This window comes from Nostoc spongiaeforme FACHB-130, assembly GCF_014698475.1.
Taxonomy (GTDB): domain Bacteria; phylum Cyanobacteriota; class Cyanobacteriia; order Cyanobacteriales; family Nostocaceae; genus Nostoc_B; species Nostoc_B spongiaeforme.
Map to the genome: position 1 here is coordinate 57672 of NZ_JACJTB010000006.1, position 57671 is coordinate 115342.

The 57671-nt window shown below is 42.2% G+C and carries 51 protein-coding genes, 1 other RNA gene and 1 pseudogene (1 of these 53 only partly in view); 31 read left to right on the forward strand and 22 right to left on the reverse strand.

The genetic code is table 11. From position 1 onward, the window contains the following. Nucleotides 1–1421 carry the 3' portion of an NAD(P)H-quinone oxidoreductase subunit N gene (locus H6G74_RS07650; RefSeq protein WP_190967109.1) on the forward strand. It extends 133 nt beyond the left edge of the window, so 1421 of the gene's 1554 nt are visible here — the last part of the coding sequence; the start codon falls outside the window, past its left edge; it ends in the stop codon at nucleotides 1419–1421. A gap of 285 nt (nucleotides 1422–1706) precedes the next feature. Here H6G74_RS07650 and H6G74_RS07655 read toward each other — a convergent pair whose 3' ends face one another. Then, nucleotides 1707–4898, reverse strand: coding sequence for a CHAT domain-containing tetratricopeptide repeat protein (locus tag H6G74_RS07655; protein ID WP_199340931.1), 3192 nt, complete (start codon nucleotides 4896–4898; stop codon nucleotides 1707–1709). A gap of 884 nt (nucleotides 4899–5782) precedes the next feature. Here H6G74_RS07655 and H6G74_RS07660 point away from each other — a divergent pair. Next, nucleotides 5783–6013, forward strand: a complete 231-nt coding sequence (locus H6G74_RS07660) for a hypothetical protein (RefSeq protein ID WP_242051183.1) — start codon at nucleotides 5783–5785, stop codon at nucleotides 6011–6013. A 258-nt stretch (nucleotides 6014–6271) separates the two neighbouring features. Here H6G74_RS07660 and trxA read toward each other — a convergent pair whose 3' ends face one another. Further along, on the reverse strand, nucleotides 6272–6589 hold the full coding sequence (gene trxA, locus H6G74_RS07665) for a thioredoxin (protein WP_190967110.1): 318 nt from the start codon (nucleotides 6587–6589) through the stop codon (nucleotides 6272–6274). 236 nt (nucleotides 6590–6825) lie between these two features. On the opposite strand from trxA, the gene fabG reads away from it, so the two are divergent. Then, a complete protein-coding gene (gene fabG, locus H6G74_RS07670; RefSeq protein WP_190967111.1) occupies nucleotides 6826–7590 on the forward strand; it encodes a 3-oxoacyl-[acyl-carrier-protein] reductase in 765 nt (254 codons plus the stop codon). Here fabG and H6G74_RS07675 read toward each other — a convergent pair whose 3' ends face one another. Continuing rightward, entirely contained in the window at nucleotides 7591–8673 is a 1083-nt protein-coding gene (locus H6G74_RS07675) for an MraY family glycosyltransferase (RefSeq protein WP_190967112.1), read from the reverse strand. Between the two features lie 236 nt (nucleotides 8674–8909). Here H6G74_RS07675 and groL point away from each other — a divergent pair, with 236 nt between their 5' ends. The 8 genes from groL to H6G74_RS07715 all read left to right on the forward strand — a co-directional run bounded on the left by groL (nucleotide 8910) and on the right by H6G74_RS07715 (nucleotide 15310). Continuing rightward, nucleotides 8910–10574, forward strand: coding sequence for a chaperonin GroEL (gene groL / locus H6G74_RS07680; protein WP_190967113.1), 1665 nt, complete (start codon nucleotides 8910–8912; stop codon nucleotides 10572–10574). Between the two features lie 160 nt (nucleotides 10575–10734). Beyond that, entirely contained in the window at nucleotides 10735–11883 is a 1149-nt protein-coding gene (gene corA, locus H6G74_RS07685) for a magnesium/cobalt transporter CorA (protein WP_190967114.1), read from the forward strand. 36 nt (nucleotides 11884–11919) lie between these two features. Next, a complete protein-coding gene (locus H6G74_RS07690) occupies nucleotides 11920–12633 on the forward strand; it encodes a hypothetical protein (RefSeq protein ID WP_190967115.1) in 714 nt (237 codons plus the stop codon). A gap of 48 nt (nucleotides 12634–12681) precedes the next feature. After that, nucleotides 12682–13128: RNase P RNA component class A (gene rnpB / locus H6G74_RS07695), an RNA gene on the forward strand. Nucleotides 13129–13200: 72 nt separating this feature from the next. After that, a complete protein-coding gene (gene rnc, locus H6G74_RS07700; RefSeq protein WP_190967116.1) occupies nucleotides 13201–13920 on the forward strand; it encodes a ribonuclease III in 720 nt (239 codons plus the stop codon). A gap of 104 nt (nucleotides 13921–14024) precedes the next feature. Continuing rightward, nucleotides 14025–14291, forward strand: coding sequence for a type II toxin-antitoxin system ParD family antitoxin (locus tag H6G74_RS07705; protein WP_190967117.1), 267 nt, complete (start codon nucleotides 14025–14027; stop codon nucleotides 14289–14291). A 66-nt stretch (nucleotides 14292–14357) separates the two neighbouring features. Beyond that, nucleotides 14358–14597: a type II toxin-antitoxin system RelE/ParE family toxin gene (locus H6G74_RS07710; protein ID WP_313888468.1), complete on the forward strand. Its 240-nt coding sequence runs from the start codon at nucleotides 14358–14360 to the stop codon at nucleotides 14595–14597. 101 nt (nucleotides 14598–14698) lie between these two features. Further along, on the forward strand, nucleotides 14699–15310 hold the full coding sequence (locus tag H6G74_RS07715; protein WP_190967119.1) for a hypothetical protein: 612 nt from the start codon (nucleotides 14699–14701) through the stop codon (nucleotides 15308–15310). 3 nt (nucleotides 15311–15313) lie between these two features. Here the strand turns inward: H6G74_RS07715 and H6G74_RS07720 are convergent, their stop codons facing one another. Together H6G74_RS07720 and H6G74_RS07725 are read right to left on the reverse strand one after the other, a co-directional pair. Then, nucleotides 15314–15682 (reverse strand): Dethiobiotin synthetase, encoded by a 369-nt coding sequence (locus H6G74_RS07720; RefSeq protein WP_190967120.1) that lies wholly within the window; start codon nucleotides 15680–15682, stop codon nucleotides 15314–15316. A 139-nt stretch (nucleotides 15683–15821) separates the two neighbouring features. After that, nucleotides 15822–20501, reverse strand: coding sequence for a glutamate synthase-related protein (locus tag H6G74_RS07725; protein WP_190967121.1), 4680 nt, complete (start codon nucleotides 20499–20501; stop codon nucleotides 15822–15824). Between the two features lie 752 nt (nucleotides 20502–21253). Here H6G74_RS07725 and H6G74_RS07730 point away from each other — a divergent pair. The 9 genes from H6G74_RS07730 to H6G74_RS07770 all read left to right on the forward strand — a co-directional run bounded on the left by H6G74_RS07730 (nucleotide 21254) and on the right by H6G74_RS07770 (nucleotide 31021). Beyond that, the gene (locus H6G74_RS07730; protein ID WP_190967122.1) at nucleotides 21254–23248 is read left to right on the forward strand and encodes a phosphodiester glycosidase family protein; all 1995 of its coding nucleotides are present in this window, start codon (nucleotides 21254–21256) and stop codon (nucleotides 23246–23248) included. Between the two features lie 363 nt (nucleotides 23249–23611). Continuing rightward, on the forward strand, nucleotides 23612–24031 hold the full coding sequence (locus H6G74_RS07735; protein WP_062297062.1) for a phosphomannose isomerase type II C-terminal cupin domain: 420 nt from the start codon (nucleotides 23612–23614) through the stop codon (nucleotides 24029–24031). 306 nt (nucleotides 24032–24337) lie between these two features. Next, nucleotides 24338–24685 carry a HesB/IscA family protein gene (locus tag H6G74_RS07740; RefSeq protein WP_190967123.1) on the forward strand — a complete coding sequence of 116 codons (348 nt, stop codon included), beginning with the start codon at nucleotides 24338–24340 and terminating at the stop codon, nucleotides 24683–24685. Nucleotides 24686–24801: 116 nt separating this feature from the next. After that, nucleotides 24802–25188 (forward strand): 30S ribosomal protein S12, encoded by a 387-nt coding sequence (gene rpsL / locus H6G74_RS07745; protein ID WP_062297066.1) that lies wholly within the window; start codon nucleotides 24802–24804, stop codon nucleotides 25186–25188. Nucleotides 25189–25591: 403 nt separating this feature from the next. Then, entirely contained in the window at nucleotides 25592–26062 is a 471-nt protein-coding gene (rpsG, locus tag H6G74_RS07750) for a 30S ribosomal protein S7 (RefSeq protein ID WP_062297068.1), read from the forward strand. Between the two features lie 140 nt (nucleotides 26063–26202). Beyond that, nucleotides 26203–28281, forward strand: coding sequence for an elongation factor G (gene fusA, locus H6G74_RS07755; protein ID WP_190967124.1), 2079 nt, complete (start codon nucleotides 26203–26205; stop codon nucleotides 28279–28281). Between the two features lie 22 nt (nucleotides 28282–28303). Further along, nucleotides 28304–29533, forward strand: coding sequence for an elongation factor Tu (gene tuf / locus H6G74_RS07760; protein WP_190967125.1), 1230 nt, complete (start codon nucleotides 28304–28306; stop codon nucleotides 29531–29533). A gap of 178 nt (nucleotides 29534–29711) precedes the next feature. Further along, nucleotides 29712–30029, forward strand: a complete 318-nt coding sequence (gene rpsJ / locus H6G74_RS07765; protein WP_015113498.1) for a 30S ribosomal protein S10 — start codon at nucleotides 29712–29714, stop codon at nucleotides 30027–30029. Nucleotides 30030–30370: 341 nt separating this feature from the next. Then, nucleotides 30371–31021, forward strand: a complete 651-nt coding sequence (locus tag H6G74_RS07770; protein ID WP_190967126.1) for an LON peptidase substrate-binding domain-containing protein — start codon at nucleotides 30371–30373, stop codon at nucleotides 31019–31021. Between the two features lie 202 nt (nucleotides 31022–31223). Here H6G74_RS07770 and pheA read toward each other — a convergent pair whose 3' ends face one another. Further along, nucleotides 31224–32102: a prephenate dehydratase gene (gene pheA, locus H6G74_RS07775; protein WP_190967127.1), complete on the reverse strand. Its 879-nt coding sequence runs from the start codon at nucleotides 32100–32102 to the stop codon at nucleotides 31224–31226. A gap of 582 nt (nucleotides 32103–32684) precedes the next feature. Between pheA and H6G74_RS07780 the strand changes: the two genes are divergently transcribed. Further along, nucleotides 32685–33272 carry a DUF1997 domain-containing protein gene (locus H6G74_RS07780; protein WP_190967128.1) on the forward strand — a complete coding sequence of 196 codons (588 nt, stop codon included), beginning with the start codon at nucleotides 32685–32687 and terminating at the stop codon, nucleotides 33270–33272. Between the two features lie 117 nt (nucleotides 33273–33389). Here H6G74_RS07780 and H6G74_RS07785 read toward each other — a convergent pair whose 3' ends face one another. The 6 genes from H6G74_RS07785 to H6G74_RS07810 form a co-directional block, all read right to left on the reverse strand. Then, nucleotides 33390–33785: a hypothetical protein gene (locus tag H6G74_RS07785; protein ID WP_190967129.1), complete on the reverse strand. Its 396-nt coding sequence runs from the start codon at nucleotides 33783–33785 to the stop codon at nucleotides 33390–33392. Between the two features lie 16 nt (nucleotides 33786–33801). Further along, entirely contained in the window at nucleotides 33802–34320 is a 519-nt protein-coding gene (locus H6G74_RS07790; protein WP_190967130.1) for a DUF4279 domain-containing protein, read from the reverse strand. A 1-nt stretch (nucleotide 34321) separates the two neighbouring features. Continuing rightward, nucleotides 34322–34987 carry a ribonuclease HII gene (locus tag H6G74_RS07795; protein WP_190967131.1) on the reverse strand — a complete coding sequence of 222 codons (666 nt, stop codon included), beginning with the start codon at nucleotides 34985–34987 and terminating at the stop codon, nucleotides 34322–34324. A gap of 8 nt (nucleotides 34988–34995) precedes the next feature. After that, entirely contained in the window at nucleotides 34996–37053 is a 2058-nt protein-coding gene (locus H6G74_RS07800; RefSeq protein WP_190967132.1) for an Rne/Rng family ribonuclease, read from the reverse strand. A gap of 561 nt (nucleotides 37054–37614) precedes the next feature. Further along, nucleotides 37615–40233, reverse strand: a complete 2619-nt coding sequence (locus tag H6G74_RS07805) for a TIGR03960 family B12-binding radical SAM protein (RefSeq protein WP_190967133.1) — start codon at nucleotides 40231–40233, stop codon at nucleotides 37615–37617. Nucleotides 40234–40375: 142 nt separating this feature from the next. After that, nucleotides 40376–40708: an STAS domain-containing protein gene (locus tag H6G74_RS07810; RefSeq protein WP_190967134.1), complete on the reverse strand. Its 333-nt coding sequence runs from the start codon at nucleotides 40706–40708 to the stop codon at nucleotides 40376–40378. A gap of 459 nt (nucleotides 40709–41167) precedes the next feature. On the opposite strand from H6G74_RS07810, the gene H6G74_RS07815 reads away from it, so the two are divergent. Together H6G74_RS07815 and H6G74_RS07820 are read left to right on the forward strand one after the other, a co-directional pair. Beyond that, nucleotides 41168–41371, forward strand: coding sequence for a hypothetical protein (locus H6G74_RS07815; protein WP_190967135.1), 204 nt, complete (start codon nucleotides 41168–41170; stop codon nucleotides 41369–41371). A gap of 164 nt (nucleotides 41372–41535) precedes the next feature. After that, on the forward strand, nucleotides 41536–42708 hold the full coding sequence (locus H6G74_RS07820) for a pyridoxal phosphate-dependent aminotransferase (RefSeq protein ID WP_190967136.1): 1173 nt from the start codon (nucleotides 41536–41538) through the stop codon (nucleotides 42706–42708). 150 nt (nucleotides 42709–42858) lie between these two features. Here H6G74_RS07820 and H6G74_RS07825 read toward each other — a convergent pair whose 3' ends face one another. Beyond that, entirely contained in the window at nucleotides 42859–43209 is a 351-nt protein-coding gene (locus H6G74_RS07825) for a hypothetical protein (protein ID WP_190967137.1), read from the reverse strand. 206 nt (nucleotides 43210–43415) lie between these two features. Between H6G74_RS07825 and clpS the strand changes: the two genes are divergently transcribed. The 3 genes from clpS to H6G74_RS07840 all read left to right on the forward strand — a co-directional run bounded on the left by clpS (nucleotide 43416) and on the right by H6G74_RS07840 (nucleotide 45607). Beyond that, entirely contained in the window at nucleotides 43416–43697 is a 282-nt protein-coding gene (gene clpS, locus H6G74_RS07830; protein ID WP_190967138.1) for an ATP-dependent Clp protease adapter ClpS, read from the forward strand. 156 nt (nucleotides 43698–43853) lie between these two features. Further along, on the forward strand, nucleotides 43854–44690 hold the full coding sequence (locus H6G74_RS07835) for a CPBP family intramembrane glutamic endopeptidase (RefSeq protein ID WP_190967139.1): 837 nt from the start codon (nucleotides 43854–43856) through the stop codon (nucleotides 44688–44690). A gap of 125 nt (nucleotides 44691–44815) precedes the next feature. After that, entirely contained in the window at nucleotides 44816–45607 is a 792-nt protein-coding gene (locus H6G74_RS07840) for an Rpn family recombination-promoting nuclease/putative transposase (protein ID WP_190967140.1), read from the forward strand. Between the two features lie 663 nt (nucleotides 45608–46270). Here H6G74_RS07840 and H6G74_RS07845 read toward each other — a convergent pair. The 5 genes from H6G74_RS07845 to H6G74_RS07865 form a co-directional block, all read right to left on the reverse strand. Beyond that, complete coding sequence (locus H6G74_RS07845; protein ID WP_190967205.1) at nucleotides 46271–47767, reverse strand: aldehyde dehydrogenase family protein; 1497 nt, start codon at nucleotides 47765–47767, stop codon at nucleotides 46271–46273. A gap of 107 nt (nucleotides 47768–47874) precedes the next feature. After that, on the reverse strand, nucleotides 47875–48576 hold the full coding sequence (locus tag H6G74_RS07850) for a cyclase family protein (protein WP_190967141.1): 702 nt from the start codon (nucleotides 48574–48576) through the stop codon (nucleotides 47875–47877). A 143-nt stretch (nucleotides 48577–48719) separates the two neighbouring features. After that, nucleotides 48720–49163: a tellurite resistance TerB family protein gene (locus tag H6G74_RS07855; protein ID WP_190967142.1), complete on the reverse strand. Its 444-nt coding sequence runs from the start codon at nucleotides 49161–49163 to the stop codon at nucleotides 48720–48722. Between the two features lie 297 nt (nucleotides 49164–49460). Continuing rightward, complete coding sequence (locus H6G74_RS07860; protein ID WP_190967143.1) at nucleotides 49461–50240, reverse strand: COP23 domain-containing protein; 780 nt, start codon at nucleotides 50238–50240, stop codon at nucleotides 49461–49463. A 69-nt stretch (nucleotides 50241–50309) separates the two neighbouring features. Continuing rightward, the gene (locus H6G74_RS07865; protein WP_190967144.1) at nucleotides 50310–51911 is read right to left on the reverse strand and encodes a M48 family metalloprotease; all 1602 of its coding nucleotides are present in this window, start codon (nucleotides 51909–51911) and stop codon (nucleotides 50310–50312) included. 364 nt (nucleotides 51912–52275) lie between these two features. Here H6G74_RS07865 and H6G74_RS07870 point away from each other — a divergent pair, with 364 nt between their 5' ends. The 4 genes and pseudogenes from H6G74_RS07870 to H6G74_RS07885 form a co-directional block, all read left to right on the forward strand. Then, nucleotides 52276–52707 (forward strand): Fur family transcriptional regulator, encoded by a 432-nt coding sequence (locus H6G74_RS07870; protein WP_190967206.1) that lies wholly within the window; start codon nucleotides 52276–52278, stop codon nucleotides 52705–52707. Nucleotides 52708–52764: 57 nt separating this feature from the next. Further along, entirely contained in the window at nucleotides 52765–53001 is a 237-nt protein-coding gene (locus H6G74_RS07875; protein ID WP_190967145.1) for an Arc family DNA-binding protein, read from the forward strand. Nucleotides 53002–53005: 4 nt separating this feature from the next. Then, on the forward strand, nucleotides 53006–53344 hold the full coding sequence (locus H6G74_RS07880; RefSeq protein ID WP_190588723.1) for a type II toxin-antitoxin system PemK/MazF family toxin: 339 nt from the start codon (nucleotides 53006–53008) through the stop codon (nucleotides 53342–53344). Between the two features lie 135 nt (nucleotides 53345–53479). Further along, nucleotides 53480–53620, forward strand: a pseudogene (locus tag H6G74_RS07885) (ferredoxin); the annotation flags it as partial. 51 nt (nucleotides 53621–53671) lie between these two features. Here the strand turns inward: H6G74_RS07885 and H6G74_RS07890 are convergent. Further along, the gene (locus H6G74_RS07890) at nucleotides 53672–54724 is read right to left on the reverse strand and encodes a DUF1611 domain-containing protein (RefSeq protein ID WP_190872684.1); all 1053 of its coding nucleotides are present in this window, start codon (nucleotides 54722–54724) and stop codon (nucleotides 53672–53674) included. Continuing rightward, a complete protein-coding gene (locus H6G74_RS07895) occupies nucleotides 54708–55760 on the reverse strand; it encodes a dipeptide epimerase (protein WP_190967146.1) in 1053 nt (350 codons plus the stop codon). The genes H6G74_RS07890 and H6G74_RS07895 overlap by 17 nt, the downstream gene beginning before the upstream one ends. Nucleotides 55761–55858: 98 nt before the next feature. On the opposite strand from H6G74_RS07895, the gene H6G74_RS07900 reads away from it, so the two are divergent. After that, nucleotides 55859–56407, forward strand: a complete 549-nt coding sequence (locus H6G74_RS07900) for an NUDIX hydrolase (RefSeq protein WP_190967147.1) — start codon at nucleotides 55859–55861, stop codon at nucleotides 56405–56407. Between the two features lie 294 nt (nucleotides 56408–56701). Here the strand turns inward: H6G74_RS07900 and H6G74_RS07905 are convergent, their stop codons facing one another. Both H6G74_RS07905 and H6G74_RS07910 read right to left on the reverse strand, forming a co-directional pair. Further along, a complete protein-coding gene (locus tag H6G74_RS07905; RefSeq protein ID WP_313888466.1) occupies nucleotides 56702–57088 on the reverse strand; it encodes a hypothetical protein in 387 nt (128 codons plus the stop codon). A 36-nt stretch (nucleotides 57089–57124) separates the two neighbouring features. After that, nucleotides 57125–57619: a hypothetical protein gene (locus H6G74_RS07910; RefSeq protein WP_190967148.1), complete on the reverse strand. Its 495-nt coding sequence runs from the start codon at nucleotides 57617–57619 to the stop codon at nucleotides 57125–57127. Nucleotides 57620–57671 lie beyond the last annotated feature (52 nt).

Consider the following 57671-nt stretch of genomic DNA (forward strand, 5'->3'; position numbering starts at 1 on the left):
ATCTAGCGATCGCGGGTTTACTAGCCGCAATTGTCGCCCTATATTTTCAATGGGATAATGCCAATCCCATCTCCTTTACTGGCGGCTTCACTGGTGATGACCTCAGTATTGTGTTTCGCGGTATTATCGCTTTGTCTGCCGTTGTGACGATATTGATGTCAATTCGCTACATTGAGCAGAGTGGTACCGCCTTAGCAGAATTCATCGCAATTTTGCTAACTGCTACATTAGGAGGAATGTTCTTATCTGGTGCTAGTGAGTTAGTGATGATTTTCATCTCACTAGAATCTTTAAGTATTTCCTCTTATTTATTGACAGGGTATACCAAGCGTGATCCCCGTTCTAACGAAGCGGCGCTGAAATACCTGTTGATTGGTGCTGCTAGTACAGCAGTATTTTTATACGGCGTTTCCTTGCTGTACGGTTTATCAGGTGGTCAAACAGAATTAAGTGCGATCGCAGATGGTATCATCACAGCCAAAGTCAGCCAATCACTCGGATTAGTGATTTCACTTGTTTTCATCATTGCAGGTATTGGCTTCAAAATTTCGGCTGCACCCTTCCACCAGTGGACACCAGACGTTTACGAAGGCGCACCCACCCCGGTAATTGCCTTTTTATCCGTTGGTTCCAAAGCAGCCGGTTTTGCTTTAGCCATTCGCCTATTAACTACAGTCTTCCCAATGGTGGCTGACGAGTGGCGATTTGTGTTTACCGCCCTCGCTATTCTCAGCATGATTTTGGGTAACGTAGTGGCTCTGGCACAAACTAGCATGAAACGGATGCTGGCTTACTCATCCATCGCTCAAGCTGGATTTGTGATGATTGGCTTAATTGCTGGTACAGAAGCTGGATACGCCAGTATGGTCTTTTACCTGCTGGTTTATTTGTTCATGAACCTGTGCGGCTTTACCTGCGTTATTCTCTTCTCCCTCCGAACAGGAACCGACCAAATCGCCGAATACTCAGGCTTGTATCAAAAAGACCCACTGTTGACATTGGGTTTGAGTATTTCCTTACTGTCTCTCGGCGGTATTCCACCACTGGCTGGATTTTTTGGCAAAATCTACTTGTTCTGGGCTGGTTGGCAAGCTGGTCTTTATGGATTAGTATTGCTAGGTTTGGTAACTAGTGTGGTTTCCATCTATTACTACATTCGCGTAGTCAAAATGATGGTAGTTAAAGAACCCCAAGAAATGTCCGACGTAGTGAGAGACTACCCGGAAGTGCGTTGGAATTTACCAGGATACAGACCTTTACAAGTAGGCTTGATAGTCAGCTTAATTGCAACTACTATATCCGGGATTTTGTCAAACCCATTGTTTACATTGGCAAACAATTCCATTGCTCACACCCAAATCTTACAAGCAACAATTACTAAAGTAAGTACAGTTCCTCTAGAAGAACCAGAAAAGCTGTAACTTACTTTTACTTTTTGTATATGGCTAATAGCTGATCATGAGATTTTGACAGCTATTAGCTATTTTTTATAACTTAACGCCGTGTGCAACTTGCCTTCAAACCTAACCCCCAACCCCTTCCCTACGAGGGAAGGGGAGCAAGATTCAAAGCCTCTCTCCGCTTCGGGGAGAGGTTTGGAGAGGGGTTTCAAGAATAAGTTGCACATCTCGTAACTTAATTCTCATCTCCAATAAAAATGAATTACGAATTACGATAGCGCAGCGTTAGCGAGTCCGCGAACGTCATTACAAATTATTCAACGGAGTCCAATTACCGGAAGGAACAAACGCCGCCCAAAATTGCGGTTCGCTATATTCTTGACTATTGAGCAAATCTAACTGTGCGGAACGCAAAGCCTCATGTCTTCCTTTCCCCGCCTTCAAGTTATTGTAATACTTCACCATCAATTCCTTCGTCGCTGCATCATCAACTTGCCACAAACTTAAAACCTGAGTTTGTGAACCAGCAATTACCAAAGCACGACGCAAACCATAAACACCATCGCCAACTTTAATATCACCCTTACCAGTGTCGCAAGCCGACAGCACAACTAATTGATTAGAACGCAAATCTAAACCAGCAACTTCCAACGCTGTTAACACACCATCATCATTATTATTTTTGGCTTGACTGCGTTTATTAAATCCAGCCAACGCTAAACCAGAACGCAACAAGGGATTTTCTACTTGAATAATCTCTTTTGGACGTGGTGTTAATTCAAAATCGGGTGATGCGTTGATATCTTGTTCTTCATCTGCGATGAAAAAACCGTGAGTAGCTAGATGTAAAATACTCGGACTGTGTAATTCTTTAACAGCCGTTTCTGTCGCATCTTTACCTAACAGCACTTGTGCATTCGGTAACACTTTTTTAATAGCAACAGCTTCATCTTTAGTAGCAGCTAACGGGTCAAATATTAAGTTTGCCAAGTCACCAGAGCGCCGATTTTGCGAACCGCGCGAACCAGATACTTTTGCAGAAGCTACAGTTTGTGTTTGGTTGTCGTAATCAACATCTGCTAACACCACAGGCGAGGAAGTATTGTTAACATCTGAGTTTAAACGTAATAAATCTCGCCCAGTGGTAAGGTAAGAAAAAGCGTAACGTTGAATTAAAAACTTATCTTGCTCATCTTTTAATGCCTCAAAAGGAATTAATGTTAATTGCCCATCAGGTGAAATTAAAATATGACGCGCATCACCCAATAAAGGACGAATGGGTGCGATTAATTTCTCATCTAAAGTACGTCCGAGTTTCTTGAATCTAATTCCTTTGACTAACGCTACACGAAAATCAATGGCTAATTTATCAATTTCTGCCGCTTCACCTAAATCAACCAACTTCGGTTCGCCAGTGGAACGCAACACTGCAACAGCATAACGGGGTTTACCAAACCTTTGAGCCTCAGCTTTGGCTTTGGCCTTGTATGGTCGATACTGTACAATTTCTACCAAAGCTGCATCTTTGGGTATTTTAGATTGAATCGTAGATAATTCTACTGGTTGAGTTTGCTGACGGAATTCAGCACTTTTTGTACTGATAGCAGCTTCCAACTTTGCTCTTTCTGCTTCGAGTTGTTCTAGTTGAGTTTTCAGGTTAGCAGCTTGTTTTTCTGGTTGAGAAAATACTAAGGCTGAGAGTTGCTGTTGCACTTGCAACCATTGAGTGAATAACTTTTGGGTTTCTGGGTCTTTTTTCAGTTGAGAACGTAGTATTTGGATGCTGTCAGCTACAGCATCTAACACTAATCCTTTTTGACGGAGTACAGTGGTTAGGGCAAGAGATGCGGTTGTTTTTTGATTGCGGCCTTCTTGAAGTGATAGAGAAACGGTAAAATCAATTGTTTTGCTAAAAGTTTTCACATAGTTCTGTTTTCTTTGTTCTGAGCCGACAGCAAAAATTAGATTGAGATTTTGTGCTTGAACTTCTAGCCCACGTCGTAAGACATCGGTAGAACGATTAATATCAGCTTGCACCTGATACAGTGCAGCCAAATTCTTCCAGCTTTGGGCAACATCGGGATGAAAATTCCCCAACACTTTCTTTCGGATAGCCAGGGAGCGTTGATACAAAGGTTCCGCTTGTTGATATTTCCCCTGTAACTGATACACTACAGCTAAATTATTTAAGCTAGTGGCGACTAATGGATGTTCTTTTCCCAGTACTTTCTCAAAGATAGCTAGAGAACGAAGATTCAGTGGTTCCGCCTGTTGATACTTTCCCTGTAACCGATACAGTTCAGCCAAATTATTTAAACTATTAGCGAAATCGGAATTTTCTTTCCCCAGCACCTTCTCTGTAATAGCCAGAGAACGGAGATACAAAGGTTCTGCTTGTTGATATTTCCCCTGTGCTTTATACAGTTCTGCCAAATTATTCAAGCTAGAGGCGACATTGGGATGTTCTTTCCCCAGCACTTTTTCTCGGATAGCTAAAGAACGGAGATGTAGCCCTTCCGCCTGTTGATAATTTCCTTGTAATTGATAAAGTCCTGCCAAATTACTCAAGCTAGAGGCGACATTAGGATGTGAGTTGCCCAACACTTTTTCTACAATAGCCAGAGCGCGGAGATACAAAGGTTCCGCCTGTTGATATTTCCCTTGTAACTGATAAAGTGCTGCCAAATTATTCAAACTAGAGGCTACATCAGGATGTTCTTTCCCCAGCACCTTCTCAGAGATAGCCAGAGAACGGAGATACAAAGATTCGGCCTGTTGATATTTCCCCTGTGAATTATACAATAGTGCCAAATTATTTAAGCTAGTGGCGACAGAGGGATGTGAGTTCCCTAGCACCTTCTCAAAGATAGCCAGAGAACGGAGATACAATGGTTCCGCCTGTTGATATTTTCCTTGTGTATCGTATAGTAGCGCCAAATTATTTAAGCTAGTGGCGACATCGAGATGTTCTTTCCCCAGCACCTTCTCTCGGATAGCCAGAGAACGGAGATACAATGGTTCGGCTTGTTGATATTTTCCCTGTGCTTGAAACAAGAAAGCCAAATTATTTAAGCTAGTAGCGACATCTGGATGAACATTTCCCAGCACTTTTCCTCGGATAGCCAGAGCGCGGAGATAAAATGGTTCGGCTTGTTGATATTTTCCTTGTTTTTCATACAACCCTGCCAAATTATTTAAACTAGTGGCGACATCGGGATGAACATTTCCCAGCACTTTCTCTCTGATAGCTAATGCACGTTCTGCTAAAGGGATGGCTGTACTGTATTTACCTTCTTGGTATAACTTTAATACCTGTTTATTTAGTTCGCCCGCTTCCTTTAAAGCTGCTTGTTGCTGGGCTGAATATTTAGGTGGCTGCTGTTGCGCTATTCCTGGAACTAGCATACTTAAAACTAACCCTGTTGTCATCCCACCTGCTACCATCCAAGGTGCAAGACAAATACCCGCAGCATTCATCGCGCTAAATAACTTTTTCACAGTCAACTCACAAGCTTGTATAAGTCAGTTATCAGTCAACAGTTATCAGTGATCAATTCTTTACTGATAACTGTTAACTGTTCACTAATAACTGTTAAGTAAATCATGCCGGACTCAGGCATTTTCGCAAAGCTGTTGTGAAAAAACTCAAAAACTTGCGCCTTCTTCTTTGCGCCTTTGCGCCTCTGCGCGAAACAAAACCACATTCCGCAACACCTAATGCAAAACATTTGCTGACATTTCAAACTCAAACGCTCAATACAGTCAGCGTCACGCACTACCAAATAGCTCGGTGCGTTACGGCTTACGCCTAACACACCCTACCGGACTGTATTTTACTTTCTTTTGAAAGCGATCGCACCAACCATGAGCATCTGAGCTTCACGCTTCACCCTCAGAACACCAACGTTCAAGTAAAAAACCTGAAACTCCGCCTTCAGAACACCAACGTTCGAGTAAAAAGCTCGAAATTCCGCCTTCATAACTCGAACTTTCACCTTCCGAACTCGAACATTCGAGCAAAAAGGCTTAACATTCACCCTTTGAACACCAACGTTCGAGCAAAAAGGCTGAAATTTTATGTTTATAACTCGAAGCCAGCAGCAGCAAAAGTTTTATGTTCGATGCCGTACTCTTGCCGTTAACACATCCTACCTGTATTTCAATAATTAAATACAAGTTACAGATTATACAAAATAAAAAATTAAGAAAATTCCTTTAATTATCGAATTTAAAGGGAAAAACTTGTTGCAAATATTTTTAAATTAGTGGTTTACAAGTATAAAATTATACTCAAATATAGAAAATATGAGAAAGGCGATCGCCCCTCCGGCAAGAGCTTGCGATCGCCTTTCTTTCAACCCCTAACGGAGTCGTTTATTATCATGGCACAAGAAAGAGAAAACCCCGAACATCAAGAGTCTGTCCTCCAGGCTTTTCCTAAAAGAGAACGCATTAAACATTTGTTGATTGGTTCTCCCAAAGCCGTCACCAGCACAATACATTACTTGCAGGCTGTTGGTTATGCAAATGTCGGTGATTGGAGTCCGTTACTACCCGCAGACAACCCTGATGAAGTAATGAGTATTTTAATCCGTCAGATTTTCACTGCATAACTTAAAACTACAACCCCGACTGTTTAGAACAATCGGGGTTGTGTTTTGCTGACAATTGTTGCTAAGGCAATGAAAATCGTCAGTCGCGTATGGAAGAAAATATCTTCTTCTATAGCGGTTCTTACTTGCTTGTAATACAGTTGGAACCCCACCCCGCATTTGCTGACGCAAACGCTCCCCTCCCCGCTTGCGGGGAGGGGTTGGGGGTGGGGTTGAAATGTACCTCATCCAACCGAGAACCGCTATATATCTAAATTACTAAATTAAAGTTTGGAGATGTTGCACTAACTGCGGTGCCTGTAACACTCCCTCGATTTTATCCACAGGCTTACCTTGCTTAAATAACATGAGTGTTGGCAAGGCTTCAATACGATATTGACTAGCCAATTCGGTGTATTTTTCTGTGTCAATTTTAACAACACGTATACGGCCATTTAATTGAGCATTAACTTGTTCTAAAATCGGCCCCATCATTTTACAAGGGCCACACCATTCAGCGTAAAAATCTACTAATACAGGTACATCAGAACCAGAAAGCATTTCTTCAAAACTGTTGAAATGTTTTTTAGTGGCCATACGATACACACCGAATTTTTATGGATTGCTTTTAATATTAATGCGTGCTTTCAGGAATGGCTGTAACATTATTTTATTTTTATAGTCAAGGGTCAATGGTCATTTGTCATTTGTCTAGTGCGTCTTCACTACACCCTACTCTTGTAGCCCTAAAAATATTGCCCTTGAGTGAATTAACAAGCACAAATCACCATAAGATAATTAGCGCGGTAGTTCAAAAGCTTAAGGAATAATTCATGGAAGTTTTGCCAGAAAGCTTGCAAAGTCTCAAAGGAAAAGTAGCAATTATCACTGGTGGTTCGCGGGGAATTGGAAAAGCGATCGCACTCGAATTGGCGAAATATGGGTCTAGTGTGGTGGTGAATTATGCTAGTTCTAGTACAGCAGCAGATAGCGTAGTAGCAGAAATCACTTCTGTGGGTGGACAGGCGATCGCACTCCAAGCCGATGTTTCCCAAGCAGAACAAGTAGAAGCACTCATCAACGCCACCACAGAAAAATTCGGTCGAGTTGATATCTTAGTTAACAATGCCGGAATTACCCGCGACACATTACTTTTGCGGATGAAGCCAGAAGAATGGCAAGCTGTAATTGACCTCAACTTAACTGGCGTTTTCTTATGTACCCGCGCTGTTAGCAAACTCATGCTCAAACAGCGTTCTGGGCGAATTATTAATATTACCTCCGTGGCGGGACTTATGGGTAACCCAGGGCAAGCAAACTACAGCGCCGCCAAAGCCGGAGTCATTGGTTTTACAAAAACAGTTGCCAAAGAATTTGCGACTCGCGGCATCACCGTGAACGCCGTCGCCCCTGGTTTTATCACCACCGATATGACCAACAATCTCAGCAACACCGAAGAAATTTTGAAATTTATCCCCCTTGGTCGTTATGGACAACCAGAGGAAGTGGCTGGTATGGTGCGCTTTCTGGCTGCTGATCCCGCCGCAACTTACATCACAGGTCAAGTCTTTAACGTAGATGGCGGTATGGTGATGTAATTACGCATTATTTAAAATTCTTTGCCAAACGGTGAAGCTCAACAAAATAATAATGCCAGTACAGGTGGCGACTATCACAGGTAAAGGCATCCCGCGAATCGTCATTGCCAGCAAGTTACCCATTAAGGTCATTGTCCAAAGGGTAAAGGCGGCGTGACTTTGGGAGAAGCCCCAAGCTAATAAACGATGGTGTAAGTGATCCTTCCCTGGAGTACTGAGGGGGTTTTTTCCTGCTAATAGTCGCCGTAAAAACACTTGGGTAGTATCTAACACAGGCAATAGCAAAAATAAAACCGTCGGTACTAAGGAAAAGACTGTAGTTATCTGCAAATCTCCCAAAATACTGGTAGCAGCTAGAACATAACCAAAAAAGTATGCTCCAGCATCACCCATAATTATGCGTGAGGGGTGGAAGTTATGGCGCAAGAAACCCAACGCCCCGCCTCCCAAAGCTGCCAAAACCAAAGTCGCCGCCGCTTTATTGGGAAATTGGGCGGAAACGGCTAACAAACTCATCGCCGTAATAAAACTGATCCCCCCAGCCAAACCATCCATACCATCCATCAAATTGATAGCGTTGGTAATGCCGACCACCCACAACACGGTGATAAATATTGATAAAAATGAGTCTATGGGTGTGCCGAAGGCAACCTTGATGCTGATGCCATTAGCAACCAGCAACAAGGCTGTGATGATCTGTGTCCACAAGCGCACAGAAGGGGGTAAACCAAACTGATCGTCAATAAAGCCGACTAATACTAGGATTGAGCCTCCTAGTAGCACAGTCAAAACCTGCGCCAAAACACTTTGTAATTCAATCGGTCGTAACAGACTAGCAAGAACTAACGCGGCAATTACTCCTGCATAGATAGCTAACCCGCCAGCATTCGGTAAAGGTTCCCGATTTAGCCGTCGCGCATTTGGTTGATCAGCCCAACCAACTCGCAGGGCAAATTTGCGTACTGTCGGTATTAAACGCCATGTTACTAGCCAAGCTAAGAGAAACGTAAATACTACTGCCAACCAGCCGATGCCGCTTGGGTCGGCAATACCCAGAGACTTAAGGGAGTTGTCTAGATTCATCTCCCAATTCAACCATTACTGCCTGTATCCTACATGAGCATCAAATGTATATTAATCAATTTTTTAAGAAAAGGTACTGGTATTTACTCAAGTCTCAAGATACCAGCGCAGAACTTCACACTTCCCACTAGTACCAATCCAGATAAATTTTATTTATAATCTGACCAGTTTTGGTTATTAGCACTCTGAGTCTGTGAGTGCTAAATTGTCTAAAGGAAGCGCAAGAGAAGTGAAACATGGCTAAAATTATTTCCTTTGATGAAGAATCACGGCGGGCGCTGGAACGGGGTGTTAATGCCCTGGCCGATGCAGTGAAAATCACACTAGGCCCCAAAGGTCGTAACGTCCTGTTAGAAAAGAAATTCGGCACACCCCAAATTGTCAACGATGGGATCACTGTTGCCAAAGAAATCGAATTAGAAGACCCATTAGAAAATACTGGTGCCAGACTCATCCAAGAAGTAGCATCAAAAACCAAGGATACTGCTGGAGATGGCACTACTACCGCCACTGTTTTAGCACAGGCATTAATTAAAGAAGGTCTGAAAAACGTTGCGGCTGGTACTAACCCCATTGCTTTAAAACGTGGAATTGACAAAACAATTGAAGCATTGGTAGAAGAAATTGCCAGAGTTGCCAAGCCTGTGGAAGGTGCTGCGATCGCTCAAGTAGCCACAGTCTCTGCCGGTAATGATGAAGAAGTCGGTGCAATGCTGGCAGAAGCAATGGAGAAAGTCACCAAAGATGGTGTCATTACCGTTGAAGAATCTAAATCCCTCACCACTGAACTAGAAGTAGTGGAAGGGATGCAAATCGACAGAGGTTATATTTCTCCTTACTTCATCACCAACAACGAACGGCAGATTGTTGAGTTTGAAAATGCTCGCATTCTGATTACCGACAAAAAAATCAACAGCATTCAAGAATTAGTCCCCGTACTAGAAAAAGTTGCCCGTTTGGGTCAAGCACTGTTGATTATTGCGGAAGATGTTGAAGGCGATGCTTTGGCAACTTTAGTAGTCAACAAAGCGCGGGGCGTGCTGAATGTGGCTGCAATCAAAGCACCTGGATTTGGCGATCGCCGCAAAGCTATGCTACAAGATATCGCCATCCTCACCGATGGTCAGTTAATTTCTGAAGAAATCGGCCTCAGCTTAGATACCGCTTCTTTAGAAATGCTAGGAACTGCCCGCAAAATCACAATTGATAAAGAAAACACCACAATTGTTGCAGGTAGCACCACCAAGCCAGAAATTCAAAAGCGGATTGGTCAAATTCGTAAGCAGTTAGAAGAAACTGATTCCGAATACGACAAAGAAAAACTCCAAGAACGCATTGCCAAATTAGCTGGTGGTGTCGCAGTTATCAAAGTCGGTGCAGCCACAGAAACCGAACTCAAAGACCGCAAACTCCGCATTGAAGACGCACTCAACGCCACCAAAGCCGCCGTCGAAGAAGGAATCGTGCCTGGTGGCGGTACAACCTTAATTCACTTGTCTACCAAAATTGACGAGATTAAAAACAGCCTCAACGATGAAGAAAAAATTGGCGCAGACATTATCAAACGCGCCTTAGAAGCACCTCTACGTCAAATTGCTGACAATGCTGGTGCAGAAGGTTCTGTCATCGTTTCCAAAGTCAAAGAAACCGGGTTTAACATCGGATACAACGCTGCTACCGGAGAATTTGAAGACTTGATCGCTGCGGGAATCATTGATCCTGCCAAAGTTGTGCGTTCTGCTGTTCAGAATGCTGCTTCGATTGCGGGGATGGTTTTGACTACCGAAGCGATCGTTGTTGAAAAACCAGAGAAGAAAGCTGCTGTCCCTGACATGGGCGGTATGGGCGGCATGGGCGGCATGGGTGGTATGGGTGGTATGGGCGGTATGGGTATGATGTAATCCTACCTGCCCAGATTTCCCGAATAAATATATTTATCTTTGTCAACAGTTTGTCTTGCCAAGACAAGCTGTTTTTTTATACACTGGCTCATTCGTCATAGCATTTTGGATTTTAGACTACAATCCTCACCAATGACCAATGACAATTGACAATTAACAAATGATTAGCAAAGTTCGTCGTCTGACAAAAAAAATTCGTAAGCCCAACTTCCAGGATTTTTATCATCAACCAGGAAACATACCAGGAACTCTGATTATTGATGAAAATGCAGAAGCGCCCACAATTATTTTGTTTGATTACAATCAAACAAATTTTATTCATAAACAACTCGCTACTCCCGAAGAATGTTTGAGTTACTTGGATACAGAATCAGTTTCTTGGGTAGATGTCCAAGGTGTAGGGAATCAAGATATATTACAACGATTAGGTAAAGTTTTTGAGTTACATCCTTTGATTTTAGAGGATGTTGTTAATATGGGAGAACGCCCCAAAATCGAAGATTATGAAGACCAGTTAGTAATAATTTCTCGGATGGTTGTGCCGAAAGAAAATACCTGTGGCTTTTATAGTGAACAGGTAAGTTTTGTGTTAGGTAAATATTACTTGCTCACAGTGCAAGAAGAACCGGAACATGATTGTTTTGATAGTGTCAGAATGCGAATTGATAAAGCTAAAGGTATTATTCGCAAACAAGGTGCTGACTATTTAGCTTATGCGCTGCTAGATGCCATTATTGATGGTTTTTTTCCGGTCTTAGAACTGTATAGTGAACGCATCGAAGAATTAGAAGAAGAAGTAATTATCAACCCTACTCCACAAACACTCCAGCAAATTTATCAAATCCGCCGAGAGCTTTTACAATTACGTCGCTCGATCTGGCCGCAACGAGATGCTATTAATACTTTGATTCGAGATGGTAGCGATTTAATTAGTGAAGATGTCAGAATTTATCTGCGCGATTGTTATGACCACACAGTGCAAGTTATGGATATGGTAGAAACCTACCGAGAATTAGCATCAGGATTAATGGATGTATATTTATCGGCAGTTAGTAATAAGATGAATGAAATTATGAAGCTACTGACAGTAGTTTCGGCTATTTTTATTCCTTTAACTTTTGTTGCAGGTATTTATGGGATGAACTTCAATACAGATAAATCACCATACAATATGCCTGAACTAAATTGGTATTGGGGTTATCCGGCTTGCTTGGCTTTAATGGTAGCGATCGCAGTTAGTTTACTGATACTATTTTGGCGCAGAGGATGGCTCGCTAATTTTTCCAGTATTAAACATCACGAAAAGTAAAATAACTCAAATTCATCCAGGGAGATAAAAATCTAAATGATCAGAGGTAGCGGCGACCAAAATTTAGTTGTATTGACACTTTATATTATTGGTGTGTCTTACACCTTCAATCGGATGATTGAATCTATTGATGATAAAGTCAAATATACGTATAAAGCTGATGCAGTCAACGAACAACTAACAGCCCAAGAACTCAAAGACCAAATCGGAATTTCTTTTAAACTCAATTCCGCTTACGGATTAGATGATTTAAAAGAACTGCAACTTACCATCGAAAATAAATCAGATAATCTGGCAGTATATGTTGACTGGGAAAACAGCACCTTAGTGGTTGAACACACCAAACAATCGCGCCGCGTGATTCGGATTTCATCATCTGTAACCCGTGACTTAGCAATTCCACAAACCCCCAGCTTAATTACTCCGAAAAAAACCCTCTCGGAAAAAATTACAGCTGAAGATGTTCTAGAGTTGGATACTACAGCCGGAACTTATTCTGCGAAAAAACCACTAGTTAGTATTAGTGGCTTAAAAAATGCTGGCCCGCCTCAAAAAAAGCTATATAACGACTTTATGAATCGAGGCAAAGAGCTAGAATTTTCTTTACAGCTAGTGTTAAGAATATCTGATGTCCGCGTGGGGATAGCACCCGGTATCAATATTCCACCAATGTATTTGATCAATTGTCCGTTCACCATCAAAAAATTACCTTGGACTTACGCTCTACCTTGGAATAAGAAGAAGAAATAATCCAAATCGAACACATTATGCCATCCAGGATTACACTGTAAGTAGGGAGAGAGTAGGCGCTGGCAGTTGCAGAACTATACATAATCATAGTTTTGAGGAAAGTCCGGACTCCCGAAAGACCAAACTTGCTGGATAACGTCCAGTGCGAGCGATCGTGAGGATAGTGCCACAGAAAGATACCGCCAAAACAAGTAAAAAGTAAAAAGTAAAAAAGCAAAAGAAACAAAAATTTCTTTTTACTTTTGCCCTTTAACTTTTACCTTTTTTGGTAAGGGTGCAAAGGTGCGGTAAGAGCGCACCAGCAACATCGAGAGGTGTTGGCTCGGTAAACCCCGGTTGGGAGCAAGGCCAGAGGAACTACGGTTGGTCTTTTACCAGTTCCGCGTATGAGAGCCGCTAGAGGCGTTTGGTAACAAACGTCCCAGATAGATAACTGCCATCTTGTAAAATTTTTTACATAGATAACAGAACCCGGCTTACTACCAACTCTCTCCTCTTTGAGTCCATAGTCAAAAGTAAAAACGAAAGACTATTGACTATTGACTATTGACCACTGACTATTGACTAATGACAATTGTTTATCCCCGCCGTCAAAGACAGCTTGAAAGTTTAGTAAGAAAGTTAGGTTTGCCATTGGAAGCACCCATTAAATGGCAACTATTGGATTTGGCCTTGACTCATCCAACGGTATCTGATTCAGCGAATTATGAACAACTAGAATTTGTTGGTGATGCAGTGGTGCGACTAGCGGCGGCTGTGATTTTGTGGGAAAAATATCCAGATTGTCAAGTTGGAGATTTTGCGGCGATTCGTTCGGTGTTAGTGAGCGATCGCATTCTCGCCCAATTAGCCAGAGAATATGGTTTAGAACTATATTTATTAGTTGCTGGTAGTGCCACCAGTGATAAAATTGGTCAAGAATCACGACTGGCGGATGCTTTTGAAGCTGTGTTGGGTGCGCTTTACCTCAGCACCAATAATTTAGACCTCATCCGTTCATGGTTAGATCCTCATTTTGAACAACTAGCAACAGAAATTCGGCTTGATCCGGCTCGACTCAACTATAAAGCAGCTTTGCAAGAATGGACACAAGCTCAATTTAAAGTTTTACCAGAATATCGTGTCGAGGAAATTAATCAACCCAACCGCAATCAAGAGCGATTTGCTGCTGAAGTTTGGCTACATGGTAAAAAACTCGGTGAAGGTAGAGGACGTTCTATCAAAGCTGCTGAACAAGCCGCAGCTAAAGTTGCTTTTTTAGCAGTAAATAATCCAGAAAATACTTAAAAATATAAAAACTTAGACAGCACAAAGCTTTTAACTCTGTTCTCTGCTACAAATAACAAAAATTGTTATCATAATACCTATTCTGGTTATAAAGTGAGGCACAAATGAATATTTCCCTGACTCCTGAGCTAGAAGCGTTCGTCCAAAAACAAGTCGAGTCTGGTTTGTATCATTCCCAAAGTGAAGTAATTCGAGAAGGCTTGCGTTTGTTAAAACGTTTTAATGACCATTCCGAAGAATATAAACTGTGGCTTAATGAACAAATTGCGATCGGTCTTACGGAACTTGACAATGCTCAAAGTCTCCCCGCCGAAGGAGTCCGAGAGCGCGTTCGCAGCAAAGCGCAAAAATTGATGAAAAAGCGCGTGTAATGACCCCAAAGCCTTATATTATCTCGGAGCAAGCCGAGAACGACTTAGCGCAGATTTACGCTTAATATTGCACGAGATAATCAAGATACTGCTGAACGGATGCTGGATAAACTTCTTGCAGCCTGTGAATTGCTGACAGACAACCCCAGAATAGGGCAGTATCGTTCTGACTTGACACCGTTACCCGTTCGTTTCTGGTTGGTGCATCCCCGTTACTTCTTGATATATCGAGGAGAAAAGCCTGTAGAAATTGTGCGTGTACTAGCTGCCAATATGGATATTGCGCGAGAACTTGCTGGAGAATAATCTTGCTATCAAATTGATATTCTGACATTATTCCTCCGAAAACGGGAAAACTATGGTTAACCCCCTTTGGGGAAATTTCCATGTAAGTCCCGAATAGGAAAATGCTAAAAAAATCTTTGGTGAATGGTTTAATTTTGTCTTTTTCTCTAGTTCCCTGGCTATGCGTGGGAATGCTGGGAAATTCCAAGGCTAATGCTTTACCAGGACAAACTACGGAAGAAGTTACTACTTGGATGAATGCTCATCCGACACTGCGCCCTGGAAGTGGTGAAAAACTATATGTGCAGAAGAGTGACACCGCCGCCCAACGATTCACGTTTCAGGCTTCGGTATTACCTCCTGGTAAAGTGGGGTTTGCCAAAGAGCGAAACCGGATTCGTTACGAACGCTTGGCGATGTATGATGCGATTAATGGGATGAGTTTTCAACGCCTGCAAGAATCTCTGCGGGTAATTTATGGCTATGATGTTTATCAAGATTTTAATCAAGGTCAGGTGGTGTATGACTACCCCAGCCAAGGTGAAGTCAACTCGGCGCGGTTTGCCAAAACTCCAATTAAAGAAGCTTTACAAGGACAATTGCGTATAGGCGATCGCTATGCTTATTGGATCGAAATAGCTAAACCACGCAACGGTAAAGCTTTCACTGGGCAAATGACAGTTTTACTCAAAACTGATGTCGAAAAATTGCTGCAAGAATTACAAACTCGCTGAATCTTAAACCCCGCCAAATCCCCCAGTTGGTGGGGTTTGCCACACACCAGAAAAGATACTTTCTACAGCCAGAGAAATTCTCACTAAATCTTCTTTAAGTAGGGGTGGCCATTCTACCCCAGCTTTGCGTCCCGCTACGTATAACTGTTGTGTCTTGACACCTAACTGATAAAGGGCAAAGGTTAATTCGCGGTCTAGACTGGGTACATCTTTGAGGGCTTCAAACACAACCTTTAACGCCAACAAAATCGAGGTAATCTGACCTGGAACCGGTGGTTTTCCCTGCTTCATCCGCATCAATAAAGCATCAGGGTTTTCTTCGGTAGTGATTGTTTGAGATACAAGCAGTTTGCGGGCTGTGTCGTAATTCATTGCTCAACTTCGCGCGTTAAAATCTGATTTGGTGAAAGTGCAAGGATAGTGTATTTGAAAATTTCGCAATAAGTTTAATTGTGATCAAAAAAGGGGACGTTGCTACTGTCCCCTTTTTTCATAACTCATCAGCGATTAACTACACCGAACTCAGATGTTTTTCTACCACTGCTTGCGGGTTAGCCTCTGGACTATCTGCTTCGGAAGGTGGTACTAATTGCCAGAACTTAGAGACAAATTCTGACCAATTTTGCAGAATTGCTTTGGCTTTGGGTGAACCAGTGCGTTCTGCATGAGTTCTAATTAACTCTTGCAGTTGCTTCTGTCCTGCTTCTGTCAGAACTCCCTGGATTTTGACGTTTTCCCGGTTTACTAATTCAGGGAAGGAACCATCTTCATCGAGGAAGTATGCCAAACCACCAGTCATCCCGGCTGCAACGTTACGTCCGACTTTACCGAGGACAACTATAACACCACCAGTCATGTATTCACAGCAGTGATCACCTGCACCTTCAACGACGGCTGTACCTTTGGAGTTGCGGACAGCAAAGCGTTCACCTGCTAAACCGTTGGCGAATAAGAAGCCGCCAGTTGCACCGTAAAGGCAGGTATTACCCACAATTACGTTCTTGGATGGGTCATAAGTGGCTTGTGCTGGGGGTTTGATGATAATTTCACCACCGTGCATCCCTTTGCCAACGTAGTCGTTGGCCTCCCCTTCCAGAGTTAAAGTAATGCCAGACAGGTTAAATGCACCAAAACTTTGACCTACACTACCTTGGAAGTTGAGATTAATTTGTCCTTCAAAGCCACCATCGCCATATTGAGATGCGATCGCACCAGCTAATCTTGCACCAACTGTTCTATCGGTGTTGACTATTTTTAAGTTCTTCGTCACCGTCGATTGGTTGCGAATTGCGGCTTGAATTTCGCTATCAGCCAGCAATTGGTCATCTATTACCGGGCCATTGCTATGAACTTCTTCATGCACTAACCAGTTACGGTTTTCTTTTGTATCTGGTAGTTGCAGTAAGCAGTTGAGATTCAGTGCTTGGGTTTTAGCCAGTTTGGCTTCGGGACGGACTGTTAATAAGTCTGCACGACCGATAATTTCAGATAAAGAACGGTAGCCCAGTTTTGCTAACAAACTCCGCACTTCTTCCGCCACAAAGTAGAAGAAATTGACGACGTGTTCGGGGATACCTTTGAACCGCAGGCGCAGTTTTTCATCTTGAGTTGCTACACCCACAGGACAAGTATTCTTATGGCAGACTCGCGCCATTTGGCAACCTTCGGCAATCATGGCAATGGAACCAAAGCCAAATTCTTCGCCACCCATCAATGCAGCCATCAAGACATCCCAGCCAGTCTTGAGTCCGCCGTCTACCCGCAAGATGACGCGATCGCGCAAACTATTCTGCATTAAGACGCGATGCACTTCACTTAATCCGAGTTCCCACGGTGAGCCAGCGTGTTTAATCGAACTCAGAGGTGATGCACCTGTACCGCCATCATGTCCCGAAATTTGAATGATATCAGCGTTGGCTTTGGCTACACCCGCCGCAATTGTACCGATACCAATTTCAGCCACTAGTTTGACTGATACCTGGGCTTTCGGGTTGATTTGGTGCAGGTCAAAAATTAGCTGTGCTAAGTCTTCAATGGAATAGATATCGTGGTGAGGTGGTGGTGAAATTAAAGTTACACCGGGCTTAGACCGCCGCAACATGGCAATGTAAGGACTGACTTTTGCCCCTGGTAGTTGTCCGCCTTCCCCTGGTTTTGCACCTTGGGCGATTTTGATTTCGATTTGTTTGGCGCTGGCTAAATATTCTGGTGTGACACCAAACCGTCCTGATGCAACTTGCTTAATGGAACTAGAAGCTGTATCACCATTCCGCAGACCCTTGAGGTGCGGTAGAGTTGGCGAGTAACCGGACTCATCTACATCATCTAAAACGTTGTAACGTACAGGATCTTCGCCACCTTCCCCAGAATTGGATCTACCACCAATCCGGTTCATAGCGATCGCTAAAACTTCATGGGCTTCCCGTGACAATGCACCCAAAGACATCCCCCCAGTACAGAAGCGTTTGAGGATTGATTCTGCTGCTTCTACTTCTTCTAAAGGAATTGAGGGGCGATCGCTTTGGAAGTCTAACAAGTCTCTTAAAGCTGTAATTGGTCGCCCTTGGAGATATTGTTTGTAAACTTCGTAATGGTCATATTGCTTGGTTTTAACAGCCTCATGCAATGCTTTGGACATTTCCGGGCTATTCATGTGGTACTCACCGCCAGGACGGTAGTTAACAAAGCCCAAGTTATCCAATTTTTTGGCTGTGAGTTCTGGGAAGGCTTTGCTGTGAATCGATAGGACTTCTTGCGCCAGTTCACTAACACTCAAACCACCAATCCGGGAAGCGGTACCTTTAAATCCTAGTTCTAATAAATCGCCACCAATCCCGATCGCTTCAAAGATTTGGGCTGCTTGATAGCTAGACAGCAAGGATATCCCCATTTTGGAGAGGATTTTCAGCAGTCCTGATTCTACAGCTTTGCGGTAATTTCCAATGGCTTGTTCTAAGCTGAGGTTGGGCAATTTCCCCCGTTCCATGAACTGCTGAGTTCTAGGTTCAAACCACCAATCCCGGACTGTATCTAAGGCCATGTAGGGGCAAACTGCACCTGCACCATAGCCAATCAAACAAGCAAAGTGATGGGTACTCCAACACTGGGCGGTATCCACAATCAACGATGTTTTCATCCGCAAGCCTTCGCGGATCAGGTGGTGGTGGACTGCACCCACAGCTAATAAAGGTGGAATGTAGCTTAATTCTGGGCTAATACTGCCACCAGCGCGATCGCTCAAAATTAATATTTTTGCACCCGCCCGTACTGACTCGGCGGCTTGGGCTTGTAAAGCTGCGACGGCAGATTTTAATCCTTCTGGGCCGTTGGCGATCGCAAATAAAGTTGATAATTCTGCCGTCCCAAAACCAGAAGCCTTGATTGCATCTAACTCAACTTCTGTCAAGACTGGCGAATCTAGCTTCAATCTCTTGGCATATTCTGGCTTTGGTTCTAATAAATTACCCCGTTCGCCCAATTCCACCTTCAAGGACATCACCAGCTTTTCACGCAGGGGGTCAATTGGTGGGTTGGTTACTTGAGCAAAACGCTGTTTGAAATAGTCATACAACAAGTGGGGTTTATTAGACAACACTGCCAAAGGAATATCATCCCCCATACAGAACGTTGGTTCTACACCATTACCTGCCATTTGTTCAATCACCATTTCGACATCTTCGCTGGTGTAGCCAAAGGCAGTTTGTCGCTGAAGTAAGATTTGTTTGTCAACGGTGAATTGACCTTTGCCGTTACCGTTGCCATTACCATTACCATTGCCATTTGTCCCATGATTGTTGACTAATGACTTCAAATCTTGGCGATGGGTTTGCAACCATTCCCCATAGGGAAGTTGTTGGGCAATGCGTTGTTTAATTTCCCAGTTTTTCAAAATTTCATGACTTTCTAAATCCACGGCAATCATTTGCCCTGGGCCTAGTCTGCCTTTTTCTACAATCTCGGCTTCGGGGAAGTCAACTACACCTGCTTCTGATGCCACGACGATGTAATCATCTTTGGTAATTACATAACGTGCAGGTCTTAAGCCGTTACGGTCTAGGGTTGCGCCTACTTTCTTCCCATCACTAAAGACTAGCAATGCCGGGCCGTCCCAAGCTTCTTGCAAACCACTGTAATATTCATAAAAATCAGTGATTTCGGGATAGTTTTGTAAGGAAGGCTGATTTTGATAAGCCTCTGGAACCATAATCATTAAGGCTTCCAAGGGGCTGCGTCCCGAACGCACCAATAGTTCTAAGACATTATCGAGGGTGGCGGAGTCGCTGCTATCTAAAATTACTAAAGGCTTGAGTTCATCATTGCGATCGCCCCATACTGGATGGCTAATACTCGCTTCTCTAGCCATCATCCAGTTGATATTACCCAACAGCGTATTAATTTCGCCGTTATGTCCCAACAACCGCATTGGCTGTGCTAACGGCCATTTAGGCATTGTGTTGGTACTAAAGCGGCGATGATAAACTGCAAAGGCACTCTTGTATGCAGAATTTTGTAAATCCGCGTAAAAATCTCCCAACACAGCCGAACGCACCATACCTTTATAAACAATGGTGCGGCTGGATAAAGAGCAAATATAAAAATCTTCCGAGACAGCTTTGGCTGCTTTAAAAATCCGTTTACGGGCAATGTATAACTGTCTTTCTAATTCATCGCCAGTTTCATCCGCCGCCAGAAAAATTTGTTCTATTTGGGGTTGGTTTTCTTTGGCTTGTCTTCCCAATAAATGGGGATGTACTGGTACTTCTCGCCAGCCCAATACTGTAAATTTTTCTTCCGCCGCCACTTTTTCAACTTGGGCTTTGGTTTTTTGGGCTAATTCCCGGTCTTGGGGTAAAAATATCATCCCTACAGCCACATTGCTGGTAGACGATATTTCCATCCTGCCTGAGAAATATTCTTTTTGTAACAACTCCCAAGGAATAGCTGTTAATATCCCTGCACCATCACCAGAGTCATGGTCGGCACTACAACCACCCCGATGTTCCAAGCAGGTTAATGCGGCTAAGGCTTTAGTAACGATTTCATGGCTGGCAATATTTTGGCGATGTGCAATAAAACCTACACCACAGGCATCTCTTTCCTCTACTAACCACCTTTGTCCTTGGTAGGTTTCTTGAGAGTTATTATCCGAAAATGACATTGTTTGCAATTGATTCACCCTTTGATCGTTCATAGCCTATTCCTGAAAGTTAAGTCACAAATTTTGCCACTGCTTGGGAGGGAAAGTTTCGCAATTTCGCGTCACAGTCATACATAAATCACGAGAATTTAGGGAAAAAAAATTTTAACTGCGGTTATTTATGGACTTAACCGTGTTAAAATTATTGCGTTGATTCTTCTGTGTTTATGCTGGTTTAGACAAACTACATATTGTGTTATTTTTATGTATTTGGTTTCAAAACTAAGTATTTTCCAGGTTTTTTCAGACGATAGATGTTTGTCAGGTAGACAGTATCAACTGACCTAACACCAAATTTTTCATGAAAAACTCACTGTTGTAAAAGCTGCAAGATTCCTGATTCAGCAACAAAATCAGCGTATTACACTATATGCCCATTTGACAATTCCTAAATATTTTTATTGTTGTCTCTTCTTGGCTGCTCACCCGTTGCAACTTTTGTTACTAACAACTGTGCCTCACCTCTAAGTAACAGCATAGCAATTATTAGTGAGGAAAGACTATTGTATATATACATTTGATGACCAAGACTATATATCTTATAGTTTGGCAGGAACTAGTGCCAGTTAAAACAGTCAGTTACAGTGGTTTTAGCTTAAACAGGGCTGGTATTTCTCATCAGAGATAACTAGCCAATATATAGGTTATCACGTTTCTGGAAAAGTTAAATCACCCAATTTCCAGAGTTAGTCACAATTAGCTTTCCCATCTTGGAAGTGATAACTTGCAAAAGTACTGGATCAAATATGTTAAAAATGCCAAATTGGTATCGTCAAAAATATCATAATGCTGTGACTAAGCCTGCCAAACATCAAGTCTTGTGCTTAATTGCATCACCTATAATTGCCACAATACTTAGTGTATCTCCTAGCTGGATGGCGATCGCTCAACAGCCTCCAATCAATCCACAACCGGGACAGTTGCGACGACAAGCCCAATCTGCTGGTAATCAAATTTCCCTCAATGGTCGCACCATCCCCGGTGCTTGGATGGTCAGATTAGGGGTAGTTGATCAGCAAGTTATTTATCTCAGTGATGGTTTATTTCGCCAGGCGATGGGAGTTGATTTTTTAAATAGCAATAATCCCAGCCAACAACCAATTCAGTGGTTTTCTTCAATCCCACAGACCTTAGTAACTCTCCTCCAAGCCGGATACCGCTATGTGGATATCACTGAGTTTGCCCAAAAAGCAAATTGGCAGGTACAAGTCAATGGTAACACTTTGGTAATTGTCACTCCCCAAGCGCAAATCAAAAATCTAATTATTGGTCATGAGGCTCTCAATCCTCCTGGTACTTCTACTATCCGTGAAAACCGCGTTGTGGTTGATTTAGACATTCCCACACCATGGATAGTCAGACAAGGATTACCCATTAAACCAACTCAAACACCAGTAGCAGATGATCCAGATGCGATCGCACCTCAACCCACAACCATACCGAATCGAGAATGGCGCATTACCCTGGATGCTTTAACTGATCCAGCTTTAATTCAACGTTACACCCCCATAGCACCACCGCCATCTCTACCAAATCTGATTAAACAATTACCACCACCACAACCAAACCCTGATAGCTTGCTTCAAAAAATAGAGGTGGTGAATAACCAAACAATTATTAGTCTGAGTGTTCCTTTTGGTTCAGCGCCGCGTATCACTACAGTAAATAACCCAAATCGCCTGATTATCGAGATTCGCCCTGATGCAATGGTTGAGCGCAATATTGCTTGGGCGGATGGGTTACGCTGGCGACAGCAATTTATTAATTTAGGGAAAGAACGTTTTCCGGTAGTGTGGTTGGAAGCTAACCCCCGTAACCTGACTTTAAAACCAATTTGGACAACTCCAGAAACTTTAGTTGGCACAGCACCCTTAATTCAAACAGCGCAAAAATACTTAGCTTTAGCAGCAATTAATGGTGGCTATTTTAACCGCAATAATAAATTGCCTCTGGGCGCGATTCGTCGAGATAATCAGTGGTTATCCGGGCCGATTTTAAATAGAGGTGCGATCGCTTGGAATAATTCTGGGCAATTTTATTTAGGTCGCTTAACATTACAAGAAACTTTAATTGCTCCTAATAATTTCCGCTTACCGATTTTATTTCTCAATAGTGGTTACGTTCAAAGCGGTGCTGCTCGTTATACCCCTAGCTGGGGACAAACTTACACTCCCCTCACAGACAATGAAAGCATCTTCGTAGTTCAAAACAATGAAGTTAGCAGTCAGCTATCAGGCGGAAAAGCTGGTCAAACTCCTATTCCTATTCCCCAAGATGGTTACTTGTTAACTTTACGGGGAACCTCTGCAACTACCGCCACTCAATTACCCATAGGTACAAAGGTAACTTTGGTTAGTAACACCGCCCCTGTTGATTTTAGCCGTTACCCCAACATTATCGGAGCCGGGCCGTTATTAATTCAAAACGGTCAAATTGTTCTAGATGCAAAAGCTGAAAAATTCAGCAATGCTTTTATTGCCGAAAAAGCCATTCGGAGTGGAATTTGCACCAAAGCTACAGGTACACTGATGATTGCTGCTGTACATAACCGCGCTGGTGGAGCCGGGCCGACACTCGCAGAACACGCTCAATTAATGAAACAATTGGGTTGTGTGAATGCTTTAAATTTAGATGGTGGCAGTTCAACTAGTTTGTACTTAAGCGGACAATTACTCGACCGTTCTCCCAATACTGCGGCTCGTGTACATAATGGTATTGGTATTTTTTGGCAACAAAGATAATTAGGGGCTAGGAGCTAGTACAGGTTGGTGGAAATAAACAGACCATAAGAAATTGCTAAAAGGCTTGTGGTATGAATATTCTTTCTTTTGACTTTTGACTTTTGACTTTTGCCTTGTTGTACTAGCCTCTAACCTCTCAAACTAATTTGTTAAAGATTAGAATAAGCTACGTTGACTATAGGTAAAGAGTTTATGTATTCACGATAGTTTTAGTCGTGACTCTTTACACCCCAAAGTTTGATTTTGTTATGGTTAGCAAGGTGTAATTGAATTACTGGTTTTCACGGTTGCAAGATTGCGCCAGATTTTTCCATCAATGGTTAAGAGAAAGGACAGCTTGCTATGTCTCCAAATGAGGTAACTATGGCTCAATATCAAGAAACCGCACCTGCTAAGACTCTACCACTGCCTGCGGCGATCGCTAATCGAAGTGTTGCTGCAACCGAATTGCGCCCTTGGGGTTCTTTTACTATTTTGGAAGAAGGACGTGGGTACAAAATCAAGCGCATCGAAGTTAAACCTGGACATCGCCTCAGCTTGCAAATGCACCACCATCGCAGCGAACACTGGATTGTTGTTTCTGGCACCGCCAGAGTAACTTGTGGCGACCAAGAAGTACTATTGGGTAATAATCAATCCACATACGTACCTCAATGCACTTCCCACCGTTTAGAAAATCCTGGAGTGATTCCTTTAGTTTTAATTGAGGTACAAAATGGCGAATATTTGGGTGAAGATGACATTATTCGCTATCAAGACGATTATGCTCGGACAGAAAATTAATCCTTATGAGTTAATTTAGTAGTCCTAACAATAAAACTCCGTAAATTTCTCACCTTAAGTATCCAGAAATTTACGGAGGGACAATCACTGAAATATATAATATGTAATTTAACTGCCATTTTTAACGCCACAAATCAGGATTATTTTCATCACTCAGTATTCAAATTTCGCGGCAATGAATCAAGCTCACACTGGCGTTTTGCAAGTCAACCTCTTCATTTAAAATGAAATAGCCAAAACCAGTTTTTTGAGTTTTTTAACTCTGCCATATTTTTTAGACAGGCTATCAATTGCCCAAAAAATTCAATGATTCAACTGAGTCAAGCTGCTAAAATTGAAATTGAGCGATTAAAATCCAAGCAAAAACTCCATACATTGGTGAGATTAGCTGTTAAACCAGGGGGATGCTCAGATTTATTCTACGATATGTCATTTGCGGAGGTTGCCCAAGCTGGCGATCGCATTTTTGAAGTTAGCGGGCTGCAAGTTCTGATTGACAATCAAAGCTTACAATACCTCAATGGGTTAGTATTAGATTATTCCGAAGATTTGATGGGTGGAGGCTTTCGTTTCCACAATCCTCAAGCTGTTGCCACCTGTAGTTGTGGCAATTCGTTTGCGATTAATCAAGAGTCCATAGTCAATGGTCAATAGTCAAATAATTTATCACTATTGACCAGTCAAAGTAATTTGACAAAAAAGTACTAAAAAAGATATAATCAGGATTTGTTAAAACTTAGACCCCTAAGCAGCTTCACGCGCTGTGACTCATGCCAACCATACAGCAACTAATACGTAGCGAACGCGAAAAAGCGCGTCAGAAAACCAAGTCTCCAGCTCTCAAGCAATGCCCGCAACGCCGGGGTGTTTGTACAAGAGTCTACACAACCACACCTAAAAAGCCTAACTCAGCTCTCCGTAAGGTAGCAAGGGTAAGACTGACATCTGGATTTGAGGTAACAGCCTACATTCCAGGGATTGGTCACAACTTACAAGAACACTCCGTAGTCATGATTCGTGGCGGCCGGGTTAAAGACTTACCGGGCGTAAGATACCATATCATTCGTGGCACATTAGATACGGCGGGCGTAAAAGACCGCAAACAAGGTCGTTCCAAGTATGGAACCAAACGCCCGAAAGAAGCCGCTAAAAAATAAGGCAGAGGCGATTAGTCGTGCCTAGTGGCGATTAGTCGCTTTGTCTGGAAGCGATAAAAATATAGAAAGTTAGCGATCGCCTTTAAACAGTTGTGAAAACAGATAACAGCGTCTGTTCTCAAAAGTTAAATTAGTTAAGCTACCACTGCCAGCCTACACTCAGCGAGCAAGTGTAGGTTTGATGAAGATTGTTGTAAGCGACAGCAGCATTTTCATTTGTCAATTCATGCCTGTGATGTTGTCGCTTTGTCTATCCCATCAAAGATAGCAAATCAGCAATTCAGGGTCGCTGCAAATGTGTAAAAAAATTGCAGCAGTCTGAGTGGCAGCTTCCACCACTCCAGTACTGCGCGTTCTGATAGCATATAATTTCGTTGCCAAATTCCGAATGTAAGGGTAAAGTATGTCTCGTCGTGGTGTAGTTCAAAGGCGGCCAGTTCCGCCTGACTCCGTTTACAATAGTCGGCTGGTGAGCATGATGATTCGCCGGATCATGCGTCACGGCAAAAAATCACTAGCGGCACGCATTGTCTATGATGCACTCAAAACAATTGAAGAACGCACAGGTAATGCTGCAATAGAAACTTTTGAAAGAGCTGTGCGTAACGCCACACCATTGGTAGAAGTCAAAGCTCGTCGTGTGGGTGGTGCAACCTACCAAGTACCAATGGAAGTACGTTCAGAACGTGGTACTACCCTAGCACTGCGTTGGTTAGTACAATTTTCTCGCTCCAGACCAGGGCGCACAATGGCTGGCAAATTAGCTAATGAGTTAATGGATGCAGCCAACGAAACAGGTAATGCAATCCGTAAGCGTGAAGAAACGCACCGGATGGCTGAAGCTAACAAAGCCTTTGCACACTATCGTTATTAAGCAGCACAGCGATATATCTTGCTTCAATAAGCGGTATATCGCCGACTGATAAAAATCCAGACGGTAATCCGTAAAAGTATAGAATCTTAACAAAGAGTAATATACAAGATATCATGAGGCAAAAACTATAGGAGGCTACTGTGGCACGTACAAACCCGCTAGAGAAAGTACGCAATATCGGTATTGCGGCGCACATAGATGCGGGCAAAACAACAACAACAGAGAGAATATTATTTTACTCTGGGATAATTCATAAAATTGGTGAAGTTCACGAAGGAACTGCTGTAACCGACTGGATGGAGCAAGAGCGGGAACGGGGAATTACTATCACCGCAGCGGCGATCAGTACCAGTTGGAAAGATTATCAAATTAACATTATCGATACTCCAGGCCACGTAGACTTCACAATTGAAGTAGAACGCTCCATGCGGGTATTAGATGGAGTAATAGCAGTATTTTGTTCTGTGGGTGGTGTTCAACCCCAATCAGAGACGGTGTGGCGGCAAGCAGACCGTTACGCAGTACCTCGGATTGCCTTTATTAATAAAATGGATCGCACAGGCGCGAACTTCTATAGAGTTCACGAACAAATGCGCGATCGCCTGCGGGCAAATGCCATTGCAATTCAACTGCCCATTGGTAGCGAAAACGACTTCAAAGGCATTGTCGACTTGGTGCGGAAGCGTGCATACATTTACAATAACGACCAAGGAACGGATATCCAAGAAACAGATATCCCGGATGATATGCAAGACAAGGCCGAAGAGTACTACACCAAATTAGTCGAAGCCGTCGCAGAAACTGATGACGCTTTGATGACTAAGTACTTTGATGGCGAAGCACTGACAGAAGAAGAAATTCGGGCAGCCCTGCGGAAAGGGACAATTGATGGCACAATCGTGCCTGTACTTTGTGGTTCAGCCTTTAAAAACAAAGGCGTACAGTTAATGCTGGACGCAGTTGTAGATTATCTACCCGCACCAACAGAAGTACCTCCCATTCAAGGAACACTTGCAAATGGTGATACAGTTGAGCGTCGGGCAGATGACAACGAACCTCTAGCAGCTTTGGCATTTAAGATCATGGCTGACCCTTATGGTCGCCTAACCTTTGTTCGCGTTTATTCCGGTGTTCTGAAGAAAGGTAGTTATGTATTAAATGCTACCAAAAACAAGAAAGAACGGATTTCCCGCTTAGTTCTAATGAAGGCAGATGATCGCCAAGACGTAGAAGAACTACGAGCAGGTGATCTAGGTGCTGCATTAGGATTAAAAGATACTTTGACAGGTGATACTATCACTGATGAAGGCGCACCAGTAATTCTGGAATCCCTATTTATTCCAGAGCCTGTAATCTCGGTAGCGGTTGAGCCCAAAACCAAGAACGACATGGATAAGCTATCCAAGGCTCTGCAATCTCTGTCTGAAGAAGACCCAACCTTCCGCGTTAATGTTGACCCAGAAACAAACCAAACTGTAATTGCAGGGATGGGAGAACTCCACCTAGAAATTCTGGTGGATCGGATGTTACGCGAATTCAAGGTGGAAGCAAACGTGGGTGCGCCACAAGTAGCTTACCGCGAAACGATTCGTAAAGCAGTTAGCAATGTGGAAGGCAAATTCATTCGTCAAAGTGGTGGTAAAGGTCAATATGGTCACGTTGTGATCAATTTGGAGCCAGGAGAACCTGGTAGCGGCTTTGAATTCGTCTCTAAAATTGTCGGTGGTGTAGTACCTAAAGAGTACATTGGCCCCGCCGAGCAAGGAATGAAAGAAAGCTGTGAATCAGGGATTTTAGCTGGATATCCACTGATTGACGTGAAAGCGACGCTAGTTCATGGTTCTTACCACGACGTAGACTCCTCGGAAATGGCTTTTAAAATTGCTGGCTCAATGGCACTGAAAGAAGCTGTGCTTAAAGCTTCACCAGTACTATTAGAGCCTATGATGAAAGTTGAGGTGGAAGTTCCTGAAGACTATATTGGGAACGTCATTGGTGACCTCATCTCCCGCCGAGGGCAGATTGAAAGCCAAAGTACTGAACAGGGACTCGCTAAAGTGGCATCCAAGGTTCCACTGGCGACCATGTTTGGTTACGCCACCGACATCCGGTCGAAGACCCAAGGTCGAGGTATTTTTACGATGGAGTTTAGCCACTATGAGGAAGTGCCTCGTAGCGTGGCTGAAACTATCATTGCAAAAAGCAAAGGGAACGCTTAATTAGAAAAGGAAACGAGCATTCATGGCACGCGCAAAGTTTGAAAGAAATAAACCCCACGTTAACATCGGTACTGTTGGCCACGTTGACCACGGTAAAACTACTTTAACAGCAGCTATTACCATGACCTTAGCTGCTCTCGGTCAAGCCGAAGCTAAAGGTTATGACCAAATCGACAACGCACCTGAAGAGAAAGCACGGGGTATTACAATTAACACTGCTCACGTTGAGTATGAGACCGCAAATCGTCACTATGCTCACGTAGACTGTCCTGGACACGCTGACTATGTGAAAAACATGATCACTGGTGCAGCACAAATGGACGGCGCTATTCTTGTAGTAGCTGCTACCGATGGCCCTATGCCTCAAACTCGTGAACACATTCTGTTAGCTCGTCAGGTAGGGGTTCCTAAACTAGTTGTCTTTTTGAACAAAGAAGACATGGTAGACGACGAAGAATTGCTAGAGTTGGTCGAACTAGAAGTCCGGGAACTACTCACCAGCTATGATTTTGATGGTGATAATATTCCTGTGGTTAAAGGTTCCGGCCTGAAAGCTCTGGAAAAAATGACCTCTGCCCCCAAAACCCAACGAGGTGAAGATCCTTGGGTCGATAAAATTTACGAATTGATGGATGCGGTAGATTCTTACATCCCTAATCCAGAGCGCGACATTGACAAACCCTTCTTAATGGCGGTAGAAGACGTATTCACCATCACAGGTCGTGGTACGGTGGCTACCGGACGTATCGAACGCGGCAAAGTTAAGGTGAACGATAACGTAGAACTAGTGGGTCTGAAAGACACTCGTACCACCACCGTCACCGGGATTGAAATGTTCAAGAAGAGCCTTGATGAAGGCTTGGCAGGGGACAACGCTGGTGTACTGCTTCGTGGTCTGAAAAAAGAAGATATTGAACGGGGTATGGTAATTGCTAAACCCGGTTCTATCACTCCTCACACCCAGTTTGAAGGTGAAGTCTACGTACTAACTGAAAAAGAAGGTGGTCGGAAAACACCATTCTTCGCTGGCTACCGTCCTCAGTTCTACGTGCGGACAACAGATGTAACCGGCACCATTAAAGCTTTTACCTCTGATGACGGCAAAGACGTAGAAATGGTAATGCCTGGCGATCGCATCAAAGTGACTGTAGAATTGATCAACGCGATCGCAATTGAGCAAGGTATGCGTTTTGCGATTCGTGAAGGTGGCCGCACCATTGGTGCTGGTGTCGTCTCCAAAATCGTCAAGTAGTACCCTTTTACTCTAAATAATGAAGAGCAGAGATGGTAAGATGCCTCTCTGCTCTTTTATCTGAACTTAATTGCGGGAATGGGGAGTAGAGAATAGGGAGTAGGATAAACAAACTACTCCCCACTCCCCACTCCCCACTCCCCACTCCCCTAATAAATCAGAACCTGGAAAATTAAAGATGGCAACTCTACAACAGCAGAAAATTAGAATTCGTTTAAAAGCTTTTGACCGTCGATTGTTGGATACATCTTGCGAGAAGATTGTAGATACAGCTAACCGGACTAACGCAACAGCCATAGGCCCAATTCCCTTACCTACAAAACGGAAAATCTATTGCGTACTGCGTTCTCCTCACGTAGATAAAGATTCACGGGAACATTTTGAAACCCGTACCCACCGCAGAATTATTGACATCTACCAGCCTTCCTCTAAAACTATTGATGCTTTAATGAAGTTGGATCTGCCATCTGGTGTTGATATTGAAGTCAAACTGTAGTTCAGAAGAATTCAGCAGTTAGAATTCAGGAATCAAAACTAACTAACGCATTATTAAACCCAGTTAATTTATTCACCACTCATACAGAATATTCTGCGGTAAGCTAATAGTCTAGTTTTTGTGTCAGGCTTTGCTACATAATTCAACCTTAGCAGTATGCGTCTACATACTGAATTATAGCTCTTGGTTTCTAAATTCTTTACCAAGGACTATAGTGTGAATACTTAACCAGCCCTGAGAAAATTGATCTCAGGGCTTTTTATTTAGTGATAGAATGTAAATAAAGTACGGGAAAGCAGAGAACAATAAATTTTTAAAATTAAATTTATTCTAAGGTAACAATGACATCTTCATCTAGAATTGCTGTTCGTGAACTACCTCTGTTCCCGTTACCCGAAGTAGTTCTTTTTCCTACAAGACCATTACCATTACATATCTTTGAATTTCGCTACCGAATCATGATGAACACGATTTTGGAGAGCGATCGCAGGTTCGGTGTAGTAATGGTCGATCCAGTAAAAGGTACAATTGCCAATGTGGGCTGTTGTGCAGAAATTATCCATTACCAGCGCCTACCAGACGACCGCATGAAGATGCTGACTCTTGGACAGCAACGGTTTCGTGTCTTAGAATATGTGCGAGAAAAACCTTATCGCGTGGGCTTGGTGCAATGGATAGAAGATGAACCACCTAGCAAAGATTTGCGTCCTTTGGGAGCCGAAGTTGAACAACTGCTCAAAGATGTAGTACGCCTCTCGGCTAAGTTAACAGAACAAAACATTGAACTACCAGAAGAATTACCAGACTTGCCAATAGAGCTATCTTACTGGGTAGCTAGTAACCTTTATGGTGTTGCATCTGAACAACAATCATTGTTAGAAATGCAAGATACGGCTGCTCGTTTAGAACGAGAGGCAGAAATCTTAACTTCTACCCGTAATCATTTAGCAGCTCGCTCAGTGTTGAAAGATACTTTCAATCAGAAGTCATAAGCTAAATTAACTAGAAGATGAGTCTTATTAGCGTTCTACCTTGCAGTTTCGTGATTTTATGTTTATGCAAGAGTAGTCGCTAATACCATCGATTAAGAGTAAGTGATATGTAATTTAATTTCTGACCCCTAAATTCTGTCTATAAAAATAACTTGTGGAAATAAATACTATCAAGCATTGAGTGAGTTAGCAATTGATTTAATTACGATTCTAAAGTGTTAACTGATAGTACACCATAACTACCAAAAATTTTTAATATTTCTAGATATTCTATTAAATCGGCTAGAGCAGATTGCATTTTTGGTTGTTGAATATCTGTTTCTATATCAAGAAAAAATACATATTCTCCTAAAGAACGCTTGGTAGGACGAGATTCAATTCTGCTGAGATTAATTCCTAGTTCAGCAAATACTTGCAGAGGTTTGATTAAGGCTCCAGGCATATTTGCAGGCAAGCTAAAAGCTAGAGAGCTATGAGTAGGATTTAGATTATTGATGTGATATTCAAACTGGGCTTGATGTTGACTCACTACCCAAAAGCGAGTACAGTTTTCAGGATAGTCATTAATGCCTTGGGCAAGAATGGGCAAATTGTAGAGTTGGGCTGCTCTAGAAGAGGCGATCGCAGCTGCTGTTAAATCTTGGTTTAATAATTGTAGAGCTTCTGTTGTGGAATTACTCGGTATAATTTGTACATTTGGCAGTGATTGACCCAACCAATTTTGACATTGGGCTAAAGCTTGGGGATGAGAATAAACTTTCTCAATTTTATCTAAACCAGAAGCCCCAGAAATTAAGCTATGAACAATAGGCATCACTAAGGCCAATTGAATTTGCAAACTATCCAATTGCCAAAGTGCATCCATTGTCATAGTCACACTACCTTCAATGGAATTTTCTACTGGTACAACCGCTAACTGTGTTTTGCCTGCTGCCACAGCTTGGAGTGACTGAGCTATGCTGGGGTATGGGCATAAAGTAGCTTCTATTCCCGTTGTTTTGGTTAGCCAGTTGACATATAAAACTGCTGCTTGTTCTGCATAAGTACCTGGTGGGCCTAAATGAGCAATCGATAAAGACATAATGTTGGAACAGGAACTATTGTGAGATTAATAGACTATACCGCAGCGAATCCATACTTGAAGCAACAAAACATTGATTTAGCTTTGTTGAACTCCACACTGCTGTTCTATCTTGAACAAAGATACAGTTTGTAATTGCATTCACTAGCAGACTTACCATATTGCGTATCGGAACAACATTACATCCACCCCAGCACATTGGCATAAAACTTTGATTTTTTCTTTTCAGAAGTAATTCCTAACAGCTAAATCTCATATTGAGAAAGCAGTGAGTAGACACACATCACAGAGATGAAATTTGTTCTCTCATTGATCATCTTGTTTTTTATACTGGTATTATTTTTTATATTTTTTGTTTTTTGTACTGAAAAAACTATTTTTGGAAAATGACTGCAATTTGATTTATAATTATAAAAATATTACTAATTTATTTTAAAAATCTTGTGATTTAATAAATCTATTATTAAAGTCTGAGGTCATACATAAGTAATATGTATGTTTATTATTTGAGTATATTAAAATAATAATTGCCCTAAATTTATTAACATATAAAAGTATCAAATCACTGCTGTCTGCAAAATCATGCCTACAAGATTTACTGCTTCTCAATCGGTAAAAATTGCTGTACCGCAACAGCCTATTCCTATTCAACATTACTTGCGGCAGCCTCAACGATTGGTGAATGCTTTAGTTGATAACAGTCGTGTCCAACAGCTTTCTAAGGAAGTATTTCGGCTAAAAATGCGTCCTCTATCTTTTATGACATTGAGTATTCAACCAACTGTAGATATGAGGGTTTGGGCAGAATCAAATAGTGTAATTTATTTGCGTTCAGTAGGTTGTGAAATCCGAGGTTTTGAGTATATTAACCAACGTTTTAGCCTCAATTTAAAAGGTTATTTATCACCACATCAATCTAGCAATGGTACTCGCCTGGAAGGAAAAGCTGATTTAGAAGTACAAGTAGAATTACCTCCACCATTTTCTCTCACTCCAAAGCCAATTTTAGAAGCTACTGGCAATGGTTTGCTCAAGAGTGTTTTAGTTACTGTTAAACAAAAATTGTTGCATCAGCTACTCATAGATTATCGTCATTGGGTAACATCGCAAATGGCAGAAAAAGCTCTAGAAGATAATAGTGGTGATTTACCAATTTTGAATTTAGATTAGTGCTTATTTAGTATTAAATTCAGTTATAAATATACAGTTAGTAGCAAGTAATTCTGTATTTGCTACTAACCAAAAAAATTTATACATCTGTTTTAAACTATGATGCTACTACAATTATTACCACTCTAAAAAATAAAAGCGAGTTTGCCTTTCCACAGCTTTACGCAATATTAACTCCACAGCACGCAAGTCCCACAAAACCCACCATATACCTTCAGGGCTTTTATCAACTTGAGGATGGGCAAGAAGATATGAAAAGAGTTTCTCAACAGTATCTAATCCCTGTTGCGGATCATACCATCGAAGATTATTTTGTAATTCTTCGTCGTCATCTTCATATTTAATAAATGCACTAAGAGGAACAACCCCTAGTTCTAGTGCAATATCTTCAAGTAAAATATCTGCTACAGACAAGTTATTCCCGAAAATAAGTCCTTCATTTTTTAAGTCCATATTCGAGGGTAATTTGATCGCACCTTCATTCTCAATGATGATTGCTAGTTGACGAGACATAGCTTTTTAAATGTATTTATTCGATATCTTCTTCATTACCGTAAGCATAAATATCAAATACCATTGATGCCCCTAGTTCTGATATGCGCTGAACAGTTTGTGCAGTAAGATTAAAACCTTTGTTCCACCCTTTCATGTGGATAGCAATTCTTACTTGAGCATCATAAATGGCTGATAGCTCTTGCCAAAGAATAGAATTTGTTGATACACGCGAAAGCAAATCAATAATTAATTCTTCTGCTGTTATGGGTGCAGAGCCTTTTAATTTCAGCAGCCAAGCTCCTTTTTTGTAGGGAGCATATTTAGGATTAGAATCTTGTCTAGCACCACGATGATGAGCTTGAGTTGGTTGACAACTCAAAAGCTTTGAAATATTATCGGGATTTAATTCTTCACCATAAACACCAAGACAGACAGAGGTTTTATCAACTGAACCTCCAAGGATAAGTAAATTTTCCATACGATTAAATCCCAGCTTGATGATGGCTTTTAATGCCGCGATCGCACCTACCAATGAATACTCCAAATTATCCAAATTACTGCTGAATTTGGCAAGGGCTGAAAGATTTACGATGCAGGGATGAAGCGCCGTATTCTCGCAACGCCTGTAAATGTTTTGGGCTACCGTATCCTTTATTCTTGGCTAAGTCGTACTGGGGATACTTTGCGGCTAAACGCAGTATTAAATCGTCACGCCAGACTTTAGCCACAATACTAGCAGCTGCGATGGAAAGCGATCGCTCATCTCCTTTGACGATTGTTTGTTGGGGTATGTGCAAATCTTTCATTGCTTGATTACCGTCAACCAAGCAAATTACAGGCTGTACTTTCAATTTGAGTACAGCCCGTTTCATGGCTAACAGTGTCGCCTGCAAAATATTTATTTGATCAATCTCCGCAGTTGCAGCAAAGCCGATTCTCCAGTCTGTTGCTAATTCACAAATTTGTGCGGCTAATTTCGCTCTTTTAGAACTGGAAAGCTTTTTACTATCTTTAATTCCAGCTGCAATCAATTGGGCGAAAGCATCTGCTGGGAGAATGACGGCTGCTGCAACTACAGGGCCAAATAAAGCACCACGTCCGACTTCATCGATGCCGACAATTAAGCCAGACATCCCCGCTAAAGTGGACGAAAACTCCAGCCATTCCAGTTCACCTAAATTTGGTAGGGAATTAACAGCAGTTTGTTGAATCTCTACCATAAAGCATCTTAACTTTCTTCAGAACCAGATTCTACAGCCGAGGAACGACGACGGCGGCGGCGGCTACCTGTAGCAGTCAGATTTGCTTCCGTGTCTTCAGGGGTGGGTGCAAATCCCTCTGACTCTATTGGTTCTTCGGGTAAAGATTTTGCCTCTGGTTCTACAGGTGGTGGGGCGATGGGTTGAGTGAAGGTTTCAGGAATAGCCACCTCGGCAGGCGGTGGTGATAATGTGCTTGTTCCTTGTCCTGGCTGAACAATGTTAATAATCACTGATTTGGGATTTTTCACTTCCCTATCCAATTTCACTAAGGGGGAGATTCCCATCAATGCAAAAACATCTTGTTCTTCTATAGTCATTTCTACAGTTCTAATTTCCGGTGGTTCTACCACTGGTTTGACTGGTTCTGTTTTGATGACTTTATTGCGTTCGACTCTTTCTGTCCAACCTGATTTACCTAATGTGGGTGCAGGGATATCTGGTGTTGGGCTTAAGTCAACTTCATTATCCAGGTCTAGATCAGTATCACTATCAAAACCGAGAGAATTAGGTGCTAGGCGTGACTCATCTTTTCCATTTGCGCCATTAATCCCAATTCTGCGGCGACGGGTGCGGTTGCCACGTTTATTGTTATCACCCAGTTCATGATAGCTGGGATGATTAACTAAATTTAAGGCGCTTAAATCACCATCACTATCAAAACTATCACCAAAGCTATCAAAGCTTTCTCTCGGTTCGGAAATCCGCGCTACGGGTAAACGAGGTTCTCTTTGTGGTAGAGGTACAAAACGTTCTGGTAATTCTGCTGGTGTGGGTAAGCGAGTTTCGGTTTCGCCGGGGAGATGGACAATGTGACCTAAGCCACCGCAGGTTGGACAAGTACCACCAAACAATTCGTAAATGTTTTGACCTTGGCGCTTGCGAGTCAGTTCGACTAAACCGAGTTCGGTGAGTTGGGCAATTTGGGGACGGGCTTTATCTGCTTTCAGGGCTTTGTTGAAATGTTCCAAGACGTGTAATTGGTCACGCCGTGATTCCATATCAATGAAGTCAACAACAATTACCCCAGCAATATTCCGCAGTCGCAATTGACGAGCAATTTCTGTGGCGGCTTCGCAGTTTGTCCACAATACTGTTTCTCTGGCTGTTGCCGATCGCGTGAAAGAACCAGAGTTAACATCAATTACGGTGAGGGCTTCTGTCGGTTCAATAATAATGTAACCACCAGAAGGTAAATCGACTCTGGGTTTGAGGGCTTCTCGAATCGCGGCATTGATGCGGAAATACTCTAATATAGGTGAGCGATCGCGGTGATGATCAATTAACAATCCTTGGGGTGTTTGTCCGCCACTCCAGTTCTGCAAATACTGTTTTACCCGCTTCAAGCCGGTGCTGGAATCAACCACAATTCGGTTGACATCTGCACCATACATATCCCGCAATACCCGTTGAATAAAGTCATCATCTCGATTCAACAGGGCTGGCGCACGAGTTGATTGTGCTTCTTGTTGAATTGCTTCCCATTGTTTTTGCAGCAATTCCAAGTCTTCCATGATGGCTTCTTCGGGTTTGCCTTCGGCTTCTGTACGTACCAACAAACCCATCCCCGCCGGTTTGATTAAGATTGCTAACGCCCGGAGGCGATTGCGTTCATTTTCACTTTTAATCCGGCGAGATAAATTCACGCCCCGACCGTAAGGCATCAGTACTACGTAGCGTCCAGGCAAAGTAATGTTACCAGTGAGCCGAGGCCCTTTTGTTCCGGTTGGCTCTTTCATTACTTGCACCAGCACTTTTTGTTGCGGTGCTAATAATTCTGTAATGGCTGCGGCTGTTCGCTTTAACCTTAATGGGCCTAAGTCCGTAACATGAATAAAGCCATTGCGCTCTGGATCACCAATATTTACAAAAGCTGCATCAATTCCGGGTAAGACGTTTTCTACTACACCTAAGTAGATATCACCGATTTGGTGATGGCCTGTGGCTACAACCAGTTCTTGTATTTGATCTTCAGAAAATACGGCAGCGATTTGATGCTGCTCTGCGATGATAATTTGTTTTGGCATTCAATTTCCTCAAAAATTGGCAGCACAAGTGTAGTTCTGGCGGTTGGTCATATCCCTCGCCCCTGCCAGCTACTAAAGGTACTGCTGATAATAAAATTTGTGAAGCCGAGCTTCAAAGTTAAAGAGTTAATGACTGAGTAATTGCGTTGACACGCCTGTTTATTCCAGAACGGCTGCATATTGTTTCAGTAAATAAATCAACCGTCCGTGGTTGATTTTTGATGCGATACCCGCACCACCTGGGATTGGGCATTCAGCAGTTGTTTAAAAAAATATAGCGTGAGAGTTGCCGACGGAGCCTGCTTTTAAGTTACTAGTTCACTCAAGTTGCTATCAAGAGAGGCTGTTTTTAATCCGCTTGTTGCTTGTCTGGGATAAAATCCTAGAAGTTGCTCTCTAGTATCTTTGCTTCTGCTCCCTGAGTATAGGGGGTAGTGAACTAGTGAATTCAATGCAGCGCCAGAAAATTTCTCTTCACCTCATTCTAACGCAACCTTGCTAAAAATCAATTCCCACGATGTGCTACATCCGGGTAACTACTAGCAAGTTACCCTTTAAGGATTATACTCCCAAAATTAACTGATTGCGGTGAATTTGCAGAAGTTGAAATTCTTGATTTGCAACTACTTTCAGCATAGATAGGACTTGCTCAGGACGCAAGGAAATACCGTCATTGCGGCAATTACCTAGAAAACGCAGAATAGCGGTAGATTCGGCGACACTGTTGTTAATTTTTACTAATGATAATTCCCACAGGCGATCGCGCAGATTTACTATTTGAGTTTTACCCGATTTATTGGTTTGCTCTAGGTTAATTTCTTCCTTGGCCAAGAGGACATCAATCCATTCTTGCCATTGTGCAGCTGTGGCTTCATTCGCAACTGCTACCGTAATCAAGTATTCGGCTGCGGCTAAGGCTTGGTTTGCCGATGGAGATTTTAAATCTATCTCTGCTACACAATATATAGGTATATCGCTGGGCAGTTCCTCGGCTAACTTTGCCTGAAAAGTTTCCGTGTCTACTGGTGTAGTTAACTCAAAATCGACAATTTCGCCACTGCTAGTAGCACCTAAAGGTAAAGCACTGGCAATCATAATCCGGGGGTTTGGGTGAAATCCACCTGTGTAAGCGACTGGCAAACTCGCGCGGCGCACAACTCGATCAAGTAAACGCAGCAAATCAAGATTACCTAGCAAAGCCATGTCACCTTGCTTACCAAACCAGACACGCAATCTTTGGACTTTGGTAGTATTCGGAACAAACTCACCTGCAAATTGGGGTATTGGCGGCGGCTCAATCACAATATTATGACCGAAGTCTGTGCCGCAGACACCGCAATGGGAACAACCTTCAAAGGAACAATCAGGAACAATTGCTGCTTCTAAGGCGCGTTGCAAGTCTTCTTTTAACCATTTTTTATCGATGCCGGTATCAATATGATCCCAGGGAAGGGGGGTATTGAGGGAGTCGGGAGTCGGGAGTTGGGAGTTGGGGGAATCTTTGTCTTGTGAATGAAACAAATTCCATTCGCCGTTTTCGACTTGGCGGTATTTCCAATCTAGACCTGCTTCTTTAATCGCATTACCCCAAGCGGTGAAAGCTTTATCTAAACTGTCATACCAAGAATCCATACCTGCACCTAATTCCCAAGCGCGGCGGACAACTTGACCCAAAGTGCGATCGCCTCTACCAATAAAGTCTTCCATTGCCGAAATGCGGACATCGGTGAAGTTGACCTTTACTCCCCGTATCCGGCGAAATTCTTGCCGCAGTAAGTGTTGTTTGCGTTCAAATTCCGCAGTGGCGACGGAGTGCCATTGAAATGGTGTATGCGGTTTGGGGGTAAAGTTGGAAATTGTCAGGTTAAAGTTAAGCGGTCTTCTGCCTTTTCCCCGACATTCTCTTTGTAGCCAAAGGACTGTTTCAGCAATGCCTAAAACATCTGCATCTGTCTCACCCGGCAAGCCAATCATAAAATAGAGTTTGATTTTATCCCAGCCTTGTTCCCAAGCTGTTTTCACACCTCTTAATAATTCTTCATTGGTCAAACCTTTATTCACAATGTCCCGCATTCTTTGGGTTCCGGCTTCTGGTGCAAAGGTTAAGCCACCTTGGCGCGTACCACCGAGAATGTTGGCAATGTTCTCATCAAATCTATCTACACGCTGACTTGGTAAAGACAGGGAAATGTTTTCATTTTTTAACCGATTTTTAATTTCCATCCCCACCGCCGGTAGGGCTAAATAATCGGAACAACTCAAAGATAGTAAAGAAAATTCATTGTAACCAGTCGCCCGCATTCCCTGTTCAATGGCATCTACCACTTTTTCTGGTTCCACATCTCGCGCCGGACGGGTAAGCATTCCTGGTTGACAAAAGCGACAGCCACGGGTGCAACCACGACGAATTTCAATTGTCAGGCGATCGTGTACTGTTTGGACGTAGGGGACTAAGCCAATAGAATAGGCGGGTATGGGTGTGGCAACTCTTCTGATAATCCGTTTTGGCACATCGGGGCGGTTAGGATAAACTGAGCCATCGGTTGCCATGTCGTAAAATTGCGGAACGTATACCCCTGGTATTTGTGCCAAGTCGAGGAGTAAGTCGCGGCGGCTCAATTTGGCTTGTTTACCTTCTTCCAACACCATACCGATTTCGGGTAAGAGTTCTTCGCCATCACCCAAAGCGAAGAAGTCAAAAAAGTCGGTGTAGGGTTCCGGGTTTGAGGTGGCGGTTTGTCCACCAGCAAAAATGAGGGGATAATTCCCGGTGGCTCGTTCTTGCCATGTGAGGGGAATTCCTGCTAAATCCAACATTTCTAAGATGTTGGTTGCACCCAATTCGTAACTGAGACTAAAACCTAAAATGTCAAATTCTAATAGCGATCGCTTAGACTCTACAGCAAACAAGGGGGTATTTGTTTCCCTTAACTTTGCTGCTAAGTCTGTACCAGGGAGGTAAGCGCGATCGCATAATTGGCGTGGTTGGGCATTCAAAATGTTATAGAGAATGATATGCCCCAAGTTGGAAGAACCAACTTCATAGACTTCTGGGTAAGTTAATACCCATCTGACAACTGCCGTTTCCCAAGGCTTATGTACTGCTAGGCGTTCGTTACCGAGGTAACGCGCGGGTTTTAGAATATCCGGTGTAATTAATTTTTCAACTGCAACAGCCACTGTGCTATCTTCTAGCTACTTTTATGATTTACAGATAATCACCTCCAACCTTAGCACTGATTTGGTCGCAGCATAGTTTTATCTTTGTAACTGAAAACATCCTTTACAAACCTTTGCTACGAAGATTACTTATATGCTAGATTTACGGGTTAGCCGATACCAACTCAGCATTATCTGCAAACTCAAACACTTCATCAAGTTGAGTTAATTCAAAGATAATTTTCAGGGCTGGAGACACAGAACATAACCTTAAGCCCCGTTCCAAGTTTTGCGCCAGCTTCAACGCAGACACCAACGCCATTAAGCCGGCACTATCTAGTGACTCTACTGCTGCCAAATCCACAAGTAAGATTGCGACATCATTAGCCGTTAATGCTGTGGTTAAATCTCGTTCAAGTTCCAATGCGTTGGCGGCATTGAGTTTGCCCTGTGGACGAATCACTGCAATTTTTGGGCATTCCAGCACTGCTTGCATATTGACATCCTAAATTAGAGTTATTAAATCTTTAACCTGAGATTTATTTGAACATAATCTCTTTTTTTAAACATCGACCATACGTCTTACATCTCTTTGCTGAATCTTTATCACTGAAGGGGATATCTTTAAAGATTGTCATAAATACAGGGTAAAATGTGTTCATATATACTTTTTTTTAATATTGCTTCTCAAACAATCAACATAGACAGCCACAAAATAAATTGCTCATTGGTAAATTTGCTGGAAAAGCCTAATTTAACGATACTTCAGCCAGTTCGTGTGGACTGAGAAAATGAGATGAAATCCGCTCATTGACGAAGAAAAAAGATAGGGCTAGAAGTAAATCAGTGAGCGAAACAAATGTGATCTAAATCACTAAATTTATAAATCTAGATCACAATTTTTACTTAGCTACATCCCAGATAATTTAGTATTACCTAAAATGGGTTAATCAATATGAAAACGAGTAAGTATGCTATTCGCCAACTGGTAGAAAAGGCTCTTGATATTAAAAAATTAACTCCAGAGATAGAAAATGAAATTAACTCCGAATTAACTCAAAATGGTTATATTTCGGATGTAGACTACGAAGCTTTGGAATTATTAATGGCAGAAATGGATGCTGGCAGAATCAAGCTAGTTCCTAGCTGGGGATATTAATCTTTAGTCAATTGTCATTAGTCATTGGTCATTTGTGATGGCAATTCATTTTTAATCTCTAACCCTTAGCCTGGGAAATTTTCTGTGAGATTTACTGTTTAGTTACCTGGTGTGGCGTAAACTGTGCTAGTCAGCATTAATGTTTGCATTAATATTAAGTCGCCATGCACTTCGCTAAACGCCTAGAAAAAATTCCTCCCTACCTATTTGCTGAAATTAACCGTAAACGAGCAAAACTCGTCGCCGAGGGAGTTGATATCATTAATATGGCAATAGGCGACCCCGATAAACCGACTCCGGCACATATTCTCCAGGTAATGCACGCGGCAATTGATAATAGTGCCACCCATAACTATCCACCCTACGAAGGAACACAAGAATTTCGGCAAGCGGCTGCTAAATGGATGGAACGTCGGTTTGGGGTAACTGATTTAAACCCAGATACACAGGTTGTAGCATCTATCGGTTCTAAAGAAGCAATCCATAATACTTTTTTAGCTTTTGTAGAAGCAGGAGACTATACACTCATCCCCGATCCTGGGTATCCGGTGTATCGCACTTCCACAATTTTTGCTGATGGCGAACCATTCACAATGCCACTGAAGGCAGAAAATCAGTTTTTACCTGATTTAAACGCAATTCCCGAAGAAATTGCCCAAAAAGCCAAGCTGTTGTGGATTAATTACCCCAATAATCCTACTGGGGGAGTTGCAAACCTAGAATTTTTTGCCGAATTGGTAGATTTTTGTAAGCATTACAACATCTTGCTGTGTCATGACAATGCTTACTCAGAAATGGCATACAACGGCTACAAACCGCCGAGTGTGTTGCAAGTACCTGGGGCAAAGGATATAGCTATTGAGTTTCACAGCTTGTCGAAGTCTTACAATATGACAGGCTGGCGCGTTGGTTTTGTTGTGGGGAATGCGTTGGGAATTCAAGGTTTAAGGCAAGTCAAAACCAACGTTGATTCGGGAGTATTTAAGGCAATTCAAACAGCTGCGATCGCAGCTTACAATACTTCAGAAGCCGAACTGCAAACTTTGATGTCTGTTTATCAAAATCGCCGCGACACCATTGTAAAAGGGTTGCAATCTTTAGGATGGCCGATTCAACCGCCAAAAGCTACCCTTTATGTATGGGTTCCTGTTCCTGCTGGCTATACTTCTGCGGAATTTGTAAATTTACTGCTTGACAAATGCGGCATTATGGTAGCACCAGGTAGTGGTTACGGTGCATCTGGTGAAGGCTTTTTCCGCATTGCTTTAACTATCCCTGAAGAAAGAATGCAAGAAGCCATTGAGCGAATGAAGGACGCTGGTATTCGCTACGCTTGAAAAGTATGAAGTCTGAAGTATGAAGTCTGAAGTATAAAGTTTTAGCGTTGGTGAATAATAGAGTGAAATTAAAACTAACTCATTCACCTCTCCGCGCCTCTGCGTGAGGTACAATCCTCCCAAAACTACTCAACACCGAACTCTCAAATTTCAGACTTCAGACTTTCTACTTTGCCACATCTGCTGAATAAATTGATGGAGTTGCTGTTTAGCAATTAAGTCTGGTTCGCCTTTTGGTTCTTTGACTAAAACCTGACTCAACAGGGTAATTACTTCTGTGTCTAAAGCAGGGTGAAATAATTGGAGAGGCCAAAGCAAATCAGATGCGTCTCGCAAGTCAGTAATTTGTGGTGGTTCTTGAGTATGGTTAGCCAGCAGTAAAGGACGCACCCAACACAACTGACGAGATACGACAACTTCAATCACTTCCGCGTACAAATTCTTGTCGCTATGCTCTAAAGACACAATTTGTCCTGGTTGAAATTCTGGGTGTGTATCCATAATCATGTAGCTAGGGCGATGGCAAAGTTAATTTTGCAGCTTTTCTCATTGTAATTGGCAGGACGGGCTAGTTTTGAGAACCTACCTTTGGGTAAGAGGGAGTTTGAAATTTAATGTTATAAAATAAGTAAATAACTGTTAAGCTGTTAAGCGATCGCCAATAGGCATTCCGTTGTAGTAAATCATCGAAACAAGAGCAAAGAACCGTGTCAGTCGAAACCATTGAGAAGAGTTCCACATCCCGCAAGCTCGCCCCTCGGTATCGCGTTCTGCTCCATAACGACGACTACAACTCGATGGAGTACGTGGTGCAGGTATTATTAACAACAATACCAAGTCTCACTCAGCCGCAAGCTGTGAGCATCATGATGGAAGCACATACAAATGGGTTAGCTTTAGTCATTACCTGCGCCCTAGAACACGCTGAATTTTACTGTGAAACCTTGAAAAATCACGGTTTATCCAGCAGTATTGAACCTGATGAATAGTTTGAGCAGCCTTGGCGACTGGAAGTCTCGGCTACACAGACAAAACCCACCTACGTGGGTTAAAAACTCTAGATTTTTTATTAGTCCGCGCAGGCGGACTTTGTTTGTATAGCCGCGATTTCAGTCGTCGGGGCTTTTATTTTAAAATCACTTGGTATGAAAAACAACCTTACCCGTTTAGCTCAACGCCCTGCCCCTATTCGGCTTGGTTGTTTTATTTTAATGCTTTTGTGCTTATGGTTGCCTTTCGCTGCCCCCATTTACTTGCTAGTGCGTGATGCTAACTTAGTAAGTATTTTGACAATGGTTTTACTATATATAGAATTTATTATTTTGTTGAAGCTATGGGGTAAATACGTTTACCAGCAACCTCAGATATTGCAGCATTATGGCTTAGACACTACACCACACAACAGAATAGATTTGCTGCGTGGCTTGGCTATAGGTTTCACTAATATTTGGCTACTTTTTGGCATAGAAAGTCTTTTAGGTTGGTTGGTATGGCAACAGCCCAAAGTTTTCTTATTAAAAATAGTTATAGAAGGTGTAATTGTCGGCTTGGCTGTAGGATTTGCCGAGGAGTTATTATTTCGCGGTTGGTTGCTTGATGAACTAGAACGCGACTACAACCAGCGTGTAGCATTATGGACGGATGCTGTTGTCTTTGCTACCTTGCATTTTATTAAACCATTGGATGCAATTATCCAAACTCTGCCGCAGTTCCCGGCTTTAGTGGTTTTGGGATTAACGCAGGTATGGGCGAAGCGTTGGCGTAGAGGGCGTTTAGGTTTACCAATTGGTTTGCATGGTGGTTTGGTTGGAGGTTTCTACATTATTAATGTTGGTGGATTAATTAAATACACGGGTGTAGTACCTGATTGGGTTACGGGAGTATATCAAAATCCTTTGATGGGTGTGATGGGGTTATTTTTGATGAGTATTTTGGCGGTATGGATGAGTAGGAGAGGGAAGCGATCGCACCTTATGAAATAATATTAGAGCTATTTGCGATCGCAGCAATAAGATGCAAAATATCACCCAGAAATGAAATTTGCCGTCACGCACCAAACATCAGCATAGTAAAATCACTGTAGTCAAAAATCTGCTCAAATATCTGCGTGAAAACCGACAGCATATTTTATCGCCTCTTTCAAGAACTCCCTGGTATCTTCTTTGAACTGATTGGCAACCCTCCCGAAATTGCCAACATCTATCAATTTGCTTCTGTTGAAATCAAACAAACAGCCTTTAGAATTGATGGTGTATTTCTCCCCATTCAAAATGAACAAAGCCCGATTTATTTTGTCGAAGTTCAATTTCAACCAGATGCAGATATTTATTTACGCCTAATATCAGAAGTCGCTTTATACTTACGCCAAAATAAACCTAAAAATCCTTGGCGAGGAGTAGTAATTTATCCCAGCAGAGATATAGATATCGGTGATAAAGAAAATTTTTTAGAATTATTCCAAAGCCAGCGTATCAGTATAATTTACTTAGATGAATTAGGCAAACCTGCATCCTTACCCATAGCTATTGCTACGATAAAATTAGTAATTGAAGGAGAAGATACAGCAATTAACACCGCCAAGGAATTAATCAACCGTACCCAGCAAGCCGTTAATTTGCAAATACCACAAAAACAATTACTAGAATTAATAGAGACAATCTTAGTTTATAAATTTCCCCAAATGAATCGCCAGGAGATAGAAGCAATGTTTGGACTAAGTGAATTGAAGCAAACGCGGGTTTATCAGGAAGCTAGAGAAGAAGGCAAACTAGAAGGCAAACTAGAGGCTGTACCGAAGTTTTTGGACTTGGGTTTGACTGTGGAACAAATAGCACAGGCGTTAGACTTAGATATTACACAAGTCCAACAAGTAGCACAGCAAACATCTCCTAAGCAATAGCTAAAGGTCTCAGTAAAAAAAGTCTCTTTCCTCACAGATGTTGTTATCAAAGTACGTCAAATCTCGGCGGAATTAGATTTTAGAGATTCCTATATGATATGGCGATCGCTCTTTATTGATCATCGCTATTTGAAGCACAGTTTTCCATTTTAAACTAGGATGCTGAAACAGCGATCGTATTTTATAGCAATCCTATCTGAGTTGTGAAAAAGTATTCTTTTTAACGTAGACGCGAAGCGGCTTCCCGTACTCCTTCGGAGAACTCGAAGGGTAGGGTACCGCAAAGGACACAAAGAAGGAGAGGAAGGAAAAGAAAGGAAATTTCACAAATGATTTAGGACTGCTATATCAGTTACGAAATCGCTTAACTAAATCAACAACATCCTGAACATTCAATATTTTTTCCCATTCATTAACTGGAATTTTAATTTTTAATCTGCTTTGAATTTCTAGAATAAAGTCAACAAAATCTTCTCCGTCAACCCTCAAATCATGAATTAATTTTTCTGTTAACTGTGGCTTTTTACCTGGAAGACAGACGAAAAATTATAAAAGTTCTAAAACAACTTCTTCAATATTTGATTCTTCTATGTTAGACATAATCAGGACTTACACTAAATTATGAAAAAACGTAGACGCGCAGTTGATTTCCGTTCCTGTGAACTAACTTCGATTATCTATTTGAGCGCGTTGTAAACTACCAGAAAAGTCAACATACACACTCTTCCATTCTGTGAATACATCTAAAGCAGTGGTTCCGGCTTCGCGGTGGCCGTTACCTGTTTGTTTCACACCACCAAAAGGTAAGTGTACTTCTGCGCCAATAGTCGGGCCATTAATATAGGTAATACCTGCTTCAATGTCGCGCATTGCGGTAAACGCCCGGTTGATATCGCGGGTATAAATGGAAGAAGAAAGACCGTAATTAGTATCATTGAGAATAGCGATCGCTTCTTCAAAGGAATCAACCTCAATTAATGCCACTACAGGGCCAAATATCTCTTCACGGGCAACGCGCATATCTGGCGTAACATTATCTAAAATAGTTGGCAAAAAGAAATTACCCTCTTTTAATTGTCCTTCACTGGCAATTTCTCCACCAATTAAAATTTTTGCCCCTTCTTCACGGGCAATTTTCATATATTCATTCACCCGTTGCAATTGCCTGTGATTAATTATCGGCCCAATTTCTGTATCTTGGTCATAACCAGCACCCAAGCGTAACTTACGAGTACGCTCATACAGCATAGCCGTAAACTTTTCTTTAATGTCATGGTGCAATATCAGCCGACTCGTAGCTGTACAACGTTGTCCAGTTGTCCCAAAAGCCCCCCAAACGGCCCCATTTAAAGCTAGTCCTAAGTCTGCATCTTCCATCACAACTTGGGCATTTTTGCCGCCCATCTCCAAACAGACACGCTTGTGAGTGCGTCCGCAAGTTGCACCCACAAAAGCACCCGTTTCCGAAGAACCAGTGAAAGAAACTAAATCAACATTGGGATGTTCGACTAAAGCTTTACCGACTTCTTCACCAACACCATGCACTAAGTTAATCACACCTGCGGGTAAACCTGCGGCGGCGAAAATTTCTACTAGTTTGGTTGCACAAGCGGGAGTATCTTCAGCAGGTTTGAGAATCACAGTATTACCACATACCAAAGCTGGCATAGCTTTCCAGCAAGGAATAGCAACAGGGAAGTTCCACGGTGTAATTAAAGCACAAACACCAATGGGCATTCGCACCGTCATCGCAAATTTATTCGGCATTTCTGAAGGAGTCGTTAACCCAAACAACCTCCGCCCTTCCCCAGCACTATAAAAAGCACAGTCAATAGCTTCCTGCACATCACCCCTAGCTTCGGTGAGGGGTTTACCCATTTCCCGACTAATTAATTGGGCGAGTTCTTCTTTATGTTGGAGTAATAATTCTCCCACACGAAAAATATATTCGGCTCTAGCTGGGGCAGGAACTTTCCGCCAACTACGATAAGCTTCACGGGCGGCGGCGACTGCTTTATCTACATCCTCAGTGTGAGAACGGGGAAAGGTGGCGACAACTTCGCTTACCAAAGCAGGGTTATAACTTTCCAGAAAGTTTCCTGTGGTAGCATCCACCCAGTGACCATTAATATAATTGCGACAAGTTAGCAGAGTCATAATTAGTATTTAAAAATTTCTTTGAGATAATTGCTATGGATTTGATTTGCTTTCTAAGTTAACGCCAAGTTTCAAGAATGGGCAGAAGACGAAAAAGTTATACACAAAATTTAAGGTACAAAAGCCAACACACCCACCGGACAACCAGAACCACCACGTAATCTGAGAATTGCGATCGCTAATGTAGTACCTTGAGGGGGTAATTGATCTAAATTCGTCAAATTTTCCAACACAATACCCTGCTGTGCCAACACTAAACGGTTAGTCATAAAACTATTATCTTGTCCAGGGTCAACACCGTGGGTATCAATTCCTACACCCGCAATTTGCCTTTCATCCAACAAAAACTGTGTAGCATCGCCGCTAAAGCCTGGAAAGTGCATAATTCCTGCCGCATCTTGGTTAAAGAAGGCATTGCTATCAGTCCACTTATGCTGCCAGCCAGTATACAGTATGACTAAACTACCCCTGGCAATCACACCGTATTTTGCCTCCCAAGCCAAAATATCAGCAATACTCAAAGCATAATCAGGATTATTCCCGACTGCTTCGCAGACATCTATCACTACCGCCGATAAAACCAGTGATTCCGCCGCATATTCATCAATTCCTACACCAGCAGAATCAAAACTATTCGGGGCGTTGATATGGGTAGCACTATGTTCACCCAAAGCAAAACGCCGCAGATAGTAGCCATCATTTTGAATATCAGCAACGGTGTTAAATTCTATCGCTGGGTCGCCCGGCCATAAAGGAATATTTCTATCAATAATATGGCTTAAGTGTATAACGCGAGAATAATTAATTTGCATAACTTTTTTAAAGTATAAACTTATCAGCGTGTATCTGCGTTTATCTGCGGTTAATTATCTTAAATGAATTTTATTGCACCATAAACAATTAAAGACGTTGCCATGCAACGCCTTTAATTAAATGAGAGATGATTGATGAGAATTTAGCCTTTATTTTTAATAATCATCACATTCACAATACTTCTTGCTGTTTCGTCGGGAATTTCTAAATTACTCCAGAGAACATTTAACAAGTCTTCTTCTTCTTTAGTGACTTGACCATCGGCTAAAATCAAGTCTGTGGCTACGGCAAAAGCAGTGTCATATAAATCATGGGGCAGTGCAGCGATCGCAGTTTTGATAAAATCATCAAATCCTTGGCGTTTAATCATACCGCACAGTTTATCAAACATCCTTCTGACTACATCATTCGGATAACTACGGAATAAGTGCATTCTCGACAAAGAAGCCATCATTGTTTGGACTTCTTCATCTGTCAAATAACCATCAGCAGCCACAGAAGCTAAAGTAATAGCCGCAAAGGCTTCGGCTGGACTCAAAGTTACATCATTTTGAGTGCGGATAGATAACTTATCAAATAAACCCATAGGAATCAATTTTGAATTCTACAGTTTTATGATTCCCACTACCGACCTAATCTCTACTATGCAATCCTATTTTATTGATAAGTCTATTCGTCAATAAAGGCAACGGGGAACAGGGAACAGATTTGTTGTTTATCCTAAATCATTTACAAACATCTCTGCCTTGTCCCCCTTGTCTCTTGCACTCAATCCAATGGGACTGCTATATACCAATAACAAACACTCTCACCTAGCCCAAATAATATAGGGCTTAAATGAGAGTTTTCAGAAGTCAAAAGCTAACATTCACCGTATACAATATTACCGGAAATTACCAGGATTCAAGCGAGTCCGATTCTGAGATTGAGTAGGAGTTTGACGGCGAATTGCGACACCATTGCGTAATTGTGTTCCAGTTCCACCATCTTTGCGATCGAGGAAAGGTTTAAGATTAATTCCACTTCTAGATGAGCTAACTTTGCGATTACTGCCACCTAAAATTGTGCGGCCAATGTTGTAAATTTCATCAACGCTGCCTCTGTTATTACGATAAGTGTTTACAGCAGTGGTTTGTTGACCATCATCCGCAGAAATTAAGTTTTGGAAAATGCTATTGCGGACAGTATAAGGGTCTTTGTCTCGTGGTACTGTCAACACAATTCGACAACTAGGGTTCGCTTCAGTAGTTACACAAACAATGTTTTCATTATTTAAAAAACCTGTTTGGAGTTCTTGTAACCCATCAGGACGATATTCTTCTAAGCGTTGAGCAATGGTAACACAACGTTTGTAGGGATCCCAACCACCACCCAATTGGGCAGGAGCCGCCCAAGGGAAGAATCTTCCCGGTTGACTTTCGGGCTGATACATGACAACGTATTGACCATTGCTGTTTTGACAGCTAAATCTAGTACCAGTCACTACAGTACCACTAGTGGAGGTGTCTACAGGATTTGATGAACCTGATGGATAAGGATCGGAAGTGGTCGGTACAACAATACCACCACCATCATTAACTTGAGCAAAGGCAGCGGAATTACCCAAAAATAAAGATAAGCCCAAACCGCTTAAACATAATAGCTTCAAGGGTTGAAATGCCATAAATTATCCTTTAGAGATATGAGGTTAGCTAATTGATAATCTCAGTGACGCAGAAATTTATTTTTTGATTCATTCAGAACGCCGCTTTTTCTCTTTTCGTTCTTTTTCTTCTTTGAGGATTTGTTTGACTTTGGCTTGAATGGCGGTGTGACGTTCAACGCCTTCATAACTGTAGCGGTTGTATTTACCACGAATAATTAAGTTTTCGAGATAATTCACCCGTTCTTTGCCGCCGGGGTGAGACGATATCCAGGTAGGAGGCGCATTTTTTTGTTGTTTTTGTAGTGTCGCCATTAAGTTACGCAACCCGTCAGCAGCATAGCCATTCGCCACAATCAAGCGAGTACCCAAAACATCTGCTTGACGTTCCATATCACGGCTGTAGCTGAGGGAGAAAAGTTGACCGACTGTACCACCAAAAGGCAGATATTGGGTAACGTTAGAAATTAAGTTTCCTTGGGTAACTAGTTGAAAGCCGTGGGATAAGACTACGTGAGATAATTCATGACCGATTAACCCAGCTAGTTCAGCTTCAGAATTACTTTTAGCGATCGCACCAGCATTAATAAAAACTTTACCTCCTGGTAAGGCAAAGGCGTTCAATTCTTCTTCAGGAATCACAAAAAATTCGTATTTAAATTCAGTGCGTCCTGAAACTTTTACTAGTTTCTGCCCAATTTCGTTAACGTAGGCCAGCACTTCCTCATCTTTAACTAATGGTAGCTGTTGTTTTGCCTGTTTCGCTACCGACTCACCCACCGCACCTTCGCCTTGTAGCAGCAAGATGGTAGAGTCTAAGGCAGAAAACGGCCCTAACAAACTACCTGTCACAGCATAGCCCACTGCACCGGTAATGATGTTAGCGAGAGTGTTACCTCTAATTTCTTCGCGGATATGGGCTTTGTAGCGTTTGAGATTTTTTTCTGCAAGTTGGGTAAATTCCTCGGCTTGCGGATCATTAGGATAAAGAATCGCAAATTGACGCGCTGCTAAGGATGCTTCCATCCATTTTTTTTCATCAGCTAGTGCGGTAACTTTGGCTTTAATTAAATCTGGCTGATCGGGATATAGTGATGATGCTCGTTCTAAAATCTCTACAGCTTCTTTAGGGCGATTATATTGCTTGAGAATCTCAGCATAGCGAATATGACCAGGAATAAATTCGGGATACTGTTCAACTAATAGTTTTAGCGGTACTTCTGTTCTTGTTTGCAACTTAGCCGCAATTCCCGCTTCTGATTCTCGCCAGTAAACTTTGCCAGCTGGTGATAGTTGCGTCGCATCAACAATGGCTGGTTTGCGTTCTTGGTTTGGTATATCGTTGGCAAATGGTGTTTTAACTTCCCGATAGAGTGTTTCTGCCTCAGTAATATTTCCCGCGAGGTATAATTTATCAGCTTCGATAAACTTTTGTTGACGGGCAAGTTCTTCAGGAGTGAGTGTAGGTTCCGTTGCGGTGTCTGTTTTTTTAGGTTCAGTCGCTTCTGGTTTTGGCGTTTGGTTGGGCTGTGAACTTTCGGAACTGGGTGTATCTGTTGTTTCTACGGTCGTGGCAGGTTCTTGTGCTGGAACAGGTGCTAAAGGTTGCGTCAGAATAATTACAATTGATGTACTCACTGACAACAAAATCCAACTCAAGGTGAGCAGCAGAGACTTCCTGGTTCGTTTCATGCTGAGTTCATTTATGCGAAGGGGTTGTTTTAATGCTATGAGTAACTGACCCCATCCGCCTAGAGCGATCGCTACTGTTTTCTGACAATCTCAGGGTATAAAGAGTGCTGAGTGGAAAGTGCTGAGTGCTGAGTTAAAAGACCGCCCACGAGCGTGGTATTTATCATAGTACTAAAGTGTTGAGTACTTTTTTCTGACTCAGCACTGAGAATGATCAAGTTTTGCTGTTTGAACTGATATGATGAAATCATAACTATTCTGAACTAAGACTTATATATTAGTGAGAAATACTCTCTACAATTTATCTTTCTGAAAAAGGTTATAATAGTGATCTATTTCTGTTAATATGATTCAAGTGAATGCTATGCAGCAAAAAGCTGATGAGATTGTCAAAACACTCAAGGGCAAGGGATTGCGAGTAACACCTCAACGCTTCGCCGTCTACGCCAATCTACTAGGGAGAGAAGACCATCCCACAGTAGATCAAATTCTGACAAGCTTGAATCAAGATGCACCTACTTCCTCTCAAGCCACAGTATATGCTGCACTCCAAGCCTTAAGAGAAGTTGGCTTAGTGCGAGAAGTACTTTTAGAAGAAGGTGTCTCACGTTATGATGCCAATGTTGGGTTACACCATCATTTTCGCTGCAACTGTTGTGGTGCAATTGAAGACATTAATTGGGATACCTTTCAGTGTATTGATTTGAATAAACTGCGTTCGGGGTTAAAAGCCGAACGCTATGAAGTGACTGTGCAGGGAACTTGCGATCGCTGTCAAACAAAGTCGGAAGTGTAAAATTTCAGTGCGATCGCAATACAATGAATAAGATATTCTATCAATATCTCAGTTCTTATGAATGGTTCAGGTGACATTGATGCTCAAGTGACATTGCCGATGGAACTATATCAGGCGATTGCACAACGAGCGCAAGCTCATGGAAATTCGGTGAGTGGAGAGATTGTCGCACTGTTGACTCCTTTGCTGGGACAAATACCCAATGAGTTAGAGGTAGAATTTGCAGCATGGGAAGCAGCAAGTGACGAGGATTGGCTGACTACAGAAGGAATGCTGGCATCTCTGGGAGAATGAGATAGTGAGAGGGGATGTTCTGTTAGTAAGTTTACCAGATTCAGATAAACGAGAAGAACAAGGTAATCGCCCGGCGATCGCTGTTCAAACAGACATTGCGGTTTCCCCCATGTTAATGATTGTCCCAGTTACTTCTTCCTTGGGGGCATCAAGGTTTCCATTTACTGTCAGGATTGAGCCATCAGTGCTGAATGGTTTGACATTGCTTTCGGTAGCAATGGTTTTTCAGATGCGAGCGATCGATCCTAAGCGAATTATTCGTAAAATTGGTGAGTTGGAGCCTGAGTATTTGGTGCAGATTGATGGGGAAATTTGGCGAATGTTGAAGCCCCCAGAAGTTTAAAATGCTGGAGCTTGTAGTACCTGTGTTGGTAAACTTATACCATTTTGGATTTTAGATTTTAGATTTTGGATTGGGTAAGGGTTGATCGGTAAGCTTTTGAGCCATCCATCTGTCGCAATCATTTTTTAATTTGGTATTATTTCTGGTTGTGTAGATCAATCAGATCAATCTTTTTTAGATGATGATCAAGTTGAAACTGGTTATGTTTTGATTTGTGTAGCTTATCCTGCTTCCAATTGTGTAATCGAAACTGACAAAGAAGAAGAACTGTATTAGCGCGATCGCCAATTTTGTAGGATGCGTGAATAAAATGTCACGTACCTTACTTCACACGTCACTTCGCATGACTGCATCTAACAACAACCCAGCCCCAAACCGCACCGGATCAGTGCAAGCTAAACCGGTTTCGGCGGTAGTTTGGGCGATCGCTTCTTGGGCTGCAAACTCATTTAAATGTGCAGTATTCAACGCTATACCCACTACAGGCACTTTCCCAAAAGCACCACCCGCACTCGCTACAGATTCATACATTTGAATTACTTTCATTAACGGCGGAATCGGGACATGGGGATTATTCCGGTTGTGAGTTTGTCCCGCCCGATGTACTAATACTAGTTGTGTAGGTTGGGAACCCCGAATCAAAGGCAAGGTAGCAGTAGAACCAGGATGTAACAGCGAACCTTGTCCTTCAATGTGCAGAATGTCATAGTTTTTGCCATAGCGCATCACTATTTGTTCCACAGCACCAGCCGCAAAATCTACTCGGACTGCATCTAAAGCGATACCATCACCTTCTAACATCAAACCAGTTTGACCTGTAGCGATAAATTTAGAACGCCAACCCCGTAACTTTGCCGCCCAGTGTAGTTCTAAACTAGTAGACATTTTCCCAATCGCCATATCTGTTCCCACCGTCAACACGCGGCGACAGGGAAGCGTCCGCGCCATCCCACTCGCCACCTCTATATTTGGTGGTTCTTTGCGAACATCCCAAATTAACTGTCCTGGTTTGAGAATTGCATTTAACTCTGCCATCGTCGCCAATGGTGTGTGTAACCCATTCACCAAAGACATCCCCGCCGCTAGGGCATTTTTAATTTCTATCCAATAATCATCAGGTACAGCACCACCTTTGGGCGCAATTCCAATTACCAATACTTCGGGTTTATATGCTAAAGCTGCGGTGACAGATTCTACAATCGGCACATCACGCTTGATACCTGTTAATTCTGGCAAAGACTTACCAGCACTTACCTTATCAATTACTGCGACAATCGGGGCTTCACTGTAGCGTAAAATTGCCAACCCGGTTTTGCCCTGTGTTCCTGTAGTTCCTTCATGCAGCAGAATAGCGATTCGTTGATTAAGCGGCAAACGCACTGTATTGTACCCCCAAGCCTGGTAAATCGTTTGGTAAAACTTTTCCTTCTACTACTAATGCACCCATAAATGGGTCATCAACTAAGTTGAGGTGACTATCTAAATCTAAATAATCAGCGAGTGGTGCTAATTGTGCTGCGGCTGTGTTAGCGAGTGAACTGTCAGAATAGCAGCCAAACATCACTTGTAAATTGTAAGCCCGCGCTGTGTGTACCATTCGCAATGCTTCGGTTAAGCCCCCTGACTTCATCAGTTTGATATTAATTCCATCCACGTAGTTTGCCAAATGGGGAATATCAACGCTAGTAAAGCAACTTTCATCAACAAAAATCGGTAGGGGTGACTCTTGTTTGAGTTTGGCTAAACTTTCTTCCTGACCCCTTGCTAGTGGCTGTTCTACATACTTTACACCTAAATCAGCCAGCCAATGACACATCTTAATTGCATCTGGCAAACTCCAGCCACCATTTGCATCCACAAAAAATTCTAGATTTGGTGCTTCTTGTTGGACTGCTAATAGCATTTGCTGATCTGCCTCAATACCATCGGGGCTACCTAATTTCACCTTGAACAGCCGCACATCCAGATAATTTAACCAGTCCCGCGCCCTCGCCCTAGCGCCCTCTGGTGAATTTATGCCAATAGTTACCGAAGTCGGGACAATGAGATTGAGATCGCATCCCCAAATCTGCCACAGTGGTAAACCAACAAACTTACCCAACCAATCGTGCATCGCCATATCCACCGCCGCCCGCGCCGCAGAAGGAATCTGCTGTTGAATTAACAACTGCTCGACTTGCTGTCTCTGCAAAGGACTAAAAGTTGTTAATAATGGTATAACTTGCTCTACAGCATCTTTGATTTGCTCTGTTTTTTGAGCATGATTCCCGACACCAAACGGTGATGCTTCACCCCAGCCCTCAACGCCATCTTGTGAAATTTTTACCCAGACATTCGTTGTCTGTGCAGTTGTACCCCGACTAATAGTTAAGGGAAATCGTTTATTGACAGTAAATACCTTGACTTCTACTTGCATAAGTCTGCTCTATGATGGCTAGGGCAGAAAACAGTTTAAGGGATTTTAGCTGATTTTCTGCATCTGTTATACTTTTTTACATTTGTTAATTAGCATCTATGAGCAATCTCAAGAAATGGAAAATCTTGCAATCAGAAATGGTATTAAACCATCCTTGGTGCAGAGTCAGGCAAGATAAAATCGAATTACCTAACGGCAAGGTGATTGATGATTATTTCGTCAGTATTAAACCAGAAATTGCCATTATTTTGCCAATTACCAGTAATCAAGAAATTGTTTTCGTTAGGCAATACAGACACGCAGTTGCAGATTTTTTTATCGAATTACCAGCCGGACATTTTGACCCCACCCAAGAAAGTGCAGAAATCGCCGCTATTCGAGAATTACAAGAAGAAACTGGTTATCTTGCTCAACAAATTGAAAAAGTCACTGTTTTTTATGATAAACCCAGTAAAGATAACAACCGCATACATTTATTTTTAGCTGAGAATGTCATGAAAGTTGGGGAACAAAATTTAGATATTACAGAAGAAATTGAAGTAATCTTAATTCCAGTATCGGAAGTATTAGATAAAATTTATCAAGGTGAAATTTCAGTGTCAGGAACTATTGCTGCTCTATTTTTAGGTTTAAACCTGATGAAATAGATTAATAAACATCAATAAAAAATGCGATCACACCCATAACACCAACTAGCGATCGCCCAAATATGAATCTAAAACTGATCTGGACTAATAAAAGGTAGATAATATTACTGTCATCTCACCCTATCACCTTTCAGCTGCTATCTAAACAAGCTCTTCAACTTAAAACAATTTGAGCCTCAATTCTGACTTCCATCAATTTCTGGACAAAATTCGTCAATTTGCAAAATTCGGATCATTTCACGCCCAGGATGTTTGAATAACACATAAAATTCACTATTGGGCATTCTCAACTTTTCAGGAATCAGCTGCGTCGGGATTGCTTCGGTTAGCACTAACCCATGTCCAGGAAAGAGAATAACGGTAATTTCGCCAGGAAGTAGACATCCTAAACAATTGCTGCTCATCAGGAATGTAAAATACTCTGTCTCCTTTTGTTACTTCATATTCCCATACTCCTTTATAAGTTTTACCCTTCAAAGGAAAAACACGTCCTGGCTGTCTGGTTGTTGGCGTAGAACATAAATCCTCATAACAGCGCAGAGAGTTTTCTGGATAACGTTGCATTAAAGCTTCCCAGTCTCGATTAACTCGACGATTTTTAGCTACTACCAACCAAGTGCTTTCTCTCTCAGATAATGCAGGAGCAGTCAGTTTCACTTCAGGCGGCTCTACATTTTCCACTATGGGGTTTTCTTCTTGGTTATCTGAAATACACCTTTACTCAGCACTATGAGCAGATGGTTGGGTTAATGGTACTTCATCAGTTTCAGCATTAAAAGCTGTTGCTAGTTCAGAACTAGATATAGCAATAGCACTTTCATACCATTCATGGATGAGCGCCGCAATCATCTCCCATGCTGTAGTTGAAGAATCTATCAACCGAAAAGCTTCACTTAGCTCCTTGATAAACTCTTGCAAATCATCCGCATCAAACACACTCAACCATCCATAAGGATGTTCAAAGCCGATTTCTTTTCCTAGTAATAAAGAAAAAGCAACGGTTAATGTTTCAAAGACAGCTTGACTTTGAGTAGCTGCTTTTACCAAAGAAGTTACTTCCTCTCGACGCAACAAAGCAAAAGCCTGATCATTGCGAGTAATTGTCACCGGACGTTCTAAGGCTTTGTCTAGCACTCGCCCAGGCTGACGATTTAACTCAGTGGCAGTAATTAGCTCATCTGAGTAAATATTGCCAAAATTGCCTAAAACCATAAATTATGTGTTTTCAGCCAAGGAGATTTCATGAAATTATTGACTACGTATA

What these genes read in the sequence shown, in the direction of transcription:
- H6G74_RS07910 (WP_190967148.1), bottom strand. Translation starts at nt 57,619, where the DNA reads ATGGTTTTAGGCAATTTTGGCAATATTTACTCAGATGAGCTAATTACT.
- H6G74_RS07675 (WP_190967112.1), bottom strand. Translation starts at nt 8,673, where the DNA reads ATGAATCTAGACAACTCCCTTAAGTCTCTGGGTATTGCCGACCCAAGC.
- H6G74_RS07795 (WP_190967131.1), bottom strand. Translation starts at nt 34,987, where the DNA reads ATGGTAGAGATTCAACAAACTGCTGTTAATTCCCTACCAAATTTAGGT.
- rpsG (WP_062297068.1), top strand. Translation starts at nt 25,592, where the DNA reads ATGTCTCGTCGTGGTGTAGTTCAAAGGCGGCCAGTTCCGCCTGACTCC.
- corA (WP_190967114.1), top strand. Translation starts at nt 10,735, where the DNA reads ATGATTAGCAAAGTTCGTCGTCTGACAAAAAAAATTCGTAAGCCCAAC.
- H6G74_RS07715 (WP_190967119.1), top strand. Translation starts at nt 14,699, where the DNA reads ATGCTAAAAAAATCTTTGGTGAATGGTTTAATTTTGTCTTTTTCTCTA.
- H6G74_RS07855 (WP_190967142.1), bottom strand. Translation starts at nt 49,163, where the DNA reads ATGGGTTTATTTGATAAGTTATCTATCCGCACTCAAAATGATGTAACT.
- H6G74_RS07875 (WP_190967145.1), top strand. Translation starts at nt 52,765, where the DNA reads ATGAATGGTTCAGGTGACATTGATGCTCAAGTGACATTGCCGATGGAA.
- H6G74_RS07850 (WP_190967141.1), bottom strand. Translation starts at nt 48,576, where the DNA reads ATGCAAATTAATTATTCTCGCGTTATACACTTAAGCCATATTATTGAT.
- H6G74_RS07810 (WP_190967134.1), bottom strand. Translation starts at nt 40,708, where the DNA reads ATGCAAGCAGTGCTGGAATGCCCAAAAATTGCAGTGATTCGTCCACAG.
- groL (WP_190967113.1), top strand. Translation starts at nt 8,910, where the DNA reads ATGGCTAAAATTATTTCCTTTGATGAAGAATCACGGCGGGCGCTGGAA.
- H6G74_RS07725 (WP_190967121.1), bottom strand. Translation starts at nt 20,501, where the DNA reads ATGAACGATCAAAGGGTGAATCAATTGCAAACAATGTCATTTTCGGAT.
- H6G74_RS07825 (WP_190967137.1), bottom strand. Translation starts at nt 43,209, where the DNA reads ATGGATACACACCCAGAATTTCAACCAGGACAAATTGTGTCTTTAGAG.
- H6G74_RS07740 (WP_190967123.1), top strand. Translation starts at nt 24,338, where the DNA reads ATGATTCAACTGAGTCAAGCTGCTAAAATTGAAATTGAGCGATTAAAA.
- H6G74_RS07780 (WP_190967128.1), top strand. Translation starts at nt 32,685, where the DNA reads ATGCCTACAAGATTTACTGCTTCTCAATCGGTAAAAATTGCTGTACCG.
- H6G74_RS07895 (WP_190967146.1), bottom strand. Translation starts at nt 55,760, where the DNA reads ATGCAAGTAGAAGTCAAGGTATTTACTGTCAATAAACGATTTCCCTTA.
- H6G74_RS07690 (WP_190967115.1), top strand. Translation starts at nt 11,920, where the DNA reads ATGATCAGAGGTAGCGGCGACCAAAATTTAGTTGTATTGACACTTTAT.
- H6G74_RS07815 (WP_190967135.1), top strand. Translation starts at nt 41,168, where the DNA reads ATGAAAACGAGTAAGTATGCTATTCGCCAACTGGTAGAAAAGGCTCTT.
- H6G74_RS07730 (WP_190967122.1), top strand. Translation starts at nt 21,254, where the DNA reads ATGTTAAAAATGCCAAATTGGTATCGTCAAAAATATCATAATGCTGTG.
- H6G74_RS07820 (WP_190967136.1), top strand. Translation starts at nt 41,536, where the DNA reads ATGCACTTCGCTAAACGCCTAGAAAAAATTCCTCCCTACCTATTTGCT.
- H6G74_RS07735 (WP_062297062.1), top strand. Translation starts at nt 23,612, where the DNA reads ATGGCTCAATATCAAGAAACCGCACCTGCTAAGACTCTACCACTGCCT.
- rnc (WP_190967116.1), top strand. Translation starts at nt 13,201, where the DNA reads ATGACAATTGTTTATCCCCGCCGTCAAAGACAGCTTGAAAGTTTAGTA.
- H6G74_RS07660 (WP_242051183.1), top strand. Translation starts at nt 5,783, where the DNA reads ATGGCACAAGAAAGAGAAAACCCCGAACATCAAGAGTCTGTCCTCCAG.
- H6G74_RS07720 (WP_190967120.1), bottom strand. Translation starts at nt 15,682, where the DNA reads ATGAATTACGACACAGCCCGCAAACTGCTTGTATCTCAAACAATCACT.
- H6G74_RS07865 (WP_190967144.1), bottom strand. Translation starts at nt 51,911, where the DNA reads ATGAAACGAACCAGGAAGTCTCTGCTGCTCACCTTGAGTTGGATTTTG.
- rpsJ (WP_015113498.1), top strand. Translation starts at nt 29,712, where the DNA reads ATGGCAACTCTACAACAGCAGAAAATTAGAATTCGTTTAAAAGCTTTT.
- H6G74_RS07860 (WP_190967143.1), bottom strand. Translation starts at nt 50,240, where the DNA reads ATGGCATTTCAACCCTTGAAGCTATTATGTTTAAGCGGTTTGGGCTTA.
- rpsL (WP_062297066.1), top strand. Translation starts at nt 24,802, where the DNA reads ATGCCAACCATACAGCAACTAATACGTAGCGAACGCGAAAAAGCGCGT.
- H6G74_RS07800 (WP_190967132.1), bottom strand. Translation starts at nt 37,053, where the DNA reads ATGCCAAAACAAATTATCATCGCAGAGCAGCATCAAATCGCTGCCGTA.
- fabG (WP_190967111.1), top strand. Translation starts at nt 6,826, where the DNA reads ATGGAAGTTTTGCCAGAAAGCTTGCAAAGTCTCAAAGGAAAAGTAGCA.
- H6G74_RS07870 (WP_190967206.1), top strand. Translation starts at nt 52,276, where the DNA reads ATGCAGCAAAAAGCTGATGAGATTGTCAAAACACTCAAGGGCAAGGGA.
- trxA (WP_190967110.1), bottom strand. Translation starts at nt 6,589, where the DNA reads ATGGCCACTAAAAAACATTTCAACAGTTTTGAAGAAATGCTTTCTGGT.
- H6G74_RS07705 (WP_190967117.1), top strand. Translation starts at nt 14,025, where the DNA reads ATGAATATTTCCCTGACTCCTGAGCTAGAAGCGTTCGTCCAAAAACAA.
- H6G74_RS07900 (WP_190967147.1), top strand. Translation starts at nt 55,859, where the DNA reads ATGAGCAATCTCAAGAAATGGAAAATCTTGCAATCAGAAATGGTATTA.
- H6G74_RS07770 (WP_190967126.1), top strand. Translation starts at nt 30,371, where the DNA reads ATGACATCTTCATCTAGAATTGCTGTTCGTGAACTACCTCTGTTCCCG.
- tuf (WP_190967125.1), top strand. Translation starts at nt 28,304, where the DNA reads ATGGCACGCGCAAAGTTTGAAAGAAATAAACCCCACGTTAACATCGGT.
- H6G74_RS07835 (WP_190967139.1), top strand. Translation starts at nt 43,854, where the DNA reads ATGAAAAACAACCTTACCCGTTTAGCTCAACGCCCTGCCCCTATTCGG.
- pheA (WP_190967127.1), bottom strand. Translation starts at nt 32,102, where the DNA reads ATGTCTTTATCGATTGCTCATTTAGGCCCACCAGGTACTTATGCAGAA.
- H6G74_RS07785 (WP_190967129.1), bottom strand. Translation starts at nt 33,785, where the DNA reads ATGTCTCGTCAACTAGCAATCATCATTGAGAATGAAGGTGCGATCAAA.